The sequence below is a fragment of the Variovorax sp. 05N34 genome, from assembly GCF_056397405.1.
The window spans coordinates 1-54,985 of the sequence record NZ_JBFTNI010000013.1 but is presented as its reverse complement, the minus strand read 5'-3'; the positions used below and the strand labels follow the sequence as shown (position 1 = coordinate 54,985).

Below are 54,985 nucleotides of genomic sequence, written 5' to 3'. Positions count from 1 at the left end.
TGCGGCCGTCCAGAGGCCGGCGCTTCTCGACCACGTCCATGCGGCCCAGGAGCTTGATGCGCGACACCATGGCATTCATCACGCCCATGGGCATCTGGTAGGCGGGATGCAGCACGCCGTCGATCCGAAAGCGGATCACCCCCTGCTCGCGCCGGGGCTCCAGATGGATGTCGCTCGCGCGCTGGTCGAAGGCGTACTGCCAGAGCCAATCGACCACCTGCACCACGCTCTGGTCGTTGGCGTCGAGTTGCTTGGTGCTCTTGCCGAGCTCGACCAGTTGCTCGAAGCTCGCGCCGCCCGTGTTGGAGCCCGCCTTCTGCGCCGCCCGAACCGATTTGGCCAGCGCAAAGAACTCCGCCGTATAGCGTTGGATATCGGCCGGATTGGCAACCACTCGCCGCACCGAGCGGCGCGCCTGCCGCTCGACTTCGGCGATCCAGTCCGTGAGAAAGGGCTCCGAGGTGGCCACCACGACTTCGCTCGGCGTGACCTGCACCGGCAGCACCTTGTGCCGCTCCGCATAGGCAGCGCTCATCGTGTCGGCGACCTTGCCCACGTCCACCTTCATCGGATCGATTCGAAGGTACGCGAGCCCGGCGCGGGCAGCGAGCCATTGCGTGAGCATTTCCAGATCGAGCGGCTTGCCGTCGCTCTCGCGCGTCATGGCGACATTCGCGAGCCGCACCAGCGGCGCCTGCCGGCTCTCTGCCTGGGCACATCGGGCGATCGTGCGCTTGGCCTCGGGCGGCGAGATCACTCCATCCTTTGCCAGCCATTCGATGAGGCTACGCAGGTCGAGTGGACCTTCGTGGCGCGAAGGGGCGGATGGACCGGACGGAGCGGCGGGGACAGCACTCATGGATGAATCAGGTTTTCGCTTCGAGCGGTTTGAACACCCGGAGCCACTTCGAGGCAGGCAGGCGCCAGCGAGTCTGGATGCTTTGCGCGCGCTCGGCAAGCGCGGGGCGCTTCGGCCGGGTCGCGGTGCGCTGCGCCAGCACGATGGTGTTGCCCTCGCGCGTCGGCTTGAACGCCCAGACCGCGTCTTGGCCGAACGCCGCCGAAATCTTCTCCAGACTGCCTTCGTAGCTCGAAGAACGGCCGAAGAGATTGACCGTCATGCAGCCGTCCTCGGTGAGCAGCGCGCGGCAGTCGGCGTAGAAGTCCTCGCTGTCAAGCACCGGCGCGGCGGCTTCATGGTCATAGAGATCGACCTGAAGCGCATCGACCGTGCCGAGCCACTTCGCTTCGCGGATTTCGCTCGCGGCATCGGCGATCACGATTTCCAGTTTGCCGTCGTCGGGCGGCAGCTTGAACCAGCCACGGCATGCGGCGACGACCTGCGGATTGAGTTCGATGGCCGTCGTCCGCATGCGCAGCGTCTTGCGGCAGAACTTGGTGAGGCTCGCAGCGCCGAGGCCGAGCTGCATCGCATGCCGCTTTGAGACGCTGGCATCGTCGACGAAGAGCAGCCAAGCCATCATGCGCTGCACGTATTCGAGCTCGATCTCGAAAGGTGCATCGAGCTTCATGGAGCCTTGCACCCACTCAGTGCCCAGATGCAGATAGCGCACGTCTCCCCAATCGGAGAAATTGACCTCGGGGAGAACGATCTTCATGGGATGACCAGATACCTTTCAAACACTTCGCGCCAAGCCTGGACCTTGCGCTCGAAACTCCATGATGCATTGGCCGGGCTCGACGAAGGCAATCGGTAAACGGGCACGCCGAGCGTCCGGGTGTGCCGCGCGTGCCGAAAACTCTCGCCGCCGTTGTGGGCGATGGCCGCGAGCTTCGGCAGCCGGAGACTCGCGATGTCGTTGACCACCGCATCGCGGATTGCCGAATCGAGGCTCCCTTGGCGCTGGCAACTGGCGTACACGTCCCACACGCCCAACCCGCGGTCGAGGAGCCATTCGCTACGCTTTTGATAGCTGCCTTCGCCCACTGGCAGCGGGTTTCCGGGCCACAAGGCCTGCAAGATTTTCCAGAAGTGGTTCTGCGGGTGCGCATAATACTGCTGCTGCGCGATCGACCGGGCCCCAGGAAAGCTGCCGAGTATCAACAAGGCGGTGTTGGCGGAAACGATCGGAGCAAGCCCCGTGAGCACGACTTTCGCGTCGCCTGGGTGCGGAGTCGGCTTATCCATAACGATGGCTGGTTTGCAGAAGCACCAGCACCTGTGAGGAAGAAAGCATGAATACGGAAGCGATCTGGATTTTCCTGACGACGCAGGGGGTGGATTTTGGCCTGAAAGTGATCGGCGCCATCGCGGCCTGGATCATCGGACGATGGCTCATCGGGCTTGCGCAGCGGCTGACGGCCAAGGCCCTCGAACGCGGCAGAAAGCTGGATGCGACGCTGAGCCATTACCTCGTCTCGATCCTCGGGGTCTTGCTGACCATCGTGCTGGTCCTCGCGATCCTGGACATGTTCGGGATTCGCACCACGTCATTCGCCGTATTGCTCGCGGGCGCAGGCCTGGCAATCGGCACCGCGTGGGGCGGCCTGCTCACGCATTTCGCGGCAGGCGTCTTCTTGCAGGTGCTGCGGCCCTATGGCGTCGGCGATTTCGTGACCGTGGGCGGAGGCACCACCGGCACCGTGAAGGAGCTCGGCCTGTTCGGCACCACGCTCATCTCGCCCGACAACACCATCATCACCGTCGGCAACAACAAGGTGCTCTCGGAGACGATCCAGAACTTCAGCCAGTTGAAATGGCGCAGGGTCGACACCACGGCCAAGGTTGCCAACGGCGTCGATGTCAATCAGGCCATCGAGTTGCTCAAGACGGCGGTACGCAATATTCCGAATGTGTCGACCGAACAGCCGCCGGACATCGAGATCCTCCAGTTCACGCCTGAAGGGCCGCTGCTTGCCGTGCGGCCCTACACACATACCGATCACTATTGGCAGGTGTACTTCGACACGCACCGGGCCATCGTCCAGACCTTCGGCATGGCGGGCTATCCGACGCCGGAAACGCCGCTCGCGCATCGCAACGTGACGCCGGCGGCAGCGTGAAGAAAAGCCCGCGTGAGCGGGCTTTTCTTCATCATAAAAAAGCGGGGAAGCTCAGGGCTTCTTCTTGGCGGCTTCGTTTTGCTCGGTGCCCGGGATCTTCTCGCCGATCTTGTTCCCGACGTGGCGAGTGCCCGACGCGGCATCGCTGGCGACGTCGCTGACCGCGTCACCGGCCTTCTTGGCGCCCTTCTCGGTCGCGTGCGCAGCCTTCTTGGTCCCGCTCTTCGTGGCATCCCAGGCTTTCTCGGTGCCCTTCTTGGTCGAGTCCCAGGCCTTTTCGGTGTCCTTCTCCAGCTTCTGGGTTTCAGTCTGCGCTACAGCCGACATGCCGACGCAAGCGAAGGCCACAGCCAAAGCGGCAGGCAAGGTACGAACGATGATTTTGCTCATTGGAAAAACTCCTCTGTAAGTTGGAGTGACCGTGGGGCCACTATGACGCAACGATGTCGCGGTGGCAAAGGATGACACCGAATGACATTTGAACCCCGCGGACGGCGCAAGTCGAGCGCTTGGCCTACGCAGGGGGCTGCGTCCCCTCCGACGCCGCCAGCAGCGAAGACAGCCGGGGAAGCGCGGCCATCGCGTTGCGGGTAGTCGCCTCGGCCAGGGTTTCGACAGCGATGCCGCGCAGTTTCGCCACCACGGCAGCAATGCGGGGCAACTCGCCGGGCTCGTTTCGCCCTTGCGGCTCGCCTGCGTCCCTCTGGGACTGCGTGCGGTAGAGCCAGTGGGGTTGAATGTCCGGCGAATCGGTTTCCATCACGATCGCCTCCAGCGGCAGCGTCGTCGCGAGGCGGCGCAGTTGCAGCGCGCGTTCGAAGGTCACGGCGCCGCCGAATCCCAGCTTGAGCCCAAGTTCGATGCAGGCCTGCGCCTGCTGCTCGCTTCCGTTGAAGGCATGCGCGATCCCGTTCCATTTCTGTCCGGGGGCGACCAGCCGAAGGTGCTTGAGCACCTTGTCGACCGATCGGCGGACGTGAATGATCACTGGCAGATCGTGCTTGCGCGCCAGTTGCAACTGAGTGTGAAAGAAGTGCGTCTGCTTGTCCTCGTCCAGCCCTTCAACGAAAAAATCGAGCCCGATTTCTCCCAGCGCAACCAATCGGGGATCGTCGCGATGTTGCGCAAGCTCGGCGTCGAGCAGCTGCAGGTGTTCGTCCAAAGCCGCGCCCGTGCACATCGGATGGATACCGAGCGCATAGGCGTCATGCTGAAGATGCGCCAGTTCGCGCACGGCCGAAAAATTGAACTGAGCCACCGCAGGGATGACGCAAAGCGCCACGTTCAGGCTCTTCGCGCGCGCCCGGATCTCGGGCATTTCGTTGCCGAATTCGGGCGCGTCCAGATGGCAGTGGGTATCGACAAAGACGACCATCCCGCGATGATGCCCGAATGGATGCATAGCCGCGGAAAGCGTGCTACCGTGCCTCCTCAAGCGTTCTCTTTTGTCGGAGGTGCCCAATGCGCAGGCCAGCTTTCTACAGCCGCTCGCCCCGTGGGCCGCAGGATGCGGCCGCGCCTGGCGCTGCCGATGCTCCTGGCGTTCCCGATGCCTCCGACATGCCCGGCGCGTCACCGCAATCCGGCAAGCGTTGGCGCCCGGGGCGCCGCAGCCTCTCTGCGCTGCTGCTGGTGCTCTGCGTCGGGCTCGGTGCCGGCGGCGCCATCATGTGGCCGCATCAAGGCACGCGCGTCCTCACGCAAAAAGACATCGACGCGGCAGTGCTGCGCACGCTGCAGACCACCACGCTCCCTTCTCCCGCGGCCAAGGCGGCGGAGATCATCCGGCCGTCGGTCGTGCGTGTGGTGGGCTACGGCATGGAGAAGACCACGCCCGAAGCCAAGACCGAGAAGCGCGGCCGCAATCTCGCCAAGGGCAAGCCGCCGGAAGCGCCGCCCGACGAAGGCCCAGGACAACTGGTCGAGCGCGGTGTGGGAACCGGCGTCGTGATCGTGGACAAGGGCATCATCCTGACCAACCTGCACGTGGTGGCGGGGGCTGAATCGATCCACGTCACTTTTGCCGACGGCCTCGAATCGCCCGCTACCGTCACCGGCGTGCAGCCCGAAAACGACCTCGCCGTGCTGCAGGCGCAGAAGCTGCCTGACGACCTCATCCCGGCCACGATGCGCTCGACCGCCGACCTCCAGCCTGGCGATCAAGTTGCCGCCGTGGGCTTTCCGTTCGGTATCGGTCCGTCGGTGTCCGCGGGCGTGGTGTCGGGCTTGAATCGCTCGTTCCGATCGCCGGAGGGCAAGCAGGAACTGGGCAATCTCATCCAGTTTGACGCTGCTGCGAACCCGGGCAATTCAGGCGGACCGCTCGTCAACATGAACGGAGAAGTGCTCGGCATCGTCACCGCCATCCTCAATCCGACTCAGCAGCGCACTTTCATTGGCATCGGTTTCGCGGTGCCGATCGAAAACGCCGCAACCGCGGCCGGCTCGCCGCCTTTCTGACCACCACCTGATTCCGAACACTCGAAGAAAGCACAAGGCATGACCACAGAGACAGAACCGACCTCCGCTGCCACCGCCGAGCTGATGGAGCAGATCCTCTATCAGGTGAAGCGCGTCGTCGTCGGCCAGGACCGATTCCTCGAACGCGTGATGGTCGCGATGCTGGCCGGCGGCCACTTGCTCGTCGAAGGGGTGCCCGGCCTTGCCAAGACGCTCACGGTCCGGACCTTGGCCGACACGGTGCGCGGGCAGTTCAAGCGCATCCAGTTCACACCCGATCTCGTTCCGGCCGACCTCGTGGGTACCCGCATCTACAACCAGAAGACCGGCGACTTCAGCACTTCGCTCGGCCCGGTCTTCGCCAACCTGCTGCTGGCCGACGAAATCAACCGGGCCCCAGCCAAGGTGCAGAGCGCGCTGCTCGAAGTGATGCAGGAGCGCCAGGTGACCATCGCCGGCGAAACGCACAAGGTGCCGCGTCCCTTCCTGGTGATGGCGACGCAGAACCCCATCGAGACCGAAGGCACCTATCCGCTTCCCGAAGCGCAGGTCGACCGTTTCATGATGAAAGTGCTGGTCGACTATCCGACCGATGAAGAAGAGTTCGTGATCGTCGAGCGCGTGATCGGCCCGCTCGTGGAAGCCGCCGCCGTTGCCACCACGGACCAGCTCGCGGCCCTGCAGGCCGAAGCCCGCCGCGTATATGTCGACCCTTCTCTCATTCAGTACGCAGTCAGGCTCGTATCGGCCACGCGCACGCCCGAGAAGCACGGCATGAAGGACATGCGCCGCTTCATTACCTTCGGGGCCAGCCCGCGCGCCAGCATCAACCTGACCGAAGGCGCTCGCGCCCTGGCGCTGTTGCGAGGCAGGAGCTATGCGCTGCCCGAAGACATGACGGCGCTGGTCCCGGACGTGCTCCGCCATCGCGTGACGATGTCCTACGAGGGCTTATCCGAAGGGCTGACCCCGGATGGGCTGATCGACAGGATCATGCGAGCTGTACCTGCACCCGCCAAACCACTCGAACATGAAAAGCTGGTGGCCTAGGCGCGCGAAAGCGGCCAACGACGAGGCGCTCGCGACGGCCGACGCCGTGGCGGGCGGAGTGGAGCGCGCGCTTCGCCGGCTCGAGTGGACGGTCATCCGGCGGCTCGACGGCCTTCTGCAGGGCGACTACCGAACCCTGATGCGTGGCGCAGGCCTGGACTTGGCCGACCTGCGCGAATACCAGCACCACGACGACGTCCGGCACATCGACTGGAACGTGACGGCGCGGCTGCAGACGCCGCACGTGCGCGTTTTCACCGAGGACCGCGAAATGGCGGCGTGGTTCGTACTAGACCTGAGCCGCTCGGTCGATTTCGGCTCCGGCGTCAGGGCCAAGCGCGAGATCTCGGCCGGCTTCGTCGCGGTCATCGCCCGGCTGCTCACACGCCACGGCAATCGCGTCGGCGCGATGGTCTATGGCAACGATGTCGAGGCGGTGATTCCGCCGCGATGCGGACGGCGGCATGTGCTGCATCTGCTGCACGCCATGGAACGACGCTCGGCCAAGATCGCGCCGGACCAGAAAGGCATGACACGCCTCGCCGACTTGCTGAAGTCCGCAGCCATGCTGATGCTGCGTCGATCGACAGTCTTCGTGGTGTCCGACTTCATGAGCGAACCCGGCTGGGAAAAGCCGCTCTCGCACCTGGTCCAGCGCCATGACGTCGTGGCGGTGCGGCTCTTCGATCCGCTCGAACTCGAACTGCCCGACCTCGGCCTGGTGCCCCTGCGCGATGCCGAAACCGGCGAGCAACTCTGGGTCGACACGCACGACGCCGGTTTCCGCAAGCGATTTGCCCGCATCGCCGCGGAGCGCGAAGCCACGTTGCGCGAGGCGTTGGCGAAGATCGGCGTCGACACACTCGAGCTCTCGACCGACGACGATCTGGTGGATGCCATCGTGCGTTTCGCCGACATGCGCAAGCGCCGCGTACGCGCCTCCAACTCCAAGGCGGTGGCAGCATGAATTTCCTGTGGCCTCAATTCCTTTGGCTCCTGCTGGCGCTGCCGCTGCTGGTGTTGCTGTACCTGTGGCTGATCCGGCGCAAGAAGAAGCTGGCGCTGCGCTATGCGAGCCTGTCCATCGTGCGCGAGGCCATGGGTGCGGGGCAGACGATTCGCCGCCACATCCCGCCCTTCCTCTTTCTGCTGGCGCTGGCTGCGATGCTGATTGCCGCTGCGAGGCCGATGGCCGTGGTGGTGCTGCCGTCGAACCAGCAGACCATCATCCTCGCCATGGACGTGTCCGGCAGCATGCGGGCGGCCGATGTTCAGCCCAACCGCCTCGTGGCCGCACAGGAAGCTGCCAAGAGCTTCCTCAAAGAGCTGCCGCGCACCGTGAAGGTCGGTGTCGTCGCCTTTGCCGGCAGCGCCCAGGTCGCGCAGTTGCCCACCACCAATCGCGAGGACCTCGTCACCGCCATCGACTCGTTCCAGTTGCAGCGCGCGACCGCGACGGGCAACGCGATCGTCGTCTCGCTCGCCACGCTGTTCCCTGACGCGGGCATCGACATCTCCGACTTCGGTCCGCAAAGCCGCGAGCGCGGTGTCTCGATCGACCACGCCGGCAAGCCACAGCAGAAAGACTTCACGCCGGTCGCGCCGGGCTCCTACACCTCGGCGGCGATCATCATGCTGACCGACGGCCAGCGCACCACCGGCGTCGACCCGCTCGATGCCGCCAAGGCTGCGGCCGATCGCGGTGTGCGCGTCTACACGGTGGGCATCGGCACGGTCGACGGCGAGACGATCGGCTTCGAAGGCTGGTCGATGCGCGTGCGGCTCGACGAGGAAACGCTCAAGGCGATTGCCAACAAGACCTCGGCGGAGTACTTCTACGCGGGCACGGCGACCGACCTCAAAAAGGTCTACAGCTCGCTGAGTTCGCGTCTCACGGTCGAGAAGAAGGAGACCGAAGTCTCCGCGCTTTTCGCGATGGGCGCCGCCGCCCTGGCGCTGCTTTCGGCGGGACTTTCGCTGCTCTGGTTCAATCGCATCCTCTGACGTTCCTTCGAACGCAAAGGAGTGATTGCGAATGTTTGATCTGAGTGGGAAAGTAGCGCTCGTCACCGGCGGCAACGGCGGCATCGGCCTCGGCATGGCGCAAGGACTGGCCAAAGCCGGCGCTCGAGTGGTGGTCGCGGGGCGCAATGCGCAGAAGTCGGCGGCGGCGGTGGACGCGCTGAAGGCGCTGGGCAGCGACAGCTTCGCACTTGCCGCCGACGTCACGGACGAGGCATCGGTGCAGGCGTTGTTCGATCAGCTCGCGGAGCGCTGCGGCCGGCTCGACATCCTTGTCAACAACGCCGGAACCACCGTGCGCAAGCCCGTGGACCAACTCGCACTGGCCGAGTGGAACCAGGTCATGGACACCAATCTGACGAGCGCCTTTCTCTGCTGCCGCGCCGCGCATCCGCATCTCAAGGCAGCCGGCGGCGGCAAGATCATCAACATCGGATCGATGATGTCGATCTTCGGCGCGCCCTATGCGCCCGCCTATGGCGCCAGCAAGGGCGGAATCGTGCAACTGACGCGCGCCATGGCCGCTTCATGGGCGGCCGACGGCATCCAGGTCAATGCGGTGCTGCCGGGATGGATCCGGACCGAGCTGACCGACGGCGCACGCGCCCAGGTGCCGGGGCTCAATGAACGGGTGATTGCACGCACCGCCGCCGGCCGCTGGGGACAGCCCCGGGACTTGGCCGGGATCGCGGTGTTTCTCGCCAGCGACGCGTCGGATTTCGTGACCGGAACGGCGATTCCGGTCGACGGCGGCTATTCGATCGCGGCCTGAAGGCTCAATCGGCGAGCCGGCCTGCCGTCAGGCGCAGCACGCGGTCGCAGCGCGTTGCCAGGCTCTCGTCGTGCGTGACCATCACGAAAGCGGTGTTGCGCTCGTGCGCAAGGCGCAGCATGAGCGCAAACACCGTGTCGGCCGTCGCACGGTCGAGGTTGCCGGTCGGCTCGTCGGCCAGCACGCAATCGGGTTGCGTCACCAGAGCCCTGGCGATGGCGACGCGCTGGCGTTCGCCGCCCGACAGTTCCGAGGGACGATGCTGGACGCGCTCGCCGAGACCCACGGCGCGCAGCATCGCGACCGCCGCATCGTGCGCTTCTGCCGGCGGCATGCGCCGGATCTTGAGCGGCATCGCCACGTTGTCGAGTGCACTGAACTCCGGCAGCAGATGGTGGAACTGGTAGACGAAGCCCAGATGCCGATTGCGCAGGCGCCCCTGCTCGGCGGCATCGACATGCGCGATGTTTTCACCGTGCAGTTCCACCGTGCCTGAGGTTGGCGCATCGAGCCCGCCCATCAGATGCAGCAACGTGCTCTTGCCCGAGCCCGACGCGCCAACGATCGCCAGCGTCTCGCCCGCATGCACGTCGAGGTCGACGCCGTGCAACACCGTGAGGTCGATGCGGCCTTCTTGAAAGCGCTTGGTCAGTCCGCGGACTTTGAGGACAACGTTCTCGTTGTTCTTCACCTCACTCATAGCGCAGAGCCTCCGCGGGATTGACGCGGCTCGCGCGCCAGCTTGGATAGAGGGTCGCGACGAAGGCGAGGATGAGCGAGATCACCGTGATCGGCACGATGTCGCCTCGCTGCGGATCGCTCGGCATCTTGCTGATGAGGTAGATGTCCTTGGGCAGGAAGCTCGCGTGGAAGAGCCGCTCCAGCGCCGGGACGATGACGTCGATGTTGTAGGCGATGCCCAGCCCCAGCAGCAAGCCGGCCAGCGTGCCCACGACACCGACCATGGCCCCCTGCACCACGAAGATGCCCATGATGCTGCGCGGACTGGAGCCCAGCGTGCGCAGGATCGCGATGTCCGCGCGCTTGTCGGTGACCGTCATGACGAGCGTGGAGACGAGATTGAAGGCCGCGACCGCCACGATCAGCGTCAGGATGATGAACATCATGCGTTTCTCGACCTGCACGGCCGCAAACCACGTCTTGTTCGCGCGCGTCCAGTCGCGAATGAGGAATTGCCCCGGCAGCGTGGCGCCGAGTTCGTCGGCCACCTCGCGCGCCTGATGCAGGTCCCTGAGCTTGAGGCGCACCCCGCTCGGCCCTTCCAGGCGGAACACACGGGCGGCGTCTTCCTCGTGGATCATGGCGAGCGACGAGTCATATTCGTAGTGCCCCGAATCGAAGGTGCCGACGACCGTGAACTGCTTGAGCCGCGGTACGACGCCAGCCGGCGTGACCTGGCCGCCGGGTGCGATCAGCGTGACCTGATCGCCTTCGCGCACGAACAGCGATCGCGCGAGTTCGATCCCCAGCACGATGCCGAACTGCCCCGGCACCAGCTTGGACAGCGAACCCTGCTGCATGTCGCTGGAAAGATCGGTCACCTGTGCTTCCAGTTCGGGCTGGATTCCGCGAACCAGGGCGCCCTTCATGTCTTCGCCGCGCGCGATCAGCGCCTGCGCTGATATGAACGGCGCGACGCCGATCACCTGGGGGTTCTTGCGCGCTTCGGCCATGATCGCGTCGATGTCGCCGAGCGCCTGGCCATCGCGCGACAGGATCTCGATGTGGGAGATCACGCCGAGCATCCGGTCGGTCACTTCCTTCTGGAAGCCGTTCATCACGCTCAGCACGATGATCAATGCAGCCACGCCGAGCGCGATGCCGAACATCGATACGCCAGAGATGAAGGAAATGAAGCCGTTGCGCCGCGTCGCCCGGCCTGCGCGCGTGTAGCGCCAGCCGAGTTGCAGTTCGTAGGGGAGTCGCATAGGGCGATGATTGTGGCATCCCGGACAATAGGCCTATGCCCGTGTCGTCCGTATCGCCAGTGCACCCTGTGCCGCCCAGTTCCCGTCATCTGTTGATCCCTTTCGCCGGCAGAGGCTCGCCCGCCTGCCGAGAAGCGCTGACCGGACTTCGGCTGCCAAAGCTCGAAGCCCTCCTCGGGCGGATTTCGCTGATGCATGAGGACATGCAGGACGACAACACCCTTTCGCCGCCGCACGAACGCGCCCTGGCGGATGCCTTGGGCATCGCGGCGCCCGACGGCTGCATTCCGTGGGCGGCCCTCGAAGCGAAGCAATCCGGCCTCGGTCCCACCGACACCGGTGCGAGCTGGGGTCTGGCGACGCTTTGCCACTGGCATGTCGGCATCGACGACGTGGTGCTCGGCGACCCAGCCGCCATTCATATCGACGAATCCGAGTCGGCCGCGTTACTGAAGGCCGCACAGCCCTTCTTCGCGGAAGACGGCATCGCATTGCACGCATCGTCGACGCCGGGCCGCTGGCTCGCTCACGGCAAGGTTTTCGACGGGCTCGCAACGGCATCGATCGATCGTGCGGTCGGCTCGCCGATTTCCGAGTGGTCGCCGCTCACCGATGCCGCGCGGCCGCTCCGCAGGCTCCAGAACGAGATGCAGATGCTGCTCTATACCGAACGCGTGAACGACGACCGTGCTGCGCGCGGTGTCCCGCCGATCAATTCCTTCTGGCTGAGCGGCACGGGCAACTTGCCGGAATCACGGAGCCCGAACGGCCCACCGCCGAAGGTGGACGACTCCTTGCGCACGGCTGCCCTGCGCGACGATGGCGCCGCCTGGGCTTCAGCCTGGCAGGCGCTCGATGCTGGCCCGATGGCCGCACTGCTGGCCGATGCCTCCGGGGGCGCCGATGTCATGCTGACACTGTGCGGCGATCGCGGCGCCCGCTGCTTCGGCGTGCAGCCTCGCGGGCTGGTCGGATGGGCCCGCAACCTCTTCGGCAGAGCCAGCACCGGCGACGTGCTCGGAGCGCTATGACCATGAAGATCATCGCCAGGGACATCCCCCCGCGCAGCGCCTGGGCACTCGAACAGGCCGGCGTGCATCCGTTGCTGGCGCGACTCTATGCAGCGCGCGGCGTGCTCGGCAAGGACGAGCTCGACGACGGACTCGCACTGCTGCTGCCGCCGGTCACGTTGCACGGTGCCCGTGAGGCAGCCGTGCTGCTGGCCGATGCCATCCGGGATGACAAGCGGCTTTGCGTGGTCGCCGATTACGACTGTGATGGCGCCACCGCGTGCGCCGTCGCCGTGCGCGGCCTGCGGCTCTTGGGCGCGAAACAAGCGACTTACCTTGTGCCCGATCGCGTGACCGACGGCTACGGGCTCACGCCGCCCATTGCCGAACGCGTGGCGGACAGCGGCGCGGACTTGCTGATCACAGTCGACAACGGCATCGCAAGCGTCGAAGGGGTGGCCGCCGCCAAGGCGCGCGGCCTGGCCGTGCTGGTCACCGATCACCACCTGCCGGGTCCCTCGCTGCCGGACGCCGATGTGCTCGTGAATCCCAACCAGCCGAGCTGCGCATTCGAGAGCAAGAGCATCGCCGGCGTCGGCGTGATGTTCTACGTGCTGCTCGCGTTGCGCTCCGAGTTGCGCGCGCGGGGCGTGTTCGACGTCACGAATCAGCCGAAGCTGGACGCCCTGCTCCCACTGGTCGCGCTGGGCACGGTCGCGGACGTGGTGCGGCTGGACGCCAACAACCGGCGGCTCGTGGCGCAGGGCCTGCGGCGCATCCGGGCGGGCGCGATGCCGGCAGGCGTAGCGGCGCTGTTCAAGGCCGCCGGCCGCAATGCCGCGGCGGCGACGACGTTCGACTTCGGCTTTGCGCTGGGCCCGCGCATCAACGCAGCCGGCCGCCTGGCCGACATGACGCTCGGCATCGAATGCCTGCTGACGGATGATGCCGGGCGTGCGGACGAACTTGCGCGCACCCTCGACGGCATCAATCGCGAGCGGCGCGACATCGAAGGCGGCATGCGCGAGAAGGCTCTGGTGTTGGCCGAATCGTTGTTTGCCGACGTGCAGACAGCGCCTGCGGCCATCAGCGTGTTCGGCGCCGACTTCCATGAAGGCGTGGTCGGCATCGTGGCATCGCGCATCAAGGAACGATTCCATCGGCCGACCTTCGTCTTCGCGGCGAGCGGCGCCGACGGCAAGTCGCACGAGCTCAAGGGGTCCGGGCGATCCATCCCCGGCTTCCACCTGCGCGACGCGCTCGATCTTGTCGCCAAGCGGCATCCAGGCGTGCTGCTGCGATTCGGCGGACATGCGATGGCGGCGGGCTGCACGGTCGCGCGCGAGCACTTCGAGGCTTTCGAAAAGGCACTGGCCGAAGTGGCGCAGGAATGGCTCGACGCAGCCACCCTGACGCGCAGACTGGATACCGACGGCCCGCTCGCGCCTGAATATCTCCGCGTCGATCTGGTCGACACGCTGCACCGCGAGGTGTGGGGCCAGGGTTTCGCACCGCCGACCTTCAGCGAAGAGGTCGAGGTGATTTCGCAGCGGCTGGTCGGCGAAAAGCACCTGGCCCTCAAGCTCAAGCACAAGGGCAAGCCGGTCGACGGCATCTGGTTCGGCCATACCGAGCCGCTGCCGGCTCGCGTGGTGATCGCTTACCGGCTGGATGCCGACGAATGGCAGGGCGTGCGGCGGGTCAGGTTCCTGGTTGAAGGCGCTGAAATCTGAGGCGCCTCGGCTTCTCAGGAAGCAGGCGGGCGAATGCGTTCGATGCGGGCTTTCGGGGTCGCGCGCACCAGCTCTTCCTTGGCGGCTTGAGCCTCTGACGTCTCGGCGTTGCGCTGGCGCCTGGACGACGTGTCCACCGCGTCCGGCTCTGCCGGTGCAACGACCACGATCTCGTCCACGCAAATGGGGGGAGCGTCTTCGACCGCGCCGCGCACCGCCTCCATGACATGCGCGGTGCCGTGCGGCGACTGCAGGTCGATGAGGATGCGCCGGGCGCCGAAGCCACGCGCATTGGCGCGCAGAAAGTCCGCAAGGTGCGCCCGAAGCTCGGGCCAACGCAGCTTGTCCCAGATCACCGCCCTGGGCACCGCACTCAGCGGCAGAGGAAAGAAGCTTGCGGCTTCGCCGCGCTGGTTGATCCGGCTGACCAGCTCCTCCACCTGCTCACGCGGCACGCGACGCTTCGTGTAGTGGGGCAAGGGGCCGTATTCGGAGTCCGCGTAGGTGAGTACGTGATAGTCCGAGATCGGTCCTTCGAGCTTGTTCGAGGGGGTCCGCACGATACGCATGGCGAGCCTTTCGCGGGTGGCGTTCGAGAGCGAACCAGTGTGCAAGGAGGGGTCGGTTCGTGGCATGGCGCAGTGGGGCCTCACTCGTGCAAAACGTGAACTACATCACGGTCCGGTGAAGCGGGGATGACATCTGATCCGAGTCTGCATGGCCCTGGGCGCTTGCGCATCCGTCGTATGGATGATGCCCATTGGCGTAGGGCGCGCCTTGCGTGCCTGCCGAGCTCACGCGTTCAAAGTCCCCGGAACTCCTGGTTCACGCCGATCACGTAGCCCCAGACCTTGTTTGTCCCGCTCCGGGAGCCACTCAGATCGACACTGAGCATCGGTGTGACGCTGTATCGCAGTCCGGCCCTCGAGGTCCAGATGTCGAACGCACGAAAGCGCTCGAAGATCAGGCTTGCCTTTCCGTTCAGGGCCCATTCGGCCTGAACGCCGCCGCGGCCGGTGCGCTTGCCGTTCACCGTGTCCCAGTCGGCTCCGAGGTTCGCGTGCAGCGACAGGCTCTCCAGCGCGCGCCAACTCACGGGAAACACAAGTTGGCCGCCCGTGTGCCCACCATGCGTCACGTCATAACTCAGGCCCGCCGATATCGCTGCTTCGAGGGGTACATCGGTCGCGTTGCCGAAGTAGGTCCATTTGAGCTGCGGGCCGACGACGTAGCCGTGCGCATCCAGCGCCGAATAGCGATCGATGTTCAGGCCCAGTTCGACCGGTCCGACGCGGCAGGCGGGGCCGACGTGGTAGTCCGTCGCTTCGGCCGCGCCGAATCGTCCGGCCCATAGCTCGTACTGGCACCGGCCGGGGTCCAGGGTGCCGGCGTCATCGACATCGAAATGGCCGCCGGCGTGCGCTGTCGCAGCAAGCATGAATGCAAGCAAAGGGAGAACGGCCCGAGTCATGGCGGCGCATTCTAGGAGCGCGAGATGCAAGCGCCGTGGCGACCCCGAGAAGCCGTTGTGCCGAATGCTGCTTCAGATCTCGAACTGCGGCTGCAATTCGCGGATGCGCTTCATCGCAACGCCTGCGGCCGCGGTGCGGGTCTCGACGCCCAGCTTGACGTACACGCGTTCGAGGTGCTTCTTGGCGGTCGCCGGACTGCTGCCGAGGATTTCGCCGATGTCCTTGTTGGTCTTGCCCTTGACCACCCAGTACAGCACTTCCGCCTCGCGCGCGGTGAGTTTCAGGCTCAGGCTCATGGCCTCGATCACCGAAGTGTCGGACTCCTCGCGCATGATGATGAGCCAGTCATCGCCGTCATCGTCATGGCCGGTTTGCTGATGCAGCCGCAAGTTGAGCCGCGCGGCGCCCTGTTCGATCGACAGCACCGGCGGTTCGATCTGCCGCTGTGCCGCGTCCGGCAGATGGCGCTGCAGCCATTCGAGGACGACCGGTGGCGTCACGGGCGCGCTGGTGCCGCAATAGCGCAGGAGCAGGTCGCGCGCGAGCGCGGTCTGCCAGATCAGCTTGCCGTCCGGCATGCGCACCGTGAAGCTTGCATAGCCGAAGGCGTCGAGGGCGTTGCGCGCCTGCCCGGCCTGCTGCGCTTCCTGCCGTGCGCGGCGCGCGCCCTGCAGATGCACGTTCATGCGGGCGAGCACTTCCTTGGGCTTGATCGGCTTGGTCACGTAGTCGACGCCGCCCGCCTCCAGCGCAGCGACCAGATGCTCGGTCTCGGTCAATCCCGTCATGAAGACGATCGGAATGTGCGCGGTCGCGGCGTCGGCCTTGAGCCTGCGCGCCACCTCGAAGCCGTCGATGCCCGGCATCATCGCGTCGAGCAGCACGATGTCGGGGCGGGCCTGCGCGGCACGTTGCAGCGCCTGCTCGCCGCTGGTGGCAACGAGCACCGTGTAGCCGGATTCGTCCAGCGCATCGTGCAGCACGGCAAGGTTGTCCGGCACGTCGTCGACGATGAGAACGAGATCGCTGTTGCCGGCGAACTCGCGTGCGGACGTGCTCATGAAGTGCTCCCCGCCGGAAGAGCGCACATCTTGTCGAATTGGAACTGCCGCGCCAGCGCACGTTGCGTGGCGGTCCATGCAGCGCATTCGGGCTGGGCCGCATCGATCTCGTCGAGCTGATTCATGATTCCGCGAAAGTAACCCAGGCTCACGGCTTCTTCGAGCGCGCGCAGCCTGTCTGGGGAAGGCATCGTGCCTGCTGCCACGGCTTGTGCGGACGGCGGTGCCGCGACGGCATCGTCGGTCCAGCGCAGTTCGAGTCGCCGCTCCAGCCAGTCGAGCAGTTCGCTGTGGCGCACCGGCTTGACGAAGAAATCCTCCGGCGTGATGCCGACGTCGTTATCCAGGCGCTTGTCGAAGGCGTTGGCCGAGACGATGGCAACGGCCGCACCCGCAAGCCCCAGCGCACGCGAGCGGCGGATGGTTTCCCATCCATCGATGCCGGGCATGGCAAGGTCCACGAACATCGCGTCCGGGCGCCAGCCGGCCGCGATCAGGTCGAGCGCATCGTGCCCGCTCGCGGCGGTGCGCAGTTCAAAGCCCAGCGGCGCCAACACTTGCACAAGCAACTCGCGGTCGGCTTCCTCGTTGTCGACGAGCATCAACCGGCGTCGCCGGCCCTCGTAGCCACGCCTCACGCGCRCTGCCGGCACACGGCGCAGGTGCTGCCCGGGGGGCAGAGCATGCACGTGCGGCAGAAAAAGGCGCAGCCGAAACACCGAGCCCACGCCTCGCGTGCTCTGCACCGTCATCTCTCCACCCATCAGGTCGACCAGCATCTTGGCGATCGTCAGGCCAAGACCCGCGCCGGGCGCCGCAGATCCCGCGGTGGTGCCGCGTGCAAACGGTTCGAAGATCCGGCCCAGCTCTTCGGTGGACATGCCCGCGCCTGTGTCCTCGATCTCGATCGCCGCGAACTCGCGTGCGTAGCGAAGCCGAAGCGTGACCTGCCCCGCCGCCGTGAACTTGATGGCATTGCCCAGAAGGTTGATGAGGATCTGGCGCACGCGCTTTTCATCCGCGCGCACCAGTTCGGGCAAGGCGCCCGTGGGCTCGAAGCGAAACGCCAGGCCTTTCTCGAGCGCCTGCAGCTCGAACATGTCGGCCAATTCGCTCATCACGTCGGCGAACTGCATCGGCTTGGCATGCAAGGTCAGCTTGCCGGCTTCGATGTGGGCAATGTCGAGCGTTCCCTCGATCAGCGACAGCAGATGCTCCCCGCCGCGCTTGATCACCGCCACCGCTTGCCTGCGATGGGGCGGCACGGCGGCGTCCTCCCCCATGAGCTGCGCGTAGCCCAGGATGCTGTTGAGCGGCGTGCGCAGTTCATGGCTGATGGCGCTGATGTAGCGGCTCTTGGCCTGGTTGGCTTGATCGGCAGACTGCTTGGCCGCTTGCAGGGCGCGATCGGTTTCGCGGTGAAGGTCGATCTCACGCACCAGCAGATGCGTCTGGCGGTTCGACTCCTCTTGCGCCACCTTGCGGCTCTGCTGCGCAAGCACGAGCCACCAGGCGACGATGCCTGCGATGAGCATCAGCGCCATGTACGCCTTGAAAAAACCCGAACGCAGCGACGCAAGCTCCAGGTCAAGCATTGCTCCGCTCACGGCACCTTCACTGAGAGCGCGGAGTTCCTGCTGATAGAGCACGCCAAACACCGCCGCGAGCAGAGGCACGACGATCAGCATCAACAGCAGGAAGTGCCCGAGCCCCGTGTCCAGATACGGCCAGACGCGGCGTGGCAGCAGCCATCGCAAGGCGCCCGACCATTGCGCCGAAAGGCTCGCCTGCGGCTTGCACAGGTCACCGCAGCGTGCATCGAGCGTGCAGCACAGGGAGCAAATAGGACCTTGATACGCCGGGCAATGCGCCATGTCCGGGCCTTCGTACTCGCGCTCGCAGATGACGCAGCGCTGCACGGACAGGCGCTGATAGCTCCCCGCATCGGATTCGACCCGCGCCCATCGCACGACCGAGCGTTGCGCGGCCGGCTCGAACGGCGCTGCGCCGCCTTCGTCGGAAACGCGCGCGATGTAGTACTTGCCGCGCGTGGCCCAGGCGATGAGAGGCGACGTGACGAAAGCCGTGCCGAGCGCGATCAGCGCCGAGAACGCCTGCGCCAGCGGCCCGAACGCGCCCAGATGCGCAGTGATCGACACCACAGAAGCCAGCGCCATCGCGCCGACGCCGACCGGATTGATATCCCACAGGTGCGCGCGCTTGAATTCGATGCCGGGCGGCGAGAGCCCGAGCGGCTTGTTGATGACCAGGTCGGCCACCACGGCCATCATCCACGCGATGGCGATGTTGGCGTAAAGGCCGAGCACGTCGCCCAGCGCCTCGAACACGTTCATCTCCATGAGCATGAAGGCGATGAGCGCGTTGAACACCACCCAGACGACGCGGCCGGGGTGGCTGTGCGTGACGCGCGAGAAGAAGTTGCTCCATGCGAGCGAGCCGGCGTAGGCATTGGTGACGTTGATCTTGAGCTGCGAGATCACCACGAAGATGGCCGTCGCCAACACTGCCCAGCCGTAGTTCGGAAACACGTATTCGTACGCGGCAAGGTACATCTGGTTGGGATCGACGGCTCGCTCGGGCGGCACCATGTGGCTGATGGCGAGATATGCCAACAGCGCACCGCCGAGCATCTTCAGCACCCCGAGCACCACCCAGCCCGGCCCCCCGACCAGGACGCCGGCCCACCAACGCCGCCGGTTCGCCGCCGAGCGCGCCGGCATGAAGCGCAGGTAGTCGGCCTGCTCCCCCATCTGCGTGATCAGTGCGATGCCGACAGTCAAGCCGGCACCGAACAGGTGCAAGTCGAAGCCGATCGACGATGACTTGACACCTACATAGTGCGCAATGCCTGAAAACGCACCAGGATTGCGCGCCAGCACATAACCGAACGGCACGACCAGCATCAGCAGCCAGATCGGCTGCGTCCAGACCTGCAATCGGCTGATGGCGGAGATGCCGTGCGTCACGAGCGGGATGACCACCAGCGCGCAAACGAGGTAGCCCCAGACGGGCGGCACGCCTAGCGCGAGTTCGAGCGCATAGGCCATGACCGCTGCTTCGAGCGCGAAGAAAATGAAGGTGAACGATGCGTAGATCAGCGACGTGAGCGTCGAACCGATGTAGCCGAAGCCGGCTCCACGCGTGAGCAGGTCCATGTCGACGCCGTAGCGCGCCGCGTAGACGCTGATCGGGAGGCCAGCGAGAAAGATGATCAGACCGGTGCACAAGATGGCCCAGAAGGCGTTCACGAAGCCGTACTGCACCAGCAGCGTCGCGCCGACCGCCTCCAGGATCAGGAACGAGGCCGCACCGCCAAAAGCGGTGCTCGCCACGCGCCATTCGGCCATGCGCCGGAAGCGCTGCGGCGTGAAGCGCAGGGCGTAGTCTTCGAGCGTCTCGCTGGCAACCCAGCTGTTGTAGTCGCGCCTGACCTTGACGATGCGCTGCGGCGCTTCGGCGGTCGGAGCGGGGGGAACTGCGGAGGAGTGCACGCGTCGACGGTGCAGCTTTCATGCCCGGCCGCAGTCGCGCCCATGGGGGCACGAGGGAGGCTCGAGGGAGGCACGACTGTTGCAAAGCATTCTGGATGCCCACAATGATTCGATCTGGCCGCCCAGCCCCGCACCCATGGAACTGACACCGCGCGAAAAAGACAAGCTGCTGATCTTCACCGCCGCGCTGCTGGCCGAACGTCGCCGCGCGCGAGGGCTGAAGCTCAACTACCCTGAAGCCGTCGCGCTGATTTCGGCGGCCGTCATGGAGGGCGCGCGCGATGGCAAGAGCGTGGCGTCGCTCATGAGCGAGGGGCGCACGGTGCTCACTCGCTCGGATGTGATGGACGGGGTTGCGGAGATGATTCCGGACATTCAGGTGGAAGCCACATTCCCTGACGGCACCAAACTCGTCACGGTGCACCAACCGATCTTATGACTCGCCGATTTCATGTTGCTCGCCCCCAGGCTCGCGCACTTCGTGTCGCTCTCCACCCCCTGCCGGGGGCAACACCGGCGGCCCGGCTGAGCCGGTTCCGCGGTGTTTCTGGAATGAATAACAACTGAGGATTCTTTATGCGTCTTGCTCGTTTTGCACCTGTGCTTGCGTTGTTGACAACCCTGCCCCTCATCGCGCGTGCGCACACCGGCGTGGATGGGGGGCTTCACCATGGGTTGGTTAGCGGGTTTCTTCATCCGTTGACCGGCGCTGATCACTTGGCCGCGATGGTGGCGGTGGGGCTTTGGAGCGCGCTGACCGCGCGCCGTGCCTGGCCTGATCTGCTGTGGGCACCCTTGGGTTTCGCCGTGATGCTGCTGGCCGGCGCGCTGGCTGGTCTCGGCGGTCTGCAGCTGCCGGCGGTCGAGCCGATGATTGCTGCGTCGCTGCTGGTGATCGGCTTGCTGGTCGTCACGCAACAGCGTCTGCCCGCGTTGGCTGCAGCGATGCTCGTCGGGGTGTTCGCCGTCTTTCACGGCGTCGCACACGGGCAGGAATTGGCGGGCGAATCCGGTGCCGCGCTGACGCTGGCTGGCATGCTCGCCGGGACCGTGCTGTTGCACATCACCGGTATCGCCATCGGATGGTCGCTGCGCAACGGCCACCGGTGGCTGCCCCGTCTTGCGGGCGCCGCCGTGGCGGCATTCGGCGTCGCGCTACTCGGCGGACTTGCTTGAGGCATTTCGATGATCCCCGGCGAACTCATTACYGACGAAGGCGAGCACGTCCTCAACCCCCGCCGCCGCACGCTGACGGTGGTGGTCCAGAACACGGCGGACCGGCCGATCCAGGTCGGATCGCACTATCACTTTGCTGAAACCAACGGCGCGCTGGGCTTCGACCGCGAAGCGGCACGCGGGATGCGGCTGAACATCGCGTCGGGCACCGCCGTGCGCTTCGAGCCGGGACAGCAACGCACCGTCGAACTGGTCGACTTCTCAGGGGACCGCGTGATATACGGCTTTCGCGGTCTCGTGCAAGGAAAGCTTTAAAAATGGCAACCATCGGGCGCCGCGCCTACGCAGAAATCTTCGGGCCCACGGTGGGCGACCGGATCCGTCTCGCCGACACGGACCTCGTGATCGAAGTCGAAGAGGACTACACGCTGCACGCCGGCGGCTACGGCGAGGAAGTCAAGTTCGGCGGCGGCAAGACCATTCGCGACGGCATGGCGCAAGGGCAGCGCACACGCGCCGAAGGCACCGTCGACACAGTCATGACGAATGCGCTCATCCTCGACCACTGGGGCATCGTCAAGGCAGACATCGGATTGAAGGACGGCCGCATCGTCGCCATCGGCAAGGCGGGCAATCCTGACGTGCAACCGGGCGTGGACATCGTCATCGGCGCGGGCACAGAGGTGATCAGCTGCGAAGGCAACATCGTCACCGCTGGCGGCATCGACAGCCACATCCACTTCATCTGTCCGCAGCAGATCGAGGAAGCGCTGAGCTCGGGCGTGACCACGATGCTCGGCGGCGGCACCGGTCCCGCGACGGGCACCTTCGCGACCACTGCGACGCCGGGTCCATGGCACATCGAGCGCATGCTCCAGGCTGCCGACGCCTTCCCGATGAACCTGGGTTTTCTCGGCAAGGGCAATGCAAGCCTGCCGGCGGCGCTGCACGAGCAGATCGATGCGGGCGTGATCGGGCTCAAGCTGCATGAGGACTGGGGCACGACGCCTGCCGCAATCAGCAACTGCCTTGATGTGGCGGACGCCACGGACACACAGGTCGCGATCCACAGCGACACGCTCAACGAATCGGGCTTTGTCGAAAACACCATCGCGGCGGTGAAGGGCCGCGCGATCTGCGCCTTTCACACCGAAGGCGCGGGCGGCGGCCACGCACCGGACATTCTTCGCGTGGTCGGAGAAGCCAACTTTCTCCCGTCGTCGACCAACCCGACGATGCCCTACACCGTGAACACGCTCGACGAGCACGTCGACATGCTCATGGTGTGCCATCACCTCGACCCCGGCATTGCCGAGGACCTCGCCTTTGCCGAAAGCCGCATCCGCAAGGAAACCATCGCGGCCGAGGACATCCTGCACGACATGGGTGCGATCAGCATGTTCAGCTCCGACAGCCAGGCGATGGGCCGCGTCGGCGAAGTCGTCATTCGCTGCTGGCAGACGGCGCACAAGATGAAGGCCCAACGAGGCAAGCTGCCCGAAGACCCTGCGCGCAGCGACAACTTCCGCGCCAAGCGATACATCGCCAAGTACACGATCAACCCCGCCATCGCGCATGGCATCGCGCATGAAGTCGGCAGCATCGAGATCGGCAAATGGGCCGATCTGGTGGTTTGGAAGCCGGCCTTCTTCGGCGTCAAACCTTTCACGATCCTCAAGGGCGGCACCATTGCCATGGCCGCGATGGGAGACCCGAATGCATCGATCCCCACGCCGCAGCCCGTGCACTATCGGCCGATGTTCGGCGCCTTCGGCGGATCGCTCGCCAAGGGTTCGCTGACCTTCGTCTCGCAAGCGGGACTCGCGGCGGACATCGGACGCCGCTACGGGCTTGCGAAAAACCTGAGCGCAGTGAAGAACATCCGCGGCATGCGCAAGCAGCACATGGTGCACAACGCGTTCACGCCAAAGATGGAGATCGACGCGCAGACCTATGCGGTTCGCGCGGATGGGCAGTTGCTGACTTGCGATCCCGCGGTCTCGCTGCCGATGACGCAGCGGTATTTTCTGTTCTGAATGTCAGGCCAAGCTCGTAAGGAGGCGCTCGCGAACCCATTGTGCAAGCGCCGTTTCATCCACTTGACCGGCAGCAAGGCCAAGCATCACGAGAACACAGTCCTCGTCGGACGCATTCAGTTCGCATCCGTTGAGGTCGAGAAAGAGCTCCAGAGCGATGAACGCCGTGCGTTTGTTGCCGTCGACGAATGGATGATTGCGGGCAATTGCAAACGCGTAGGCGGCTGCGAGCGTTGCGGCGTCGGGCGACTCATACAAAGCTCTGTGCTGAGGACGCCCCATGGCAGATGTGAGGAGCGCTTCATCGCGCAGTCCCCCCGGTCCACCATGTTCGACCAACTGCTCGTCATGCGCTGCAAGGATCATTCGCGTGCTCAGCCACGTCCACTGCTGATTGGCGGCCGTCACTTGGCCAACTCGCGCAGCACGTTGCGTCGCTTCTTCATGATTCGCCGCGCGGCTTCCATTTGGCGCTCGAACTCGTCGTCGTATGGCGAAAGATTGACTCCGCCATTCGTGGCCTGGGTGAGGTAAACCGTATCACCCTTGCCTAGGTTCATTTTTGCGAGAACATCCTTTGGCAGGATCACCCCGACGGAATTTCCGATCTGAGTCAACTTGAGAGCGGACATCGAATGCTCCGTAATTTCAACGTTATAACAAGCGTTATATTATCGCCAGCTCCATACGACCGCAAGCCACAATGCTCACCGCCAACAAACTCATGCCCCAGGGCGGCGGCCTCGCGCCTGTCCTGCTCAAGCGCGCCGCGACCGTCGAACTCGATTGGGACGTCCGCCAGAAAAGCCGCTTCGATACAAGCGATTCGCAAGGTCGGCAGATCGGCGTGTTCCTGCCGCGCGGCACGGCGGTGCGCGGGGGTGACGTTCTGGTTGCGGAAGACGGCTCGCTGATCAAGGTGATCGCCGCGCCGCAGCCGGTGCTGGTCATCACGCATTGCACCGAGCACGGCACGCCTTTCGACTTGCTGCGCGCCGCCTATCACCTCGGTAACCGCCATGTGCCGATCGAACTCAAGCCCGATCACCTGAAGATCGAGCCTGACCATGTGCTCGCCGGCATGCTGCGATCGATGCACTTGATCGTGCGAGAAGCCGAGGAAGCCTTCGAGCCCGAAGGCGGCGCCTATGGTTCGCACGGGCAAGGGCATTCAGGGCATTCGCATGGGCCGGCGCCGGTCGGGCCAGTGCTTCATCCGGATGCCTACGCAGGTTCTCACGATCACGATCATTCGCATGGCCATTCCCATGACCATTCGCACTGATGGATGACACGCCGGCGGCCCTGCCCGCTGCAAGCCTCCTCCAGCTGATCTGGCTGGCCTCGCCGGCGCTTCCCGTCGGCGGCTTCTCGTATTCCGAGGGGCTCGAAGCAGCCATCGAATGGGCCGGCATCGGCACCGAGCAAGCGGCCGCCGAATGGCTGGCTGACCAGTTGCACCTCAGCCTGGAGCGTGCCGACCTCACCGTGGTCGCCCAGGCGATCGGCGCATGGCGAAGTGGCGACTCTTCGCGCATCCGTTCGCTCAACGATTGGGTCTTTCATACGCGCGAGTCCGCAGAGTTCCTGCTGCAGACCGAGCAGATGGGCCGCTCTTTCGTCGAATGGCTGAAGCTGCATCACGCCGATGCAACTCAAGTCTTCGGCACCTTGCCAGCCAGCTACCCCGTCGCATTCGCCTTTGCGGCAAGTCGCACCCAAGCGTCGGTGCGCGACGCCTGTCTCGCTTTCGCCTTCGGTTGGGCAGAGAACATGGTCGCCGCCGCCGTCAAGGCTGTCCCCCTCGGCCAGAGCGCGGGGCAGCGCATGCTCGCCCGGCTCAGCGGCGAAATCCCCATGGCCGTCGCAAACGCGATGGCGCTGGAAGATGATGACCGGCAGGCTTTTTCGCCCATGCTTGCGGTGCTGTCGGCCCGCCACGAAACCCAGTACTCGCGCCTTTTCAGAAGCTAATTCCCCATGTCGTCCGCACTCCATCACATCGCCCATCGCACCAAGAAACTGCCGCCGCTTCGCGTGGGCATCGGCGGCCCCGTCGGCTCCGGCAAGACCACCCTGCTCGAGATGCTCTGCAAGGCGATGCGCGACAAGTACGACCTCATCGCCATCACCAACGACATCTACACCAAGGAAGACCAGCGCCTGCTGACGGTCGCGGGCGCGCTGCCGGCCGAGCGCATCATGGGAGTCGAAACGGGCGGCTGCCCACACACCGCGATTCGCGAGGACGCATCGATCAATCTCGAAGCGATCGACCGGATGCTGGACCAGTTTCCGGATGCCGATGTGGTGTTCGTCGAATCCGGCGGAGACAACCTCGCCGCGACTTTCAGCCCCGAACTGTCGGACCTCACGATCTACGTGATCGACGTGGCGGCCGGCGAGAAGATCCCTCGCAAGGGCGGCCCGGGCATCACCAAGAGCGACCTCTTCGTGATCAACAAGACCGACCTGGCGCCCTACGTCGGCGCCGACCTGGGCGTGATGGAAGCGGACACGAGGCGCATGCGCAAGCAGCGGCCCTTCGTGATGACGAACCTCAAGACGCACGCAGGCCTGGCCGAAGTCGTGTCGTTCATCGAGGATCGCGGCATGCTGAAGGACGCCTGATTCAAAGCTCGCTCGCGTCCTTGACCTGGCGGGCCTTGTAGACGAGCCGCACGCTCGCGTGGTGCGAGTCGCTCGTGCGTTGCGCATACACGTCCATGTCGCCTTGCACCCAGGCTGCATATGCGCTGCCCGGATCGTTTGAGCTGAGCTCAGGGCCATAGTTGCTGCGGCCCCAGGCGACGATGTCAGCGAAGGCGGCTGCCCCGAGATCGGGCGATGTGCCAGTGGGCGCCACCCATTCGACTCTGCGCAACTCGCCGCCCGCGAAGAAGAAGACCGGCTCGAAAAGCAAGCCCGCAACCTTTGCCGGCGCGGCATGCCATGTGCCGGCGAGCCCACCCGCTAGACGCTGCGGGCGCTGCACGCGCTCCACGCCGGGCAGCGCCGCCCGAAGCTCCTCTGTCGACATCCCCAACCGAACGCCGGCCGGCAGCGCCTGTGCATGCAATGCGGTCACGGCAGTGAGAAGGCTGAAGGCGAGCAGTGCGCGGATTGGCTTCATCTTGGACGGGTGAGTCTTGTCGGTGGGAGGAGCCGGATTGTCGTCGGCATCGATTTGTCACGCGCGCCGTGAAATGGTCCGCAGATTGCTTGGGGTATACAACTTAGGACCTATATTTTGGGGTCTGCAATCGCAGGATACTGATTGAAACGAATCTGACGTTCGAGAACACCATGGCTTCCGAAGCAATCTTCATCCCAGCGGCTGGCACCGTTCAATTCGCCATCTATCCCGACGGCTACGACGGCGCGCGCATCATTGCGCGCATCGACGAAGAAGCGCTCCACACCCGCTTCCACGCGCCCGAAGGCGAGGATTCGGAACTGGTGCAGGCCTACACGCGAAACGCCGATTCGATCGATGCGCTGGCAACGGCACGCTATCGCGAGGATCCGACGACCGCCATCTGCCTGCACAGCAACGATTTTTGACTGGCGCTGGCCGCATGCCCACGTTCTGCTGGCGGTGTTGACCTTGCAGTGACTCGAGGGTTTCCAATGGCTGGATGGCAAGAACAATCTCGAAAGCGTCTACCGTCGGAGTGCCTCACTCGCACTCGCCCAACTCGCACCGTACCCACGGGGACTGCTGTGCGGCGGAGCATGACGTCCATGCGCCAGCGCCGACAGGGCGCATCGGCGCCAACACGTACCGCATTCCGACGATGGATTGCAGCGCCGAGGAATCGGACATTCGCCGCGTCGTCGAACCGATCGCCGGCATCCGCGGGCTGCATTTCCAACTGAGCCAGCGAACGCTCAGGATCGACGGCGCGCCGGGCGCGATTCCACACGCATTGGCGGCGATCCGCAAGGCGGGCTACTCGCCCGAACTGCTCGCGCCCAAAGCACCATCAGACGCGAACGACCCATCGCAGCACGACCCGCGCCATGGCAGCGGCTACATGCGGTTCGCGGCCGCGCTCGGCCTCGCGCTCGTCGCCGAAGGCGTTTCTTACTTCGCGCCGGACACCGCGGCCTGGAAAGCGGCCGGCATGGTCGTCGCAGCAGTGGCCATCGGGCTGGCCGGCCTCGAAACCTATGCAAAGGGCCTGCAGGCGCTGCGGCACGCGAGGCTCAACATCAACGCGCTCATGTCGGTGGCCGTCACCGGCGCCTTCGTCATTGGTCAATGGCCGGAAGCAGCGATGGTGATGGCGCTCTACGCCATCGCCGAACTGATAGAGGCTCGCGCGGTGGACCGCGCACGAAACGCCATCAAGGGTCTCGTCGACCTTGCGCCGGCCGATGCGGAGGTGCAGCAGGCGGATGGCAGCTGGAAGCGCATGCTCGCCGGCGAGATCGCGCTCGGCGCAGTCGCCAGGGTCAAGCCGGGCGAACGGGTGGCGCTGGACGGCATCGTGACGCGCGGCAGCAGTTCCATCAACCAGGCGCCCGTCACAGGCGAAAGCATTCCGGTCGACAAGGAGCCCGGCGATCCGGTGTTTGCGGGCACCGTCAACCAAAACGGCGAGATCGAATTCCGCGTGACTGCGGCCGCCAACGACACGACGCTGGCCCGCATCATCCACGCCGTCGAGGAAGCGCAGGGCTCGCGCGCGCCGACGCAGCGCTTCGTGGATCGCTTTGCGGCGATCTACACGCCGACGGTGTTCGTCCTTGCGCTGGCAGTCGCGGTGTTGCCGCCGGTCTTTCTGGGTTGGGAATGGCTGGCCGCGCTGTACAAGGCGCTGGTCCTGCTGGTCATCGCGTGCCCGTGCGCTCTGGTGATTTCGACGCCGGTCACGGTCGTGAGCGGCCTTGCCTCCGCAGCACGGCGCGGCATCCTGATCAAAGGCGGCACCTACCTCGAGAACGCACGCCGGCTCAAGGCCGTTGCGCTGGACAAGACCGGCACCATCACCGAAGGCAAGCCGCAGTTGGTCGCCTCCGCGCCATGGGGCAATGCGGACGAAGCCGACGTGTTTCAGCGCGCGAAGAGTCTGGCGGCTCGATCGGACCACCCAGTATCCAGAGCCATCGCTGAGGGGCTGGGGGGCACCATCACGGACGTCGAAGGATTCGGTGCGCTGCTCGGGCGCGGCGTCGAAGGCGTGATCGACGGCGAGCGTCTGGTGCTCGGCAATCACCGGCTGCTGCGCGAACGCGGCCAGACCGATCCGGCACTGGACGAAGCGCTGCTTGCGCACGAAGCCGAAGGACGCACGGTGACGCTTCTTGCCAGCGACCGCGGCGTGCTCGGCCTCTTCGCGGTGGCCGACACGGTGAAGGCGAGTTCCGTGCAAGCCATTGCGCAACTCAAGCGACTCGGCGTGGTGCCGGTGATGCTGACTGGCGACAACGAAGCCACGGCACAGTCGGTCGCGCGCGAAGCAGGCATTGACGATGCGCGCGGCGGGCTGTTGCCGCAAGACAAGCTCGACGCGATCGACGAGATGCGCAAGCGCTACGGATCCACCGCCATGACGGGAGACGGCATCAACGATGCCCCTGCCTTGGCGCGCGCCGACATCGGCTTTGCCATGGGAGCCGCGGGAACGGACACAGCCATGGAGGCGGCCGACGTCGTGATCATGAACGACGACCTCGGGCGTATCGCTGAAACCATTCGGCTGTCGCGCCGCACGCATGCCGTGCTGTGGCAGAACATCGGGTTGGCGCTCTCGATCAAGGCAGTGTTCTTCGCGCTGGCGATATTCGGCAGCGCAACCATGTGGATGGCGGTCTTCGCGGACATGGGCGCGAGCCTGCTGGTGGTCGGCAACGGCTTGCGTTTGCTTCGCAAGGCCGAGGCCTGAGGCGCCTGCGCACCTTCAAAAACAAAAACGGCCTCGAGAGAGGCCGTTTTTTTTGCGCGAAGAAGAATTACTTCTTGGCGGCCTTCTTTGCAGGCGCTGCCTTCTTCGCAGGAGCAGCCTTCTTCGGAGCGGGCTTTGCAGCGGCCTTCTCGGCCTTGCGCTTGGCGGCCTTGGGATCGATGGCCGCCTTGAAAGCAGCGCCCGGCACGAACTTGGGCACCTTCTGTGCGGCGATCTTGATCTTCGCGCCGGCTTGCGGGTTGAAGCCGGTGCGAGCAGCGCGGGCCACTTGCTTGAAAGTGCCGAAGCCGATGAGTTGAACCGGATCACCCTTCTTCACTGCGGCGACGATGGAACCCGTCACTGTTTCCAGGATGCGGGCGGCTTCGGCCTTGCTGACGACGTGGGTGGAGGCGATCTTTTCGACTAGTTCGATACGGTTCACGAGTAAATTTCCTTAGGATTGATTTCGCCATGTTGCCGATGGCGGCGCAGCGTACATACAAGCTGCAAGCGGCGCGGAGTATAGGGCAGCGCGCCAGGCGCCCGGCCAAACCGGCAGCGGCTACCTCTCGGACGACCTTCTCGCGGAGCGCGAAGCCTGGTCGGCAATGAACGAATATTGCGCAGTCATGTCCCTGCCATGAGCAGTGCGCATTTCACCGGCAGCCACCTTGTCGGCACCCGAGCCGAGGGCGTTCGGGCGAAGCGCATCACCGGCAAACGCGGCACCGCATGGGCGATCGGAAAGCACCGTCTGTCCCCTGTCGTCCTTGCACCGATGGATTTCAGCGGACGCAGAGGCGGCTGCGGCTGCGATTGCAAGAACGACTGCAGCGCGGATGACGTGCGAAACCGAAGGAAGCATAGGTCGCTTTCAATTTGTTACGACGATGCTAACCGCAAGAAGGTACCCGTCCAGCGCTTGATCCAGGCAGGTGAACGAAGCGTGAAAAAAGGCGCACCGCGTCAGCCGCTCGCTGAAGGGAAAACACTTGTGTGACGCGCGCCACAGTGCCTCATATCCTACGTAGAGGGTCACACAGCGAGGGCCACAATATTTTCGTTCGCGAAAAGGGAGGGCTGACATGCCTGCGGTTCGAAAAGTTCGTGGCCTTCGTGGCTTGGGTGGGATGGCGCTTGTCCTCCTGCTGCCCACGTCGTTGCCGTTCAATGCGTTTGCCGCGCTCGGCGGCCCTGCTTCATCGGTGGCAGTCGACCAGACGCGCATGAAGGCCATGCGCCAAGTCAAGGCCGGCACCGCCTTCAGCATCCATGAAATCACCACGGACACCGGAACGGTGGTCCGCGAATACGTTTCTTCCGCCTCGGGACAAGTATTCGCGGTGACTTGGCAGGGTCCGTTCATGCCCGACCTCAAGCAGGTTCTGGGCGATCACTTCGCCACCTTCGTGGAGTCCACCGGGCAAGAACGCATCGGCCGCGGCCACGCGCTGGTGAGCCGACCCGAAGTCGTCATTCATTCGGGCGGCCATATGCGGTCCTTTACAGGAAAGGCCTATCTGCCCGGTCAATTGCCAGAGGGAGTGCGAATTGAAGACATCCGCTAGACAAAGCCTCGGCGTCCTGGTGCGCGCACGCCTCGCCTCCGCGGCCATCTTCTGCGCCCTCGTTGCCGCTGCTTGCGGCGGGGGGGGCGGCGGGGGTGGCGGAGTAGGTGCAGTCGGCAATGGCGTGATCGGATCCCCGAGTCCGCCGAGCGGAGCGGCCGCGAACCCAGGGCCTTCAGATGGCAATGCAAGCGTCTCCGGATCGAACGTGGCGCCGATCATCCTCGATGCGGGGCCTCCCGGCGTGACGGGCATCGTCAACGTGCCCTTCGTCAGCGTCAGAGTGTGCGCCCCGGGCACCTCGTCTTGCCAGACCATCGACCATGTGATCCTGGATACCGGATCGACCGGCCTTCGCCTGATTGCCTCGGCCGTGACCAACCTATCGGCGCTCCAGCAGCAATCCGACAGCTCGAACAATCCGATTGCCGAATGCGCGCAGTTCGTCAGCAGCTATTCGTGGGGCACGGTCAAGCTGGCGGATGTCAGCATCGCAGGCGCTACGGCCGCATCCTTGCCGGTGCAGATCATTGCCGACCCCGATCTCCCTGCTGCGCCTACCTCGTGCTCGAACGCCGGCTCGGCGAACAACACGGTCGCGAGCCTGGGCGGCAACGGCTTGCTCGGCGTGGGTTCGTTCCGGCAGGACTGCGGCGCCGCTTGCGTCAGCAGGGCGGTCTCCGGGACCTACTACGCGTGCCCGGACGGCAATGGGTGCTCGCCCACGTCCGTCCCGCTTGCCAAACAGGTGACCAATCCCGTGGCGCTTTTTCCATCGGACAACAACGGCGTGCTGATCCAGCTTCCGGCGATCGACCCGCGGGGCGGCCAGAACGTGACGGGTTCACTGGTGCTGGGCATCGGCACGCGCAACAACAATGGATTGGGCAGCGCGCAGGCCTATGGCGTCGACAACTCGGGTGACTTCACGACCGTGTTCAACGGGCAGACCTACCCTCACAGCTTCATCGACAGCGGCTCGAATTTTCTTTTCTTCAACACCACTGCGCTGCCGAAATGTCCCAACCTGGGTGAGAGCGCCTTCTACTGCCCTCCCATGGAGCAAACGCTCTCGGCCGTCAACCAGGGGATCAACGGTACGAACGGCACGGTCAGCTTCACGGTCGCGAATGCCCACGCCTTGTTCACGGGCAACATTGGAGCGACGGCGTTCAACAACGTCGCCGGAAGCTTTCCTGGAGACCAGGGCTTCGATTGGGGTCTGCCCTTCTTCTTCGGGCGGAATGTGTTCTCGGCAATCGAGGGCGCACCAACGCCCGCCGGGCCGGGGCCGTACGTCGCTTATTGAGCCGACGCGCGCGCTCCCGGCGCGATCGTCGACGGCGCTGCATTGAGCGTCTCGATGGCAAACCCCGCGGCGGCCTTGTAGCGCGCCATGAAAGCCTCGCGCTCCGCGGCCGGAATCACTTCGTCGATGTCGTCGAAGACGCCGCCGCAGCGATCGTCGACCAGCCCCGTCATCACGTGCGCGGCGTCCCCCATGAGCACCACACGGCCGTCCACCCAGGTGGGTACGGGGTCGCGGTCGATCATCGGGTACTCGAAGATTTCGTCGGCGCCGCGCAGCATCGCCGGCACGTCGAGCCAGCCGCAGTTCCAGCCGTCGAAGTGATGCGCGAAGTCGTCCAGCGCCACCCGGCGGTTCCAGTCGCCCTGGGTCCATCCGTTGCGTCGACGGTGATCTCGGCGATCCAGTTGATGGTGGCAAGGCCCGTGCGCGGATCGGGCGGCGAGATCGGATAAAGCACTCCCTTCCGCTTCCAGGCGCCGGCCGTCCTGAGTTTCGACGAGCGCGGTCACACCGTGGTCATGGTTGCGATAGCCCGTGATCCGATGGCCGAGCCGCACAGCCTCAGGGCCGAGGCGCTCCAGCACGGCCTTGTACAACAGCATCTGCAGTTGCCCGCGGTGCAGCGAATACTGCGGCCACCGATAGCCGGCAAGCAGGCCGCGCGGTTCGGCGTAGATGTCATTGCCGTTGTCTGTCAACGAGTCAACCCGAAAGAGGGGGACTGGGGGCTCCCATGGAACGGATGTTGCAGATGCCGATTGAGAGAACAATGCCTCCTGCCGCGACCGCGGCTTTCAACAACCCAGCAACCTCTGCAAGGAACCAGCATGTCCATGAGCTCCATCACCACCAAGGACGGCGTCGAGATTTTTTACAAGGACTGGGGCCAGGGCCAGCCGATCGTGTTCAGCCATGGATGGCCGCTTTCGTCGGACGACTGGGACGCGCAGATGATGTTCTTCCTGAAGAACGGCTATCGCGTCATCGCCCACGACCGCCGTGGCCACGGCCGCTCCAGCCAGGTCGACAGTGGCCACGACATGGACCACTACGCCGACGACCTCGCGGCCTTGACCACCCATCTCGATCTCAAGAACGCGGTGCATGTCGGCCACTCGACCGGCGGCGGCGAGGTGGTGCACTACCTCGCGCGACATGGCGAGAGTCGCGCTGCGAAGGCCGTGCTCATCAGCGCGGTGCCTCCGTTGATGATGAAGACCGAATCCAACCCGGGCGGGCTCCCCAAGCAGGTCTTCGACGACTTCCAGACACAAACGGCGACCAACCGGGCGCAGTTCTTCCACGACATCGCATCGGGCCCGTTCTATGGCTACAACCGGCCCGGTGCCAAGCCTGCGCCAGGCGTGATCCTCAATTGGTGGCGCCAGGGAATGATGGGCAGCGCCAAGGCGCACCATGACGGCATCGTCGCCTTCTCGCAAACGGACTTCACCGATGACCTGAAGAACCTCACGCTGCCCGTCCTCGTGATGCACGGCGACGATGACCAGATCGTGCCCTATGAAGATTCGGCGCCGCTGTCGGCAAAGCTGCTGAAGAACGGCACGCTCAAGACATACAAGGGCTTTCCACACGGCATGCCGACCACCAACGCCGATGTGATCAACGCCGACCTGCTCGCCTTCGTGAAGGGCTGACAGCGCTCACCGCGACCGGCCCGATCACCATACGGCCAATCGCGGGAAAGACCTCGTTGTTGCGACGGCGCAGAACGCGTAATGTCTCGCGCCTTTCATCCATACGAGGGAACTTGTCATGGCACTCCTGCCCGAGACCGGCGTTCGCAACCTCGAAGACCTGGAGCGCGTCGAGGCGGAAATGACACTCGATGCCCGGCTGCCGGAGCGCAGCGTGCTCGATGTCTTCATCGGTACCGCCGCTCGGCAGCCGGATCGCACGGCGCTCACGATGTTGATGACGGGGGCGCCCAACGAGCAGCCCCGCCGTGTCAGCTACGGTGAACTTCTGGGCCTGATCCGGCGGGCCGCCAACCTCTTCGCATGCCTGGCTGGTCCTCGGCCCGGCGTCGCCTACATGTTGCCCAGCCTGGTCGAGACCCACGCCACGCTCTGGGGCGCCGAAAGCGTGGGCTACGCGGTGCCGATCAACTTCCTGCTGCAACCCTCGCACATCGCCGGCTTGCTCAAGGCCTCCGGCGCACGCGTGCTGGTCGCGCTCGGTCCGCATCCGGCGCTGGACATCTGGCAGAAGGCCCTGGCCTTGCGCGACGAAGTGCCAGGACTGAGGCTGGTGCGCGTGGCGCCGCCCGGCGTGCCACTCGAAGAAGGCGTGATCGACTTCCATGCGGCGCTGATGGAGCAGCCGGACGATCGACTCGTCTTCGGAGAGCCCGGCCGCGATGGCGATGTGGCGGCGTACTTTCACACGGGCGGGACCACGGGCGCACCCAAGCTGGTCGCACTCACGCACCGGAGCCAGCTGGTCGCGGCCCTGGGCGGCGCCATCCTCGGCGACATGCGACCGAGCGACACGCTCACGGCCACGCTGCCGCTGTTTCATGTCGGGGGCACCATCTTCTGCGGCCTGAGCGCCTTCATGGCGGGCATGGGGCTGCTGGTCATGTCGCCGAGCGGGCTGCGCAACCCGGCGATGGTCGAAGGCTTCTGGCGCCTGGCGAGCCAATACCGCGCCACTTTTGTAGGGGCCGTGCCGACTTCGGTGGGTGCTGTGCTGAACGTGCCGATCGCCGATGCCGACCTGAGCGCCGTACGCGCCGGCTTCTGCGGTGCCGCGTCGCTCCCGCCTGCCGTGGGTGAGCGATTCAGGCAGCTGATCGGCGTCGGACTGTTCGAGGTCTACGGCATGACGGAGGCGTCGGGCCTGATCGCCATCGACCCCGTCGCCGGCAGCGGCGGCATCGGATCTGTCGGGCTGGCTCTGCCCTATACCCGCGTCGTCGTGCGGCGCCTGGAGGCGGGCGRCCGGCTGGGAGCGCCGTGCGAGACGGGCGAGGTCGGCGTGATCACCGCTTCCGGCGAACATGTGTCGCCGGGCTATCGCGATCCCGGGCACGACGCGGGCGTTTTCGAAGACCGCGCGCTCAACAGCGGCGACCTCGGCTACGCCGACGAGGAAGGCCGGATCCATATCGCGGGCCGCGCGAAAGACCTGATCATCCGAAGCGGCCACAACATCGATCCGCTGATGATCGAAAACGCCATGGCGGCCCACCCGGCGGTGATGTTGGCCGCCGCCGTCGGGATGCCCTGTGCCTACGCCGGCGAGCTGCCGGTCTGCTACGTGATGCTGCGTCCGGGAGCCAGCGTCACGGCGGACGAACTCAGCGAGCACGCCGAGCGCACCATCGGCGAGCGCCCGGCGTGGCCGAAGCAGATCCACGTCGTGGACGCCATCCCCCTGACCACCGTGGGAAAGATCTACAAGCCGCAGTTGCGCTGCGATGCGGCGGCACGTCTGGTGACGGATCTGATGCGGGAGCAGTTCGACCTGACCGGCGCGCGAGTGCGGGCCAGCGAAGGGGGGCGCCACGGCATGACGGTCACAGTCACCCTGCCTGCAGCCGCCGAAGAGTCAGTGCCGCGCGTCGAGCAGGCGCTGGCCGGATATCTGTTCGAGGCGCGCGTCCAGGTCGACTGAGCGCCTCCGGGCGCATTGCCGGTGCGCCACCACGTACGTGTCCATGCGTGGCCGTCAGGATGGCGCACGCCCGGCCAATGGTGAGAATCAACCGCCGGAGTGCAAGGGATCACTGCGCGCGATGCCGCATTCCGTCAACCCAGATCTTCCAGAAGTGAAAGGAAAACGTGAAATGAAAGCGACCCACTGCACACTGCTCGTATTGGCTTCTGCCCTGGCGTTCAGCGCACCCATCTCCGCACAGCAGAACACCCCGTCGGACAAACCCCACGTCCTGGACGTCCGCGACATCATGAAGTCGGTCACGGTGACCGCACAGGTGACCGCCATCGACCAGAAGAACCGCATCGTGACCATCAAGGGACCGGAAGGGAATGAATTTGCGGTCATGGTCGACCCGAGGGTGAGGAACCTGGCGCAGGTCAAGGTCGGCGACACGGTGGACATCACGTACATCCGTTCGGTGGCGCTCGACTTCCAGAAGGGCGACGGAATTCGCATGGCCACGCAGACCGTGGCTGCCGATCGCGCAGCGGTGGGCCAGCTCCCCGGCGCAGCCGCGATGAAGCAGACGACCATGGTCTCGAACATCTGGGCGGTCAATCAGTCCAAGGGCACCGTGATGGTTCGCGGCCCGTTCGGGCACTTCACCGAAGTGACGCTGAAGGATCCCGCCATGCTCGACGGCGTGAAGGTCGGCGACCAGATGAAGATGACCATCACGCAGGCGCTCGCGACCTCGGTAGTCCGGAAGGGCTGACCAGTCTCGAGAAGGAGCGGTGCGCACCGCTCCTTTCGCCGATCACTTCGGGAACATGAACTGCGCTTGAACCCGGATCTGCCAGTTGGCGCCGTTGTCGGGCCTTACCACGTTGTAGTAGGCCGAAAGCTGCGTGTTCACCGGCAGCTTGCCCAGGTGGAATATCTTGCCGATGCCGCCCCCGAGCGGCACCGTCCATCGCTGGCTGCCGGTCGCATTCCAGTCGGCGGTGATGATGGGCGCAGTCGTCAGATAGAGCCCACCCTTGAAGTTGTAGTTGATGAAGGGCTGCAGCAGCAAGTTGTTGTAGGAGCCGCCCTTGCCGCTGCTGCTGACCGACCAGATGTTGTTGAACAGCGCGCCATAGACCCATGGGCTGCCATGGTCGAGATGCAGCACCACGGCCGAAGGCCCGAGCCCCCAGTTGTTGTTGCCCAGCTCCGAATTGCTGTTGGTCGGAATCTGCACCACCGGCCCCGCACCCCAGATCCACTTGCCCGGATTGGCCGGAGAGAGAAACGCAGTCATCACCACATCACCCACGCCATTGAGGCTCGGCGTACCGGGGCCCAGCGATGGCATGGAGATCACCGGCAAGATCGTCCGCGTGATGATGTTCCAGTCCTTGTTGACCGAAATAGGAATGACGGGCTGGATATTGAGGATGTTCTGCGTTCCTTTCTCCGGCCCGAAGTTGAGATTGGTGTTGTTCTGGAACGGCAGGCTGATCAGGTTGCCGACCGGGTTCTGCGCGAGCTTCGCGAGTTCTTCAGCGCTCATTTCCGCGCGCGCCGACTGGCTCGCGAACAGCATCGCGGCCATGCCGGAGATGGCGAGTGCCTTGGCGGGACTGCCGCAGTTGTCACGGGAAATGCGCATGTCGATTCCTCCAGTCATGTTGATCGGTTCACTCTCACTGGCCTTTTCATTTGTCCACGCCTGCATAGTGCGCGGCCAGTGAATTGATTTCCTGGGGCGTCAGGCTGCGGGCGATGCTTCGCATCTGCGCGCTGATGTCGTTGTGCCGCCGTCCGCCCGCAAGTGCTTGCAGTTGAGCTTCGAGATAGGCGCGTTGCTGCCCATGCAGCGGAGGCGCTGCGGTGGTGAACCCCAGCGGGCCATGGCAGGCGGCGCAAGCGACGATGCCGCGCATCGGATCACCGAACTCGATCAGCCGCAGGGTTGCATCGCCGGGGCGTGGCGTATCCGGCGTCCGCGCGACCGCATGCGGCAACGACGCGTAATGCGCCGCGAGATCTCGCATGTCGTCATCGCTCAAGGGAGCGGCATAGGGGCCCATCACTGCTGCCGCCCGCATTCCGCTCTTGAAGTCCTGCAGCTGTTTGTAGATCGATGCGGCGCTCTGCCCCGCCAGGTTGGGAAAGATGGCGTCGTCGCTCACGCCTGCTTGCCCATGGCAGGCATTGCACGATGCGGCCGCCAGCACGGCGCCATGACTTGCATTGCCGCTTGCCAGCAACTGCCGCGTGGCCCCGGTCCATGCAACCTCGGAAGCAGGTTTGCCTGTCACTGCGGCGCCGCTCTGCACGTCGCGCGTCGGCAACCCGACCGCACTGCAGATGGCATCCCACCAACCGGGCGAGTTGCGGCCGGCCTGCACGGTGGGCATCCATACGAAGCCGACCAGTGCCGCCGCAACAAAGAGCGCCGCCGTCGCGCCGATCCACACCGCAAAGCGGTGGTCTCGCGAAGGAGCTGCGCTGCCGGGGTTCATCGGGGTCCGACAGGGTACGGTGCCACGCCGCTGTGCTGCATGAGCAGTGCCTGCGCCAGCGGAAAGCCGTAGTTGGTGATCGTCAACGCCGCCACGAGCAGCATCCAGATGCCGAAGCCGTTCAGGGACGCGGGCAGTCGGCGCGGCGGGTTGAGCGCGAGCGAGAACAGCAGGGGGGTCTGCGCGGCGCTGGCAGGCCTCCTGTGCGATGCCAGGAGCGTAACGATGAGCAGCAGTGTCGAAAACACGAGAACGAAGCCGCCGATGGCCGATATCGCGACCCAGATGGCTTGCGGCGCCAGCGCCGGGTCCGAATAGTCGTAGTAGGACATGCGCCGCGGCTGTCCCATGATGCCGACCACATGCCACGGCAGCGTCACGATCAGCATGCCGGCAAACCAGGTCCACAGTTGCACAAGCATGAGCCTTGTCGGCAAGCTGCGCCCTGTCAGTCGCGGCCAGAGCTCATAGGCAATCGCAAAGTACATGATGACCACGGCCCCGCCGAAGATCAGGTGGAAATGCGCGGTGACGAACTGCGTGTTGTGCACCGTCGCGTTCATCGCATAGCTCATGTTGATGAGACCGCCCGCGCCGCCCAGCCCCAGCATCAAAAGGGACAGGCCGGATGCCAGCACCAGTGGCCGATCCCACGGCAGTGCCGCCACCCATCCGAACACGCCCCGCCCGCCACGCAGGCGTCCTGCAATCTCCAGCGATGCGCAGATGGTGAAGATCGTGAGCAGCGTCGGCACGGCGACCATGCCGGTGAACACCGCATGCAGGAACTTGAATCCCGCGCCGATCTGCGGATCCACGAAGAGGTGATGCAGCCCGATCGGCATCGAGAAGACAAGCAACTGCAGGAAGGCGATGCGGCCCATCAGGTCGCTGTAGAGCCGCCCGCCCGCCGCCTGCGGCAGCAGGACGTAGAAGGCGATGTATGCGGGCATCAGCCAGAAATAGACGATGGCATGCAGCGTCCATGAAAAGAGAATCCGCGCCAGGCCGGGGTCCATCGACGCTGTCCAGCCGAATGCGTTCGGCAGGATGATGAAGATGATCTCCGAACCCACTCCCAGCGACGTCCATGCCCAGAGCAATGCGGCAGCTGTCGTGGCAAACATTGCCAGCGGAACCGGCAGCCCGGGATGGTCGCGCTTCCAGCGCCTGAAATGCGAAACCATGAGGCCGACCCAGATCCACGAGCCCGCGACCGCCGTCAGTACGCCGAGGTAATACCAGGCGCTTCCGAGCAACGGCGGATAGAAGGTGTAGAGCACCGTCGCCCTGCCCGCTGCCACCGTGGCAAGCGCAACCACTGCGCCGCCGATCACGAGCCACAGCGATGCCCACGCGAGGCGAATGCCGTGCATCGGACGCCCGAGCGACACCGCGCACACGGCATAGCCGAAGCCCATCGCGATCAACGTCGGAAAAATGTAGGCCAGCGTGCTGCCGTGTGCAGTGACAGCGGCGTAGTAGCGCTCCGGATCAACCCACCGATGCAGCGGACTGCGCACCAGCATCTGCCATGCACCGAGCGGAATCGCGAGCCCCAGGGCTGCAAATGCCGCCCAGAGGTGGGCAAGGACGAGCTTGTTGCTACCCTGCACAGGACGCCCTCCCCTGGCCACCGTGCAGGCGCTCGAACTCGGGCCTGTCGAGCACCTTCACGCGGGCCCACATGCCTTCGTGTCCCACGCTGCAATACTCATGGCACGGCATGACGTGCTCGCCGGGCCTGTCGAAACGGGTCCGGACCTCGGCGACATAGCCGGGCACCACCATCGTGTTGACGTTGGTGCCCGCGATCAGGAAGCCATGCACCACGTCCGGACTTGTCACCCTGAAGGTGACCGGCGTGTCGGTCGGCACCACGATGCAACCCGGCACGAAGGAGTATTGCTGCGCGACGATCCGCACCACGGCCGATCGGTCGGGCCGGATGGCCGTGCCCAGGTTGCCTTCGACGAACTCGCCGGAAAGATGCAGCGTGCCGGGCTCGATCGTCTCCACGTTCGATGGGGCCACGGCGGTCCAGTGCAGGCCGCTGTAGATCATGACGGTCACCACCAGCGCCACGACCACGGCGACTACCTGCGCCCATCTGCGCTCGGACGCATCGGTCACGCCTGCAAGAAGGTTTTCGCCAGGATCAGCCAACGCTGCCTCGCGGCGCAAAGACAAAGAAGAAAAAGGCAAACCACAGCGCGAGCAGGATGAACACCGCCAACCCGGCGACCGCGAACGCACCGCGCGGGCCGGCATCGCCGATCTTGGCGAGCTCGCGCTCGGTGCCGAAGAAGGCGACGTTCTCCCTCAAGGACGAAGCGGAGATGTAATCGCTGCGGTCGATGGGGTCCAAGGGGTCCAGGGGGTGCATGCGGTTGCCTACTTGTTGTCCGCTTGCTTCAAGGCCGCGAGCACCACCGCGGGCCTGAAGGGCACCGACCGCACTCGCGCGCCGGTCGCATCGAAAACGGCATTGGCGATCGCCGAAGGGATCACCGAGGTCGTCGGTTCGCCCGCACCCCAGGGCACTTCGGTCGGTCGATCGATCAGCTCGACGAGCACTTCCGGGACATCCGGAAAGGTGAGGATGGGATAGCTCTCCCAGTTCAGGCTGGTGACGGCGCTGCGGCTGAAGGTGAGCTGCTCGATCAGCGTTCGGCTCACCGTCTGCACGACATTGCCTTCAATCTGATTGCGCAAGCCATCGGGGTTGATGACCTGTCCGCAGTCGTGAGCGACGAAGACGCGATTCACCTTGATTGCGCCGGTCTGGCGATGCACCTCCACATCCGCGACCACGCCGACGTAGGTGCGCACGAGTTCGTACTTTGCATATGACACGCCGCGCCCTTGTGCCACATCGCCAGAGTCGCGCGCACGCGATCCGCGAGGCTGCCAGTTCGCGAACTTTCGCAGCCGCTCCATCAGTTCCAGCCCCCTGCTGTCGGTCAGGTGACGCGTGCGAATGTCGAAGGGATCGGCCCCGGCGGCCGCGGCGATCTCGTCAAGAAAGCTTTCGTTGCCGAAGGTGTTCTGCATGCGCCCGGGTGCGCGGATCCATGCTGCGGGAAGTGGCGCATCGACGAGCCAATTCGCTGCGAGCTGGCTGTTCTCGATCGCATAAGGAATGCCCAATCCCGGGTCGTAGATGCCCGAGTCCGGTCCATAGCGCGGCAGATCCGCCAGCACGGCGCCGAGCAAGGTCACGCCCGAGCGCTTCATCGGGCGTTCCGGCAGATAGATGTCTGCCTCCCACGCCGCGATCTTTCCTTGCGCGTCGATGCTTGCCCGGTAGTCCATCAGCGTGGGCGGCCCCTTGGGGTCCCAGCCGTGTTCGTCGTTGCGCATCCACTGCAGCCGCACCGGGCGGCCGATCTCCACGGCAATGATCGCGGCCTCCGATGTGCAGTCGTCCGAGCCATTGCGGCCATAGCAGCCGGCGCCCTCGACATAGATGCAGCGGACCTTCTCCGGCGCGAGCCGCAGCATGGTGGCCAACTGCTTCTGCAACAGGTGACTCGCTTGCGAAGGCGTCCAGACCGTGAGCTGTCCGTCCTTGAATTCGGCGACCGCGCAGGAGGGGCCGATGGAGCCGTGCGTATTGAGCGGGAAGTCGTAGGTGGCCTGCAACTGGCGGCCCGCATGGCTCACTCCGCTGGACGCACCGCCGATGTGTTGCAGCACTTCCTTGCGATCGACCTTTGCGCCGCGCTGATACTCGACCAGCCGCGTGTCGTCGGGAAGCTCCGCCCAGGCACTCCAGTGCGCCTGAATGGCGGTCGACGCCCGGATCGCCGCCCATTCGTCGCTCGCCACGACGGCGAGAAGGTTGCCCTTGCGCACCGCCTGCACATAGCCAGGGATGCGCTTGCAAGGCCCATCGTCGAACGACTCCAGCGTGGCGCCCATCGCGGCCGGATGCACCATGCGCGCATGCAGCATGCCCGCCACCTTGACATCGTGTACGAAGCCGAACTGGCCGTAGATCTTGGCAGGAACGTCGAGCCGAGGAACAGTCTTTCCGACGATCGTGTAGTCCTTGGGATCCTTGAGCCGGACCTGCGGGTCGACCTTCATCGAGAGGCTCTGGCCGGTCAACAGTTGCTCGTAGGACAGGCCCGCTCCGCCTGCCAGGGATTCGATCCGGCCGTCTTGCGCTCGCAGCGTCGTCTTTGCGACACCAAGCTTTTGCGCCGCACGATCGATCAATGCCTCGCGCGCCGTCGCTGCCGCACGGCGAATCTGCATGCCGCCTTCCTGCACCGACAGACTTGCATAGGTCGGCCTCTGGTCTGGGGTGAGCAGTGTGTCGCCCTGCACCGTCGTCACACGATCGAACGGCACCGACAGCTCCTCGGCGGCGATCTGCGTCATCGCGGTGAGCACACCCGTGCCCAACTCCACCTTCCCGCTGTAGAGGGTTACGCGTCCTTGCGCATCGATGACGATGAAGCCGTCGACCTCAGTGGGCGACACGGTCCTGCCGGCGGCAGTGGAAGCCGCCTCGCGGTCCTCGTTCGCCGCCTCGGCCGGGCAATGGATCGCAAAGCTGACCGCCAGCGCGCCGCCGGCTTTCAGCATCGCGCGACGGGACAGGTGCATCTGCGCGGAGGAGGTCATTGCGAACTCTTCAGGCCTTCTTGTCCGCCACTCGCATCACGGCACGCAGGATGCGCACATGGGTGCCGCACTTGCAAAGATTGCCCGCCAGCGCCTGGCGCACCTGTTGCTCGGTCGGATGCGGCGTGTTCGCAAGCAGCCCCGCCGCCTGCATGATCATCCCGTTGATGCAATAGCCGCATTGCGCCGCCTGTTCGTCGACGAAGGCCTGTTGCAGCGGATGCGGCTTCTCCGGTGTGCCGAGCCCCTCCAGCGTCACGATGTGCGCGCCAGCGACGGCCGAGACGGGCATCACGCAACTGCGCAGCGGCTCGCCGTCGTAGTGAACGGTGCAGGCGCCGCACTGCGCCAGTCCGCAGCCGAAGTGCATGCCATGCAAGCCCAGCTGATTGCGCAATGCATACAGCAGGGGCATGGCCGGATCATCCGTCTGCAGAACCTCGGGCTTGCCATTGACCGTCAACGAAATGGAAGTGGTCATGGTTCCGCCCGCTCAGCTGTGCGTTCGGTGCCGAAGAATGCGATTGACCACGCTGCGAAACACCAGATAAGGCAGCACTGCAAGCACCACCGCGACGATCACGGCCTCACCCGGATAGAACCAGCGAACCGAGATGAACTGGTAGATGCCGTCCATGATGATCGCGAAGATGAACACCTTGCCGATGTGCCGCCAGCCCTCGCGCAGCAGGACCTTTCTCTGCGCGCGGTCCTGCACGAGCGCCCACATGTAGAGCGGCAGCCCTTCCCGCGCATCTTTCCTTCCGGCCCTGATGGCAAAGAAGGCGGCAACGGCCGGCTGGAGAATGAACCGGAAGGCGAGCGGTGCATGCCGGCCGCTCGTGATGTCGTCCCAGACACGTGTCCACACATCGAGCATCGCATCCACCATGATGGGTTCCGGCGATAGTCGGGGCCCGGTCAGGGCGCCGGCACGACGCTGTAGTAGACGCCGTTGGCGCCGAACGCCGGCCTGAACCAGGAGTTGCCGATCTGGTAGTAGGTGACGCCGCCGCGGTCCACATAGACAGCGCCCGTCGGCAGTGCCGAGAAGTGCGCACCCAGCGGGTAGGCGGGAATGACGGCGGCATTGGCATTGGCGACCGCGGCCCCCGCAACCGCCCCCACTGCCAGTCCCGCGACCGCGCCCGCGGCGACAGCGCCGCCGCAGCTGTAGTAGCAGCCCGGGTGGTAGTACGGCACACCGACGGGCCGGTAGTAAGGCGCGTAGCCGCCGGCTCCGTAGGCCGGTGGGTGATAGGTCGTGAAGCCGCCGGCCGTGGTGTGTACGGCGCCGTATCCATAGGCTCCGGTGGTCGTTCCGCCGTACCGGTTGGTGTGGCTGGTGCCGCCATACCAGCTGTGCGTGGTGCTGCCGCCGAAAGCGTTGTCGTGCGTGAAGCCGCCGAATCCGCCCGCGCTGCGCCCGCCCCAGGCGTTCGCTCGCGCCCAGGCCGACGCGCTGGTGTGGAACCCGGTGGCCAGGATCGCAGCGGCGAGCAGGGGAAGGAGGGTTTTCATCGTTTTCATTTCGAGAGTCCTTCCATGTGCTTCACGGCGCGTCGCTCGCCTTGCCGCCGCTCCTCGCCTTCCCCTTGGCTTTGGCGTTCGCCGCAGCGGAGACTGGTTGCGGCGTGGCGAACGGGATCTTCCTGGCGTTGGCGGCATTGACCGACGCGAACGCCTCGGCGGCAATCACGGGATCGAGCTTCCAGTTCGACAGATCGACCTGGTGGCGCAGCAGCAGCGGATCGCCCCGGTAGGTGGCCCGCAACCTTCGCGGCAGCTTGTCCTCCGTGCCGATCCATATCTGCATGAACAGTTCGTCGCTGGCCACGGCGATCACGTCGGTCGTCGTGCCGCCGACCGCCGTTGAAGATCCGATGTAGAAGGCCTTGGTCACCCCTTCGGTGATGTTCTTGAAGGGGTCCGCGCCCAGAACATCCGCGAAGGGGAAATAGATGGCGGATTGCTTGAACGCCGCTTCGAGCATGCCGTCGATGGTGGGCGGAGCGTTGGTGACGGCGACCAGGTTTTCGGACGGCGCGAATGCCGTCAAGGTCTTGCCGTCGTAGTAGTACTCGGAAGCCCTGCCGTCGCCCGTCGTGATGACGCGCAGCTTGTTCGGCCGCTGCACCAACACTTCGGAGACCGTGTTGAACGCCAGCGGCGGACCGACCTCCGTGGGGCTTTCATAGGTCGCGACGGCAGTGAAAGCCATCGAAGACGATGCAGTGAGGGCCTTGCTCATCGCCTGCAGCAAGTCCATCACCTGCGGTTCCAGCTCGGCCGCGGGCTTTGCGGCCTTGCCCTTTGGTGCAGAGGTCCTGGCAGGCGTTGCCTGCGCGCTGGCTCCGACGGCGAACGTCAGGCTCACGGCAAGCAACACCGCCTTGGCTAGGATTTGAAATCGCGTTTTCACTGACATCTCCTTCCGGCCGGCCCCGTTGCGCCGCCTGTGCATTGCAGCGGCGGCTTTTGTATAGCTTGGCTCTTACTTGGCGCCCGCCATGTCAGGCGTTCCGCCCTGCGGCGCCTGCTTCCGGTTGGGGTGCTTCTTGTCGCGCGACTGGATCTTTGCCTGGCCGGCGCTGGCGGACTTGCCGGTGCCGATCGCATCGTTTTCGGACGACTTCAATTCGTCGCCGCCCACCTTCTTGACCTTGTCCTGCGGACGCGCGTTGGCTTTGGCCTGTGCCCTCTCCTGGGGTTTGCTGTTGGTGATCTCCTGCTCCTGCGAGGACGCGCCGGCAGGATTCTGAGCATAGGCGCCAGCTGCGAAGAGGCCGGCGATCAAGACTGCGAGTAGTTTGCTCATCATGTTTTCCTTTGGTGAATAGTTGAAGCGTCCCAGAGCCATGAATAACCTTCACGACTCCGGCCTTGCGATGCGACGTCCACTTCATCCGCCATGGTGTGCGGTGAATTCATTGTGAAAGCGGCTGTTCCGCAAATCCAGCCGGGCCAGCACGTACTTGCACGTACGTGGTTGGCCGCGCCACGGGATCATCAAGGAATTCCCTCTTCATGTCGATCACGCATTCGGCGGGCGTTGTACACGTGCAATTGCCACGTACGTGCCGTTACGTAGCTGCCGGGATAGGCCGCCCAAACCAGCCGTTTCAGAATGCCGCATCAGGCCCGGGCGGAAAGCCCATGCTTATGGTCGTGGTCGTGGTCGGTGGTCATCGTCTGGAGTACCTTCATGCAACGCAGACTCCTGTTTGTTCCTGGATGCACTCTCGTCCTGGGGCTGGCGCTGCAAGGCGCGGCAGCACAGGCCGAGACCGGTTCGCAGGGCCCGGTCATCTTCCTCGACCAAGGTTGGACGCCTGCGGAGCGAGCCTGGTACTACCAGGTGTCGCAAGGCTCGGCGGTGATGTCCTATGACCTTTTCATGAATCTCGAGGTGGCGGGTGCCAAGGATCTCTTCCGCTCGGATGCCAACAGCGACCGGTTCGGCCTGATCACCCAGCCAGCCGACCCGCAGAACAATCCCGATGCGTTGCCGATCGGCTTGAGCAAGACGATCATCAAGAAGGGCAACGGTGTGGAGGACGTGCAGATCGGCCTGAACTGCGCCGCATGCCACAACGCTCAACTGAACTACCAGGGAAAACGCATACGCATCGACGGGGGTGTGGCCAATACCTTCGATATGCTGGGCTACGTGAGCGCCCTTGACGATGCCATGCAGGCCACCCTGGCGGACAAGCAGAAGTTCGACCGGCTGGCGACCAAGCTCGGGGCCATGAGCGCGGAGGCGAAGAGTGAATTGGGCAAGCGCTTCGAGCGCGAAGCCGTTCCGATTCACGACTACCGCACACGCACGCTCGCAACGCCGACTGCCTGGGGACCGTCTCGTATCGACGCGATTTCCGCAATCGTGAATCGCTTGCTGGCGATCGAGCCCAATATCCCGCAGAACTCGTCTACCCCGCTCGCGCCGACCAAGCCTCCGTTCTTGTGGAATGCCCCTCACGGCACCTGGACCCAGTGGCGCGCCTCGCAGCAAGACCCGATCAATCGCAATCTCGTTGAATCAATGGGTGTCTATCTCCCGATGAACCTGCACTCGAAGACGCCACAGGAAGGACTCTTCGATTCGAATGCGCAGCTTCTCAATTTGCAGCAGATCGAGAACCAGTTGACGCGGCTCGCGCCGCCGAAATGGCCCGAGGAGGTTTTCGGGCAGATCGACCGCCAGAAGGCAGCTGCCGGCAAGGAACTGTTCTCCACGCATTGCGCGAGTTGCCACAACGCCTGGCCCTATACGTGGACTGCGCCGAATAAATACGGCAAGCGCTTCCTGGAGGTCGGCGTGGTCCCGCAGAAGTACGTCGGCACCGACCCGGGCCAGTTCGACAACCTGCGCCCCTATGCCATCACCGCCAATCTCGCGCCCTATCTGCCGGGGCCTTTCAAGGACAAGGAGATCATCCCGACGGGCGCTCTCTACCTGATCACCCAGAAGCTCGTGCTGGACAAGGCGTTGTCGCAACTGAAGCTCGACGAACAGCAGACCATCAATCTGCACGGCTATCGCGAACTGCCGCCGCCCCGCCAGATGGAAGAAGCGTACAAGGCGGCGCCGCGCGACGGCGTATGGGCGACCCCACCCTTCATGCACAACGGCTCGGTGCCCAATCTCTATGAAATGCTGGTCCCAGCCAAGGAGCGGACCAAGAAGTTTTACGTGGGCCGCGAGTTCGATCCGGTCAAGGTCGGTCTGGACACCAGCGGCAAGAGCGGCTCCTTTTTGCTCGACACCGAACTGCGGGGCAATTCGAATGCCGGACATTCGTTCGAGAACGGCCCGCTCGGCAACGGCATCATCGGCCCCTTGCTGACAGATTCGCAACGCTGGGAGTTGGTCGAATACCTGAAGTCGATCCCTGAGGAACCGGGCCGCGCGACGCCATTCGGTGGCCCACCTAACGCGGTGACTGGCACCAGCCAGTGGTCACGCAAGTAGCGGGGCGCAACGATGTCCGACCACGTCGACGGCCCACGCCAGATCGGTGATCCCTCGGCAGACCTCACCGATCTTTTTGCCTTCGTCAGCCCGACCGACCCGAACCGCACCGTCCTCGCGGCCAACGTGTTTCCGTCCGCCGGCACCCAGGCGATGTTCTCCAACGCCATCGACCATGCGATCGTCATCCGGCGCCTGACCATTGCCGGTACCGGCGAGTCGACCAAGTTCAGGCCGAGCGATCCGGAGCTTCGCTTCACGTTTCGCTTCGATGTGCTTGAGCATGCACCGGAAGGCAAGCGGCCCGTGCAACGAGGCACCTGCACGCTGCCGGGCGGGCAAACGCTCCGCTTCGTCGTCGATGACGAAAAAGGAGCGACCTCCGCCGACGGCACCTACCGCGTGTTCGCGGGCCTTCGCTCCGATCCGTTCTACCTGGCCTGGATCGTGGCCGAACTCAAGCGCTTCCCCAATCTGCTTCAGCACGACAACGTGCTGAGCTTCCTCATCGAGTTCGACACTCGGCGTGTGCTGGAGCCGGCCAAGGGACCGCTCTTCGGCGTAGTCGCCGAAACCATTCCGATACCCAAGCCGGGCGGCTTCATCGGTCATGAGCCGCCGCGCATCGATTGGGTCGGCCGCCCAGAACAGACCAACATGCGCCTGAACAACAACGGCATGGAAGGCACTGACGATGTGCGTGACTTGTGGAACCAGCAGACTCCCTTCGCGATTTCGGAGGAGTTGATGCCCGTGTTCCGCAAGCGCATGGTCGACAGCCTGAAGAACTGGGACATGCGCGACGGCAAACAAGACTGGACCCCGGCTGCATTGGCAGCCAACGCGAACATGTTCCTCGACGACTTCATGGTGATCGACGTGACGAAGCCTACGACCGATACCAGCCATATGGAAATCGAGAAGAGCACGCTCGCCGGTCGGCCCTATCAGACAGGCGGCGGCCGCACCGTGAACGCCGATGTCATCGACATCCTCCTCACATGGATGGTCAACCACGATCGCGAATTCCTGCAGGGCGGCTCGGCTGGCGCGACAAAACCCGGCACCACAACCTTCCCCTACCTCGCGTCCCCCAACGCGGAACTCCAGAACCTGGCCTTCTCCGTCGACCTTGCCGCGCCGCCTGAGCAAGTCTGGGCACTCATTGGCGGCTTCGGGGGCCAGTGGCATCCGTTGATCGCAAGCATCAAGTTGACAGGCACCGGTGTGGGTCAATTGCGCACGATCGAGACCATCGACGGCAAGCAGATCATCGAAAGGCTTGACGCGATGGACGACGCACAGCGCAACTATCGCTACACGTCCATCGCTGGCATTCCTGCCACCGACTACACCGGCATGCTGGACGTCAAGCCCAAGGGCAGCGGCAGTTCGGTCGAATGGCGCGTGCAATACATGCCGGGCGGACAGCCGGATCTCATCGTCAAGACCATCAGCTCCACGCTGCTGAAGACCGGCCTCGACAGCCTGAAGCCTCGGTTCGGCGCCGCCTCATGATCGCCGAGCCCGATCTCGCGACGAGCCCCGTGCAGGCGACCGATGGCGTGATCGCCGCGATCAACCTGCGCAGCACGCTCGCGCAATCATGGAGCCGCTTCTGGCAAGCGCCGCTGCGGCCGGGCATCGCCGAAGCACTCATCGAGCAAGAGCAACTGAACGCGCAATACCTGGGCGATCTCGATGCCTTCGACCGGCTGGAGCAGCTGGCGAGCCATTTGCTCCGGATCGATGAGGGCTCCGCTCGCACGGCACTCATCAACGGACAAGTGGCTGCATCCACGCACCGCTTTTCGGATGCGAGGGGTTTTCTTGCGCGCGCGGGGGAGCGAGGATGTCCGGCGGAGGCCACCGATCGACTCGAAATGAGCATCGACCAGGCATGCGGCGTATCGCTCGAGCCCTTGCTGGAGCGCAGGCTGCGCCTCGCCGCGCACTCAGGCCGCCTTGAAGACTGGGTGCCTCTGGGCTCGCTGCTTGCCGACCTCGGTGAATTCGATGAGGCCGAACGCGCCTACTGCAGGGGCTTGGGCGCCTACAGCGATGTCTCTCCTTTCGCAGTCGCCTGGGTGTGCTTTCAACTCGGCGTGCTGTGGGGCGAACGCGTGCCGCAAGCGCAGACGGAGCGCGCGGCTCGCTGGTATGCCAAGGCGATCGAGTACGTGCCCGGCTACGTCAAGGCGCGCGTACACCTTGCCGAGATTCGTCTGTCCGAGAACTGCGCTCCGCAAGCGCGAGCGTTGCTGGTTCCAGCGCTTCCGAGCGGCGACCCGGAAGTGAGTTGGCGCCTTTCCGATGTGGCGCTCGCGCTGGGCCGATCCGCGGAGGCCGAGACGCTGTCGGAGGCCGCTCGCAGTGGCTTCGAGCGCTTGCTGGCCCGGCACCCCCTCGCCTTTGCAGACCACGCGGCGGAGTTCTACGCCGGCAGCGGCGGCGATTCACGCAGAGCCTTCGAGCTGACCCGCATCGACCTGGCAAACCGGCAGACCCTGCGCGCGTTCGAGAAGGCGCATGGTGCCGCCAGCAATGCTGGAGAGACGCTGGCGGCCCAAGGCATCCTGGCTGCGGCGCGGGTGCAATGGGGATCGACATCGGCCTTCAGGCAATCGCCGCTCGCGGCCATGCCTTAGCGGCTCGCGGACTTCCAAACGGATCAAACGGAGATCGGCCATGCCCATCGATCGCAGGACTTTTGTGCTCGGCAGCGGTGCCGCCGCTGCCGGCGGTGCCTTCGCCTCTTTCAGCGCCTGGGTCGCCGCGACGCCGCTGCAAGCGATGAAAGGACAACCCTCCTTCGATTTCCGGATCGTCGGTTGGGACCGTAGCGAAGACCCGGCAAGCCCGGCGCAGGCGTCGGGCGGCGACTCGATCGGATGGATCGCCATCGACAGGAACTGGCGAGGCGCTTGGCGCTGAGCATCAGCAAGGACCGAGGACCAACGACATGAAGCTTGTTCACCAAACGACTCGGGCAGCGCTCTGGCTGTCCGCGCTCCTGCCTTTCGCGGCAATGGCCCATACCGGCGCCGATGCAGGGCTCCATCACGGCTTTGCTGCCGGGTTCCTGCATCCATTGACCGGCGCCGACCATCTGGCTGCGATGCTGGCCGTCGGGCTCTGGACCGCACTCACAGCGCGCAGTCGGGCTGACCTGTGGGTCGCCCCATCGGCCTTTGCGCTGATGATGCTGCTGGGAGCGCTCCTGGGAATGGCCGGCGTGCAACTGCCGGCTGTCGAATCGTCGATCGCCGTGTCGCTGCTGGTGCTCGGCCTGCTCGTCATGACCCGGTACCGGCTGCCCGCGCCCATGGCGGCGATGGTCGTCGGTCTCTTCGCGCTGTTCCACGGCCACGCACACGGCAGCGAACTGGCGGACCAGTCCGACGCGGCATTCGCGCTGGCGGGCATGCTTGCAGCATCTATCCTGCTGCATGTATCCGGTATCGCCCTGGGCGCCGGCTTGCGCCGTGCCCAGCCGTGGTGGCCCAGGCTGGCAGGCCTTTCAGTGGTCCTTCTCGGCGCCGGATTGATCGGCATCCGCTGACGGATGAGGGCATCTACGCGCGAAGCGTCCGGACGCCGGTAAGCTCATTTCTCGCCAACCGGCCGATGATGAGCTCGGCCATGGGGGACGGCGTGCGTCCGCGCAAAGTGACCAGACCCATCTCGGTCGCGACGGCGGGCAGGCCCGTGACTTTCAGCAGGTGAAGTCTGCCGGAGGCGACCTCTCGCGCCACGGAGGCATGCGTCGCAGCCAGTACCGAGTCGCTCTCCAGCGCCACGTCCTTCAACACATCGAAGTCGTCGCATTCCAGGGCCAGCGAGAGCGCCTCAGCCGAGCCAAGGCCAAGAAGGCCGGACAGCACCGCGCGCACTGCCTTGGGAAGCCGGACCGAAAGCACGCCGTGCTCCCAAAGCTGCTCCAGCGGGACGGAGCCGCATTGGGTCAATGGATGTCCGTCGCGCACGAAGAAGCCGCCCGGATCGTTGCGCAATCCCTGAACATGCAGGTTGGGTTCCGACGGCAGGTCCCTGGTCTCGGCAACGAAGAATTCGATGTCTTCCTCGAGCAGGCGCTTCAGCAAGAGCTGCCAGTTGCTGACCTCGACACGCAGGTTGATCGCCGGATATTCCCGCCGCATCGCTGCCAACAGCGGCTTCAGGAAGGTGACCGCGGGAAACGGGCCGATGCCGAATGCCGTGTCGCCCAAGGCACGGCTGCGGTACAGCTCGACGTCGCGCTCCAGGCAGCGGCTGTTGAACACCAGTTGGCGCGCACGTGCGACCACGAACTCACCCGCCGGCGTCGGGACCACCTCCAGCGCGCCGCGATCGAAAAGCTGCAGGCCCAGTTCGGCTTCGGCTGCCTGGATGCTGCGCGTCAGTGCCGGTTGACTCAGATGCACCTGCTCGGCAGCCCGGATGAAGCTTCGCCGGTCGGCGACGGCGACGATGTGTGTCCAGCGCTTGAGATCCATGAACTGCTCCTTCGGTCCGATTGCATCCACTGCATGGATCGTGGACGAACTATGCATTGGACTCAATCGGGGTTCGCCTCAACAATCGCCTCCATCAAGCCCCCAAAGAGCCCGGCGTTCAGTCACAGGACCCCGGCCCGCCGAATCAAAGCCAAGGAGACAACCTGGTGAACCTGATCCAAAACGTCGTGCTCGTCGCGATCATCCTGTTCTTTGCCGTGCTGGAGATCCGCTCCGGCAAGCACGCGCACTTCAATGCAACCAAGGACGACACCAAGCTGGAACTGTTCATGTTCCTTTCGCTGCTGGCGGTGTCCCAGCCCTTCATCTTCGGCGTGACGGGCAAGCTGAGCGAACTGGCCATGCCCGGCCAGCGCGGCGCATGGGCGCACCTGCCGTGGTGGGCCATGGGCGCGATCCTGCTGGTGGCGGACGACATGACGCAGTACTGGTGGCATCGCATCTCGCATTCGCCGCTGCTCTGGCCGCTGCACCGGGCGCACCACACCGCGCACTACATGAGCATCCGCATCACGTACCGCAACAACTTCTTCTACTACCTGATGATGCCCGGCCTGTGGGCTTCGGGCGTGCTCATCTACCTGGGCTTCGGGAACGCCTACCTCGTCTACATCGTGATCAAGCTCGCAGTGATCCTGGGTGCCCACAGTGCCGTGCCATGGGATGCGCCGCTCTATCGCATCAAGTGGCTGAATCCCCTCGCCTGGGTGCTCGAACGCACGATCTCGACACCCGCCACACACTGGGCGCACCACGCGCTCACCAACGACGACGGCGTCGGGCACTACAAGGGCAATTTCGGCAACCTGCTGTTCGTGTGGGACATGCTCTTCGGCACAGCCAAGATCACCCGCCGCTATCCGCCCAAGGTGGGTCTCAACGACGATCTGGTCTTCGGCAAGGAGCGCTGGTTCGTCGAGATGTTCTACCCGCTGATCCACTCGCGGCGCGCTCACTCGGCGCGTACGATCGGCCGCCAGCGCAAAGGCGCGGGCCGAATCGCGGTACGACAGGGTTGCCGATATCAGCGGCTTGACGTCGACCAGCCCCTTGTTGAGCAGTTCGACGGCGACCGCGAATTCCTCGTGAAAGCGGAAGGCTCCRCGAAGATCGAACTCCTTGGCGACGATGGTGTTGATCGGCAAGGTCATCTCSCCGCCCAAGCCCAGTTGCACGATGATTCCGCGCGGGCGGATGGCGTCGAAGGCGCCGMGCAAGGCACGCTCGTTGCCGCTGGCCTCGAACAGCACGTCGAAGCTYCCCTTGTCGGCGCTAAAGCGCGCGAGGCCGTCCGGCTGCTCGGCCACGTTGACCACTTCATCCGCGCCGACCTTGAGCGCCTTGCCCAGCGTGTGGCTGCCGACATCGGTGGCGACGATGTGCGTCGCACCGGCTCGCCGCGCGGCAATGATCGCCAGCGCGCCGATGGGCCCGCATCCTGTGACCAGCACCCGCTTGCCGAGCAGCGAACCCGCGCGGCGCACCGCATGCAGCGCGACCGACAGCGGCTCGGCCATGGAGCCTTCGCCATCGCTGACCGAATCGGCCAGCCGATGCGCCTGCCATTGCTCCACCACCATCTGCTGCCTGAAGGCGCCCTGCACGTGAGGCGTGCGCATGGCGCTGCCGTAATAGCGCATGTCCAGGCAATGGTTCTGCAGACCCTGCTGGCAATACTGGCAGCGCCCGCAGGGCCGGCTCGGGCTGATCGCCACGCGCTCGCCCGCCTTGAACGACGCGCCGGCACCGACCGCTTCGATCACGCCGGCCACTTCGTGCCCCAACACCATCGGCTCCTGGATGCGAACAGTGCCGAAGCCTCCATGCTGGTAGTAGTGCAGATCCGAGCCGCAGATGCCGCCGCAGCGAACCCGCACGAGCAATTGCCCCGCTTCCAGTTCGGGCGTGGGGACTTCCTCGACGCGCAAGTCGCCGGGGGCATGAATGACGAGGGCTTCCATGGCGTTTGTCTTCCTGGGTTGTTGATCGACTGAGGATCAGAGGCTTGCCGTRACGCCGCCGTCGACATAGAGGATGTGGCCGTTCACGAAGCGYGAAGCGTCGCTCGCGAGGAACACCGCCGCGCCCACGAGRTCTTCGACATCGCCCCAGCGACGAGACGGTGTGCGGCCGATGAGCCATGCGCTGAACTCGGCRTTCTTGACGAGCGCATCGTTCAGYTCCGTCTTGAAGTAGCCSGGCCCGATGCCGTTGACCTGGATGCCATGSGGCCCCCAGTCGATCGCCATCCCCTTGGTGAGCATCTTCACGGCGCCCTTGCTGGCTGTGTAAGGCGCAATGCCTGGGCGGCCGAGTTCGCTTTGCACCGAGCAGATGTTGATGATCTTTCCGCGCTTGCGCTCGATCATGTGGCGGGCGACGGACTTGCCGACGAGGAACACGCTGTCGAGGTTGGTCCGCATCAGCTCGTGCCAATGCGCTTCGTCGAACTGGTCCAGCGGTGCGCGGCGCTGCATGCCGGCGTTGTTGACCAGGATGTCGATCGGTCCGATATCGGCTTCGATCCGTTCGACCGCAGCGTTCACGGCATTGCCATCGCTGACGTCGAAAGCCGCGGTGAAGACCGTGCCGCCTTCGCCGCGCAATTGCGCTGCGGCCTTCTCCAGCTTGTCAGGGGAACGGGCATTGAGGATCACGCGGGCGCCCGCCCGC

The 54,985-nt window shown here is 64.9% G+C and carries 57 protein-coding genes and 2 pseudogenes (1 of these 59 cut by a window edge); 28 read left to right on the top strand and 31 right to left on the bottom strand.

What is annotated here, in order from left to right:
- The 3 genes in view from tfpB to AC1DMA_RS27310 are tightly spaced (at most 7 nt apart) and all read right to left on the bottom strand, a layout consistent with a single transcriptional unit that may run on beyond the window.
- Positions 1-859, bottom strand: the 5' portion of a protein-coding gene (gene tfpB / locus AC1DMA_RS27320) for a type IV pilus assembly ATPase TfpB (RefSeq protein ID WP_478128189.1). 938 nt of this gene lie to the left of the window's left edge; only the first 859 of its 1,797 coding nucleotides appear in the window; the start codon lies at positions 857-859; its stop codon lies off the left edge, out of view.
- Positions 860-866: 7 nt separating this feature from the next.
- The gene (locus AC1DMA_RS27315) at positions 867-1,619 is read right to left on the bottom strand and encodes a class I SAM-dependent methyltransferase (protein ID WP_478128188.1); all 753 of its coding nucleotides are present in this window, start codon (positions 1,617-1,619) and stop codon (positions 867-869) included.
- Positions 1,616-2,149: a DNA-deoxyinosine glycosylase gene (locus AC1DMA_RS27310; protein ID WP_478128187.1), complete on the bottom strand. Its 534-nt coding sequence runs from the start codon at positions 2,147-2,149 to the stop codon at positions 1,616-1,618. The genes AC1DMA_RS27315 and AC1DMA_RS27310 overlap by 4 nt, the downstream gene beginning before the upstream one ends.
- A 47-nt stretch (positions 2,150-2,196) precedes the next feature.
- On the opposite strand from AC1DMA_RS27310, the gene AC1DMA_RS27305 reads away from it, so the two are divergent.
- Positions 2,197-3,024: a mechanosensitive ion channel family protein gene (locus AC1DMA_RS27305; RefSeq protein ID WP_478128186.1), complete on the top strand. Its 828-nt coding sequence runs from the start codon at positions 2,197-2,199 to the stop codon at positions 3,022-3,024.
- A gap of 51 nt (positions 3,025-3,075) precedes the next feature.
- On the opposite strand, the gene AC1DMA_RS27300 is transcribed toward AC1DMA_RS27305, so the two are convergent.
- Both AC1DMA_RS27300 and AC1DMA_RS27295 read right to left on the bottom strand, forming a co-directional pair.
- On the bottom strand, positions 3,076-3,414 hold the full coding sequence (locus AC1DMA_RS27300) for a hypothetical protein (RefSeq protein WP_478128185.1): 339 nt from the start codon (positions 3,412-3,414) through the stop codon (positions 3,076-3,078).
- 124 nt (positions 3,415-3,538) lie between these two features.
- The gene (locus AC1DMA_RS27295) at positions 3,539-4,399 is read right to left on the bottom strand and encodes a TatD family hydrolase (protein ID WP_478146095.1); all 861 of its coding nucleotides are present in this window, start codon (positions 4,397-4,399) and stop codon (positions 3,539-3,541) included.
- 86 nt (positions 4,400-4,485) lie between these two features.
- Here AC1DMA_RS27295 and AC1DMA_RS27290 point away from each other — a divergent pair, with 86 nt between their 5' ends.
- The 5 genes from AC1DMA_RS27290 to AC1DMA_RS27270 are packed head-to-tail and all read left to right on the top strand — an operon-like array spanning position 4,486 to position 9,328.
- A complete protein-coding gene (locus AC1DMA_RS27290; RefSeq protein ID WP_478146094.1) occupies positions 4,486-5,484 on the top strand; it encodes a S1C family serine protease in 999 nt (332 codons plus the stop codon).
- Positions 5,485-5,523: 39 nt separating this feature from the next.
- On the top strand, positions 5,524-6,534 hold the full coding sequence (locus AC1DMA_RS27285) for an AAA family ATPase (protein ID WP_478128182.1): 1,011 nt from the start codon (positions 5,524-5,526) through the stop codon (positions 6,532-6,534).
- Positions 6,515-7,501: a DUF58 domain-containing protein gene (locus AC1DMA_RS27280; protein ID WP_478146093.1), complete on the top strand. Its 987-nt coding sequence runs from the start codon at positions 6,515-6,517 to the stop codon at positions 7,499-7,501. Before AC1DMA_RS27285 ends, AC1DMA_RS27280 begins: the two co-directional genes overlap by 20 nt.
- Positions 7,498-8,538, top strand: coding sequence for a VWA domain-containing protein (locus AC1DMA_RS27275; RefSeq protein ID WP_478128180.1), 1,041 nt, complete (start codon positions 7,498-7,500; stop codon positions 8,536-8,538). Before AC1DMA_RS27280 ends, AC1DMA_RS27275 begins: the two co-directional genes overlap by 4 nt.
- Positions 8,539-8,569: 31 nt before the next feature.
- Positions 8,570-9,328 carry an SDR family NAD(P)-dependent oxidoreductase gene (locus AC1DMA_RS27270; RefSeq protein ID WP_478146092.1) on the top strand — a complete coding sequence of 253 codons (759 nt, stop codon included), beginning with the start codon at positions 8,570-8,572 and terminating at the stop codon, positions 9,326-9,328.
- Between the two features lie 4 nt (positions 9,329-9,332).
- Here AC1DMA_RS27270 and lolD read toward each other — a convergent pair whose 3' ends face one another.
- Together lolD and AC1DMA_RS27260 are read right to left on the bottom strand one after the other, a co-directional pair.
- Positions 9,333-10,028, bottom strand: coding sequence for a lipoprotein-releasing ABC transporter ATP-binding protein LolD (gene lolD / locus AC1DMA_RS27265; RefSeq protein ID WP_478146091.1), 696 nt, complete (start codon positions 10,026-10,028; stop codon positions 9,333-9,335).
- Positions 10,021-11,277, bottom strand: a complete 1,257-nt coding sequence (locus tag AC1DMA_RS27260; protein WP_478146090.1) for a lipoprotein-releasing ABC transporter permease subunit — start codon at positions 11,275-11,277, stop codon at positions 10,021-10,023. The genes lolD and AC1DMA_RS27260 overlap by 8 nt, the downstream gene beginning before the upstream one ends.
- 35 nt (positions 11,278-11,312) lie before the next feature.
- On the opposite strand from AC1DMA_RS27260, the gene AC1DMA_RS27255 reads away from it, so the two are divergent.
- Positions 11,313-12,308: a hypothetical protein gene (locus tag AC1DMA_RS27255; RefSeq protein ID WP_478146089.1), complete on the top strand. Its 996-nt coding sequence runs from the start codon at positions 11,313-11,315 to the stop codon at positions 12,306-12,308.
- Between the two features lie 2 nt (positions 12,309-12,310).
- On the top strand, positions 12,311-14,020 hold the full coding sequence (recJ, locus tag AC1DMA_RS27250) for a single-stranded-DNA-specific exonuclease RecJ (protein ID WP_478146117.1): 1,710 nt from the start codon (positions 12,311-12,313) through the stop codon (positions 14,018-14,020).
- A 14-nt stretch (positions 14,021-14,034) separates the two neighbouring features.
- On the opposite strand, the gene AC1DMA_RS27245 is transcribed toward recJ, so the two are convergent.
- From AC1DMA_RS27245 to AC1DMA_RS27230, 4 genes are all read right to left on the bottom strand, one after another.
- Complete coding sequence (locus AC1DMA_RS27245) at positions 14,035-14,589, bottom strand: hypothetical protein (RefSeq protein WP_478128174.1); 555 nt, start codon at positions 14,587-14,589, stop codon at positions 14,035-14,037.
- 233 nt (positions 14,590-14,822) lie between these two features.
- Positions 14,823-15,491: a hypothetical protein gene (locus AC1DMA_RS27240; RefSeq protein WP_478146088.1), complete on the bottom strand. Its 669-nt coding sequence runs from the start codon at positions 15,489-15,491 to the stop codon at positions 14,823-14,825.
- A 72-nt stretch (positions 15,492-15,563) separates the two neighbouring features.
- Positions 15,564-16,553: a response regulator gene (locus tag AC1DMA_RS27235; RefSeq protein ID WP_478146087.1), complete on the bottom strand. Its 990-nt coding sequence runs from the start codon at positions 16,551-16,553 to the stop codon at positions 15,564-15,566.
- The gene (locus tag AC1DMA_RS27230) at positions 16,550-20,065 is read right to left on the bottom strand and encodes a hybrid sensor histidine kinase/response regulator (RefSeq protein ID WP_478146086.1); all 3,516 of its coding nucleotides are present in this window, start codon (positions 20,063-20,065) and stop codon (positions 16,550-16,552) included. Before AC1DMA_RS27230 ends, AC1DMA_RS27235 begins: the two co-directional genes overlap by 4 nt.
- 136 nt (positions 20,066-20,201) lie before the next feature.
- Here AC1DMA_RS27230 and AC1DMA_RS27225 point away from each other — a divergent pair, with 136 nt between their 5' ends.
- From AC1DMA_RS27225 to ureC, 4 genes are all read left to right on the top strand, one after another.
- Positions 20,202-20,504 carry an urease subunit gamma gene (locus AC1DMA_RS27225; RefSeq protein ID WP_478146116.1) on the top strand — a complete coding sequence of 101 codons (303 nt, stop codon included), beginning with the start codon at positions 20,202-20,204 and terminating at the stop codon, positions 20,502-20,504.
- Between the two features lie 137 nt (positions 20,505-20,641).
- Complete coding sequence (locus tag AC1DMA_RS27220) at positions 20,642-21,241, top strand: HupE/UreJ family protein (protein WP_478146085.1); 600 nt, start codon at positions 20,642-20,644, stop codon at positions 21,239-21,241.
- A gap of 9 nt (positions 21,242-21,250) precedes the next feature.
- Positions 21,251-21,556, top strand: a complete 306-nt coding sequence (locus tag AC1DMA_RS27215; RefSeq protein WP_478146084.1) for an urease subunit beta — start codon at positions 21,251-21,253, stop codon at positions 21,554-21,556.
- A 2-nt stretch (positions 21,557-21,558) separates the two neighbouring features.
- Positions 21,559-23,277 carry an urease subunit alpha gene (ureC, locus tag AC1DMA_RS27210; RefSeq protein ID WP_478128168.1) on the top strand — a complete coding sequence of 573 codons (1,719 nt, stop codon included), beginning with the start codon at positions 21,559-21,561 and terminating at the stop codon, positions 23,275-23,277.
- 3 nt (positions 23,278-23,280) lie between these two features.
- Here ureC and AC1DMA_RS27205 read toward each other — a convergent pair whose 3' ends face one another.
- Together AC1DMA_RS27205 and AC1DMA_RS27200 are read right to left on the bottom strand one after the other, a co-directional pair.
- A complete protein-coding gene (locus tag AC1DMA_RS27205; protein WP_478128167.1) occupies positions 23,281-23,685 on the bottom strand; it encodes a type II toxin-antitoxin system death-on-curing family toxin in 405 nt (134 codons plus the stop codon).
- Positions 23,682-23,909 (bottom strand): AbrB/MazE/SpoVT family DNA-binding domain-containing protein, encoded by a 228-nt coding sequence (locus tag AC1DMA_RS27200; RefSeq protein WP_478128166.1) that lies wholly within the window; start codon positions 23,907-23,909, stop codon positions 23,682-23,684. Before AC1DMA_RS27200 ends, AC1DMA_RS27205 begins: the two co-directional genes overlap by 4 nt.
- 71 nt (positions 23,910-23,980) lie before the next feature.
- Here AC1DMA_RS27200 and ureE point away from each other — a divergent pair, with 71 nt between their 5' ends.
- The 3 genes from ureE to ureG are packed head-to-tail and all read left to right on the top strand — an operon-like array spanning position 23,981 to position 25,908.
- Positions 23,981-24,562, top strand: coding sequence for an urease accessory protein UreE (ureE, locus tag AC1DMA_RS27195; protein ID WP_478128165.1), 582 nt, complete (start codon positions 23,981-23,983; stop codon positions 24,560-24,562).
- Positions 24,562-25,251: an urease accessory protein UreF gene (locus tag AC1DMA_RS27190; protein WP_478128164.1), complete on the top strand. Its 690-nt coding sequence runs from the start codon at positions 24,562-24,564 to the stop codon at positions 25,249-25,251. The genes ureE and AC1DMA_RS27190 overlap by 1 nt, the downstream gene beginning before the upstream one ends.
- A gap of 6 nt (positions 25,252-25,257) precedes the next feature.
- Positions 25,258-25,908 carry an urease accessory protein UreG gene (ureG, locus tag AC1DMA_RS27185; RefSeq protein WP_478128163.1) on the top strand — a complete coding sequence of 217 codons (651 nt, stop codon included), beginning with the start codon at positions 25,258-25,260 and terminating at the stop codon, positions 25,906-25,908.
- A gap of 1 nt (position 25,909) precedes the next feature.
- Here the strand turns inward: ureG and AC1DMA_RS27180 are convergent, their stop codons facing one another.
- On the bottom strand, positions 25,910-26,410 hold the full coding sequence (locus AC1DMA_RS27180) for a hypothetical protein (protein ID WP_478146083.1): 501 nt from the start codon (positions 26,408-26,410) through the stop codon (positions 25,910-25,912).
- 173 nt (positions 26,411-26,583) lie between these two features.
- On the opposite strand from AC1DMA_RS27180, the gene AC1DMA_RS27175 reads away from it, so the two are divergent.
- On the top strand, positions 26,584-26,841 hold the full coding sequence (locus AC1DMA_RS27175) for a hypothetical protein (RefSeq protein WP_478128161.1): 258 nt from the start codon (positions 26,584-26,586) through the stop codon (positions 26,839-26,841).
- 74 nt (positions 26,842-26,915) lie between these two features.
- Complete coding sequence (locus AC1DMA_RS27170; protein WP_478146082.1) at positions 26,916-29,168, top strand: heavy metal translocating P-type ATPase; 2,253 nt, start codon at positions 26,916-26,918, stop codon at positions 29,166-29,168.
- A gap of 67 nt (positions 29,169-29,235) precedes the next feature.
- On the opposite strand, the gene AC1DMA_RS27165 is transcribed toward AC1DMA_RS27170, so the two are convergent.
- Entirely contained in the window at positions 29,236-29,613 is a 378-nt protein-coding gene (locus AC1DMA_RS27165) for an HU family DNA-binding protein (RefSeq protein WP_478128159.1), read from the bottom strand.
- 120 nt (positions 29,614-29,733) lie between these two features.
- Positions 29,734-30,036, bottom strand: a complete 303-nt coding sequence (locus AC1DMA_RS27160) for a DUF4124 domain-containing protein (protein ID WP_478128158.1) — start codon at positions 30,034-30,036, stop codon at positions 29,734-29,736.
- Positions 30,037-30,301: 265 nt separating this feature from the next.
- Between AC1DMA_RS27160 and AC1DMA_RS27155 the strand changes: the two genes are divergently transcribed.
- Together AC1DMA_RS27155 and AC1DMA_RS27150 are read left to right on the top strand one after the other, a co-directional pair.
- Complete coding sequence (locus tag AC1DMA_RS27155) at positions 30,302-30,739, top strand: DUF2844 domain-containing protein (RefSeq protein ID WP_478128157.1); 438 nt, start codon at positions 30,302-30,304, stop codon at positions 30,737-30,739.
- Complete coding sequence (locus AC1DMA_RS27150; RefSeq protein WP_478146081.1) at positions 30,723-32,048, top strand: DUF3443 domain-containing protein; 1,326 nt, start codon at positions 30,723-30,725, stop codon at positions 32,046-32,048. The genes AC1DMA_RS27155 and AC1DMA_RS27150 overlap by 17 nt, the downstream gene beginning before the upstream one ends.
- On the opposite strand, the gene AC1DMA_RS27145 is transcribed toward AC1DMA_RS27150, so the two are convergent.
- Positions 32,042-32,749, bottom strand: a complete 708-nt coding sequence (locus AC1DMA_RS27145; protein WP_478146080.1) for a Rossmann-fold NAD(P)-binding domain-containing protein — start codon at positions 32,747-32,749, stop codon at positions 32,042-32,044. The two genes, AC1DMA_RS27150 and AC1DMA_RS27145, sit on opposite strands and share 7 nt — an antisense overlap.
- Before the next feature lie 135 nt (positions 32,750-32,884).
- On the opposite strand from AC1DMA_RS27145, the gene AC1DMA_RS27140 reads away from it, so the two are divergent.
- The 3 genes from AC1DMA_RS27140 to AC1DMA_RS27130 all read left to right on the top strand — a co-directional run bounded on the left by AC1DMA_RS27140 (position 32,885) and on the right by AC1DMA_RS27130 (position 36,450).
- A complete protein-coding gene (locus AC1DMA_RS27140) occupies positions 32,885-33,709 on the top strand; it encodes an alpha/beta fold hydrolase (protein WP_478146115.1) in 825 nt (274 codons plus the stop codon).
- Between the two features lie 118 nt (positions 33,710-33,827).
- Complete coding sequence (locus tag AC1DMA_RS27135) at positions 33,828-35,690, top strand: AMP-binding protein (RefSeq protein ID WP_478146079.1); 1,863 nt, start codon at positions 33,828-33,830, stop codon at positions 35,688-35,690.
- Between the two features lie 172 nt (positions 35,691-35,862).
- A complete protein-coding gene (locus AC1DMA_RS27130) occupies positions 35,863-36,450 on the top strand; it encodes a hypothetical protein (RefSeq protein WP_478128153.1) in 588 nt (195 codons plus the stop codon).
- A gap of 42 nt (positions 36,451-36,492) precedes the next feature.
- On the opposite strand, the gene AC1DMA_RS27125 is transcribed toward AC1DMA_RS27130, so the two are convergent.
- From AC1DMA_RS27125 to AC1DMA_RS27075, 11 genes are all read right to left on the bottom strand, one after another.
- On the bottom strand, positions 36,493-37,329 hold the full coding sequence (locus tag AC1DMA_RS27125; RefSeq protein WP_478128152.1) for a transporter: 837 nt from the start codon (positions 37,327-37,329) through the stop codon (positions 36,493-36,495).
- Positions 37,330-37,375: 46 nt separating this feature from the next.
- The gene (locus AC1DMA_RS27120) at positions 37,376-38,185 is read right to left on the bottom strand and encodes a c-type cytochrome (protein ID WP_478146078.1); all 810 of its coding nucleotides are present in this window, start codon (positions 38,183-38,185) and stop codon (positions 37,376-37,378) included.
- Entirely contained in the window at positions 38,182-39,801 is a 1,620-nt protein-coding gene (locus AC1DMA_RS27115) for a cbb3-type cytochrome c oxidase subunit I (RefSeq protein WP_478146077.1), read from the bottom strand. The genes AC1DMA_RS27120 and AC1DMA_RS27115 overlap by 4 nt, the downstream gene beginning before the upstream one ends.
- Positions 39,791-40,351, bottom strand: coding sequence for a cupredoxin domain-containing protein (locus AC1DMA_RS27110; RefSeq protein ID WP_478146076.1), 561 nt, complete (start codon positions 40,349-40,351; stop codon positions 39,791-39,793). Before AC1DMA_RS27110 ends, AC1DMA_RS27115 begins: the two co-directional genes overlap by 11 nt.
- Positions 40,344-40,571, bottom strand: coding sequence for a hypothetical protein (locus AC1DMA_RS27105; protein ID WP_478128148.1), 228 nt, complete (start codon positions 40,569-40,571; stop codon positions 40,344-40,346). The genes AC1DMA_RS27110 and AC1DMA_RS27105 overlap by 8 nt, the downstream gene beginning before the upstream one ends.
- Positions 40,572-40,579: 8 nt before the next feature.
- Entirely contained in the window at positions 40,580-42,820 is a 2,241-nt protein-coding gene (locus AC1DMA_RS27100) for a xanthine dehydrogenase family protein molybdopterin-binding subunit (RefSeq protein WP_478146075.1), read from the bottom strand.
- 10 nt (positions 42,821-42,830) lie between these two features.
- A complete protein-coding gene (locus AC1DMA_RS27095) occupies positions 42,831-43,301 on the bottom strand; it encodes a (2Fe-2S)-binding protein (RefSeq protein ID WP_478128146.1) in 471 nt (156 codons plus the stop codon).
- A 12-nt stretch (positions 43,302-43,313) separates the two neighbouring features.
- Entirely contained in the window at positions 43,314-43,712 is a 399-nt protein-coding gene (locus AC1DMA_RS27090; protein ID WP_478128145.1) for a hypothetical protein, read from the bottom strand.
- Between the two features lie 29 nt (positions 43,713-43,741).
- Positions 43,742-44,350 carry a hypothetical protein gene (locus tag AC1DMA_RS27085; protein WP_478128144.1) on the bottom strand — a complete coding sequence of 203 codons (609 nt, stop codon included), beginning with the start codon at positions 44,348-44,350 and terminating at the stop codon, positions 43,742-43,744.
- 22 nt (positions 44,351-44,372) lie between these two features.
- Positions 44,373-45,242 carry a DUF2092 domain-containing protein gene (locus AC1DMA_RS27080; protein WP_478128143.1) on the bottom strand — a complete coding sequence of 290 codons (870 nt, stop codon included), beginning with the start codon at positions 45,240-45,242 and terminating at the stop codon, positions 44,373-44,375.
- 72 nt (positions 45,243-45,314) lie between these two features.
- Positions 45,315-45,638: a cell envelope biogenesis protein TolA gene (locus AC1DMA_RS27075; protein WP_478128142.1), complete on the bottom strand. Its 324-nt coding sequence runs from the start codon at positions 45,636-45,638 to the stop codon at positions 45,315-45,317.
- Between the two features lie 387 nt (positions 45,639-46,025).
- On the opposite strand from AC1DMA_RS27075, the gene AC1DMA_RS27070 reads away from it, so the two are divergent.
- From AC1DMA_RS27070 to AC1DMA_RS27050, 5 genes are read left to right on the top strand one after another with little or no spacing between them, the layout of a single operon-like run.
- Complete coding sequence (locus AC1DMA_RS27070; protein WP_478128141.1) at positions 46,026-47,795, top strand: di-heme-cytochrome C peroxidase; 1,770 nt, start codon at positions 46,026-46,028, stop codon at positions 47,793-47,795.
- Between the two features lie 12 nt (positions 47,796-47,807).
- Positions 47,808-49,313, top strand: a complete 1,506-nt coding sequence (locus AC1DMA_RS27065; RefSeq protein WP_478128140.1) for a DUF4331 family protein — start codon at positions 47,808-47,810, stop codon at positions 49,311-49,313.
- Entirely contained in the window at positions 49,310-50,443 is a 1,134-nt protein-coding gene (locus AC1DMA_RS27060) for a hypothetical protein (protein ID WP_478146074.1), read from the top strand. The genes AC1DMA_RS27065 and AC1DMA_RS27060 overlap by 4 nt, the downstream gene beginning before the upstream one ends.
- Before the next feature lie 40 nt (positions 50,444-50,483).
- Complete coding sequence (locus AC1DMA_RS27055; RefSeq protein WP_478128138.1) at positions 50,484-50,729, top strand: hypothetical protein; 246 nt, start codon at positions 50,484-50,486, stop codon at positions 50,727-50,729.
- A 28-nt stretch (positions 50,730-50,757) separates the two neighbouring features.
- The gene (locus AC1DMA_RS27050; protein ID WP_478146073.1) at positions 50,758-51,357 is read left to right on the top strand and encodes a HupE/UreJ family protein; all 600 of its coding nucleotides are present in this window, start codon (positions 50,758-50,760) and stop codon (positions 51,355-51,357) included.
- Positions 51,358-51,370: 13 nt separating this feature from the next.
- On the opposite strand, the gene AC1DMA_RS27045 is transcribed toward AC1DMA_RS27050, so the two are convergent.
- Positions 51,371-52,291, bottom strand: coding sequence for a LysR family transcriptional regulator (locus AC1DMA_RS27045; RefSeq protein WP_478146072.1), 921 nt, complete (start codon positions 52,289-52,291; stop codon positions 51,371-51,373).
- A 290-nt stretch (positions 52,292-52,581) separates the two neighbouring features.
- On the opposite strand from AC1DMA_RS27045, the pseudogene AC1DMA_RS27040 reads away from it, so the two are divergent.
- Positions 52,582-53,139: pseudogene (locus AC1DMA_RS27040) on the top strand (sterol desaturase family protein); the annotation flags it as partial.
- Between the two features lie 132 nt (positions 53,140-53,271).
- Here AC1DMA_RS27040 and AC1DMA_RS27035 read toward each other — a convergent pair.
- A pseudogene (locus AC1DMA_RS27035) lies at positions 53,272-54,273 on the bottom strand (L-idonate 5-dehydrogenase); the annotation flags it as partial.
- Positions 54,274-54,309: 36 nt separating this feature from the next.
- Positions 54,310-54,985, bottom strand: a 676-nt coding sequence (locus tag AC1DMA_RS27030; protein WP_478146071.1) for an SDR family oxidoreductase, incomplete at its 5' end; no start/stop codon positions are given.

What these genes read in the sequence shown, in the direction of transcription:
- AC1DMA_RS27180 (WP_478146083.1), bottom strand. Translation starts at nt 26,410, where the DNA reads ATGAAGCCAATCCGCGCACTGCTCGCCTTCAGCCTTCTCACTGCCGTG.
- ureE (WP_478128165.1), top strand. Translation starts at nt 23,981, where the DNA reads ATGCTCACCGCCAACAAACTCATGCCCCAGGGCGGCGGCCTCGCGCCT.
- AC1DMA_RS27085 (WP_478128144.1), bottom strand. Translation starts at nt 44,350, where the DNA reads ATGAAAACGATGAAAACCCTCCTTCCCCTGCTCGCCGCTGCGATCCTG.
- lolD (WP_478146091.1), bottom strand. Translation starts at nt 10,028, where the DNA reads ATGAGTGAGGTGAAGAACAACGAGAACGTTGTCCTCAAAGTCCGCGGA.
- AC1DMA_RS27315 (WP_478128188.1), bottom strand. Translation starts at nt 1,619, where the DNA reads ATGAAGATCGTTCTCCCCGAGGTCAATTTCTCCGATTGGGGAGACGTG.
- AC1DMA_RS27170 (WP_478146082.1), top strand. Translation starts at nt 26,916, where the DNA reads ATGGCAAGAACAATCTCGAAAGCGTCTACCGTCGGAGTGCCTCACTCG.
- AC1DMA_RS27060 (WP_478146074.1), top strand. Translation starts at nt 49,310, where the DNA reads ATGATCGCCGAGCCCGATCTCGCGACGAGCCCCGTGCAGGCGACCGAT.
- AC1DMA_RS27090 (WP_478128145.1), bottom strand. Translation starts at nt 43,712, where the DNA reads ATGGTGGATGCGATGCTCGATGTGTGGACACGTGTCTGGGACGACATC.
- AC1DMA_RS27055 (WP_478128138.1), top strand. Translation starts at nt 50,484, where the DNA reads ATGCCCATCGATCGCAGGACTTTTGTGCTCGGCAGCGGTGCCGCCGCT.
- AC1DMA_RS27305 (WP_478128186.1), top strand. Translation starts at nt 2,197, where the DNA reads ATGAATACGGAAGCGATCTGGATTTTCCTGACGACGCAGGGGGTGGAT.
- AC1DMA_RS27285 (WP_478128182.1), top strand. Translation starts at nt 5,524, where the DNA reads ATGACCACAGAGACAGAACCGACCTCCGCTGCCACCGCCGAGCTGATG.
- AC1DMA_RS27120 (WP_478146078.1), bottom strand. Translation starts at nt 38,185, where the DNA reads ATGAACCCCGGCAGCGCAGCTCCTTCGCGAGACCACCGCTTTGCGGTG.
- AC1DMA_RS27220 (WP_478146085.1), top strand. Translation starts at nt 20,642, where the DNA reads ATGCGTCTTGCTCGTTTTGCACCTGTGCTTGCGTTGTTGACAACCCTG.
- AC1DMA_RS27045 (WP_478146072.1), bottom strand. Translation starts at nt 52,291, where the DNA reads ATGGATCTCAAGCGCTGGACACACATCGTCGCCGTCGCCGACCGGCGA.
- ureC (WP_478128168.1), top strand. Translation starts at nt 21,559, where the DNA reads ATGGCAACCATCGGGCGCCGCGCCTACGCAGAAATCTTCGGGCCCACG.
- AC1DMA_RS27260 (WP_478146090.1), bottom strand. Translation starts at nt 11,277, where the DNA reads ATGCGACTCCCCTACGAACTGCAACTCGGCTGGCGCTACACGCGCGCA.
- AC1DMA_RS27070 (WP_478128141.1), top strand. Translation starts at nt 46,026, where the DNA reads ATGCAACGCAGACTCCTGTTTGTTCCTGGATGCACTCTCGTCCTGGGG.
- AC1DMA_RS27225 (WP_478146116.1), top strand. Translation starts at nt 20,202, where the DNA reads ATGGAACTGACACCGCGCGAAAAAGACAAGCTGCTGATCTTCACCGCC.
- AC1DMA_RS27065 (WP_478128140.1), top strand. Translation starts at nt 47,808, where the DNA reads ATGTCCGACCACGTCGACGGCCCACGCCAGATCGGTGATCCCTCGGCA.
- AC1DMA_RS27290 (WP_478146094.1), top strand. Translation starts at nt 4,486, where the DNA reads ATGCGCAGGCCAGCTTTCTACAGCCGCTCGCCCCGTGGGCCGCAGGAT.
- AC1DMA_RS27255 (WP_478146089.1), top strand. Translation starts at nt 11,313, where the DNA reads ATGCCCGTGTCGTCCGTATCGCCAGTGCACCCTGTGCCGCCCAGTTCC.
- AC1DMA_RS27130 (WP_478128153.1), top strand. Translation starts at nt 35,863, where the DNA reads ATGAAAGCGACCCACTGCACACTGCTCGTATTGGCTTCTGCCCTGGCG.
- AC1DMA_RS27105 (WP_478128148.1), bottom strand. Translation starts at nt 40,571, where the DNA reads ATGCACCCCCTGGACCCCTTGGACCCCATCGACCGCAGCGATTACATC.
- AC1DMA_RS27235 (WP_478146087.1), bottom strand. Translation starts at nt 16,553, where the DNA reads ATGAGCACGTCCGCACGCGAGTTCGCCGGCAACAGCGATCTCGTTCTC.
- AC1DMA_RS27050 (WP_478146073.1), top strand. Translation starts at nt 50,758, where the DNA reads ATGAAGCTTGTTCACCAAACGACTCGGGCAGCGCTCTGGCTGTCCGCG.
- AC1DMA_RS27100 (WP_478146075.1), bottom strand. Translation starts at nt 42,820, where the DNA reads ATGACCTCCTCCGCGCAGATGCACCTGTCCCGTCGCGCGATGCTGAAA.
- AC1DMA_RS27140 (WP_478146115.1), top strand. Translation starts at nt 32,885, where the DNA reads ATGAGCTCCATCACCACCAAGGACGGCGTCGAGATTTTTTACAAGGAC.
- recJ (WP_478146117.1), top strand. Translation starts at nt 12,311, where the DNA reads ATGAAGATCATCGCCAGGGACATCCCCCCGCGCAGCGCCTGGGCACTC.
- AC1DMA_RS27075 (WP_478128142.1), bottom strand. Translation starts at nt 45,638, where the DNA reads ATGAGCAAACTACTCGCAGTCTTGATCGCCGGCCTCTTCGCAGCTGGC.
- AC1DMA_RS27200 (WP_478128166.1), bottom strand. Translation starts at nt 23,909, where the DNA reads ATGTCCGCTCTCAAGTTGACTCAGATCGGAAATTCCGTCGGGGTGATC.
- AC1DMA_RS27160 (WP_478128158.1), bottom strand. Translation starts at nt 30,036, where the DNA reads ATGCTTCCTTCGGTTTCGCACGTCATCCGCGCTGCAGTCGTTCTTGCA.
- AC1DMA_RS27240 (WP_478146088.1), bottom strand. Translation starts at nt 15,491, where the DNA reads ATGACTCGGGCCGTTCTCCCTTTGCTTGCATTCATGCTTGCTGCGACA.
- AC1DMA_RS27095 (WP_478128146.1), bottom strand. Translation starts at nt 43,301, where the DNA reads ATGACCACTTCCATTTCGTTGACGGTCAATGGCAAGCCCGAGGTTCTG.
- AC1DMA_RS27155 (WP_478128157.1), top strand. Translation starts at nt 30,302, where the DNA reads ATGGCGCTTGTCCTCCTGCTGCCCACGTCGTTGCCGTTCAATGCGTTT.
- AC1DMA_RS27300 (WP_478128185.1), bottom strand. Translation starts at nt 3,414, where the DNA reads ATGAGCAAAATCATCGTTCGTACCTTGCCTGCCGCTTTGGCTGTGGCC.
- AC1DMA_RS27190 (WP_478128164.1), top strand. Translation starts at nt 24,562, where the DNA reads ATGGATGACACGCCGGCGGCCCTGCCCGCTGCAAGCCTCCTCCAGCTG.
- AC1DMA_RS27270 (WP_478146092.1), top strand. Translation starts at nt 8,570, where the DNA reads ATGTTTGATCTGAGTGGGAAAGTAGCGCTCGTCACCGGCGGCAACGGC.
- AC1DMA_RS27175 (WP_478128161.1), top strand. Translation starts at nt 26,584, where the DNA reads ATGGCTTCCGAAGCAATCTTCATCCCAGCGGCTGGCACCGTTCAATTC.
- AC1DMA_RS27275 (WP_478128180.1), top strand. Translation starts at nt 7,498, where the DNA reads ATGAATTTCCTGTGGCCTCAATTCCTTTGGCTCCTGCTGGCGCTGCCG.
- AC1DMA_RS27310 (WP_478128187.1), bottom strand. Translation starts at nt 2,149, where the DNA reads ATGGATAAGCCGACTCCGCACCCAGGCGACGCGAAAGTCGTGCTCACG.
- ureG (WP_478128163.1), top strand. Translation starts at nt 25,258, where the DNA reads ATGTCGTCCGCACTCCATCACATCGCCCATCGCACCAAGAAACTGCCG.
- AC1DMA_RS27295 (WP_478146095.1), bottom strand. Translation starts at nt 4,399, where the DNA reads ATGGTCGTCTTTGTCGATACCCACTGCCATCTGGACGCGCCCGAATTC.
- AC1DMA_RS27280 (WP_478146093.1), top strand. Translation starts at nt 6,515, where the DNA reads ATGAAAAGCTGGTGGCCTAGGCGCGCGAAAGCGGCCAACGACGAGGCG.
- AC1DMA_RS27245 (WP_478128174.1), bottom strand. Translation starts at nt 14,589, where the DNA reads ATGCGTATCGTGCGGACCCCCTCGAACAAGCTCGAAGGACCGATCTCG.
- AC1DMA_RS27125 (WP_478128152.1), bottom strand. Translation starts at nt 37,329, where the DNA reads ATGCGCATTTCCCGTGACAACTGCGGCAGTCCCGCCAAGGCACTCGCC.